Source organism: Methanobrevibacter sp., from assembly GCA_022775905.1.
In the GTDB taxonomy this organism is placed as follows: Archaea; Methanobacteriota; Methanobacteria; order Methanobacteriales; family Methanobacteriaceae; genus Methanocatella.
Genome location: JALFJX010000021.1, coordinates 1 through 57,671 on the forward strand (window position 1 = coordinate 1; position 57,671 = coordinate 57,671).

A 57,671-nucleotide genomic window follows, 5' to 3' on the forward strand; every position below is an offset into this window, starting at 1 on the left:
TTGACACACAAACTAGATTGTTTTAGATATTTTTTGTATAATTTAATAGTAACTTGTTTTCTTATTGGAAATTATTCTATTTTATTTTTTAAACGTTTAGTTAAACTATTTTATTTTTATTTAGAAAAACTTATATTGCAATAAGATAATATAACAATTGTTATTACTGTATATTAATGTAATGAAAATCGGGCTAGAATCATATATTTTAGAAAATACACTAATTGGAAGGTGATTAATTGTCAGATGGAAACAAAGTTTATAATTTGCTTATAACTAAGGGAGAATACGATCCCACTGAACAATATGAGTTTTATAAGGGAAGAATCAATGAGGAAGAAGATTTTTTATATAAAGAATATAATACTTTAGAACATGAATTAACTGATGAATTATTTGAAAAGATTGATGTAATTGTATTATTATTTGGTCTTTATAAATATGATAAAGAGTTATTCGATGAGTTAATGGCTAAATCAAAAGAATTGGATATTCCTTTACTTTCAATACGTTGTTATGGTATGGAAGCTATCTTAAAAGAATTGGAGGAAAAAGCTGATGCGGTGGTCGGATGGAATCCTCATTGTATCATAAATGCAATTGAAACTCTTACAGATAGGGAAAACTGGGTAAAACCATGTGATATTGCGGAAGATGAGTAAATTTTGGTGAGTAGTATGGTTGAAGACAGACATGTAATTGAAGCACTTGGAAAAGTTCGTGTAGTAATAGAAAATGGTGAAATAACAGAAGTTGGATCATCTGAAGTTAAATACTGTCCGATGTTTCATGCAATGCATGGAGTGGAAGAATTAAACGAAGAATTCATACGTAAAAACATTAATTTCAGAATCAAGGACTTTGGAATGTGCACTCCACAAAGAATAATTGAAATGGATGATGCAATTACTGTGGGTATATCTGAAATTTTAAAATCCAACATGGAACTTGGAAACATTGATTGTGTTGTAGGTGCCTGTGATGGTGCTGGGACTTTGATTATGACAAATCCACGTGTCGTACAGGGTGTTGGTGCAAGAGTGTCTGGTCTTGTAAGTACCACTCCGATTCCTGAAGTAATTGAAAAACTTCAACAAAAGGATAGTGTGATTTTAAACCCCGAAACTGCAGAATTAAATCAATTGGAAGGGTTAAAATTAGCATTGGACAAGGGATATAAGAATATTGCAATAACAATACTTCCTTCATATATGGTTGAAGAAATTAGAAATTATCCAATTGATGATGATGTGAATGTCTATATTTTAGTGGCACATACAACAGGAACTGCTCCTGAAGATGTTAAAATGATATTTAATAATGCAGATATTGTGACTGCCTGTGCATCAAAACATGTTGCTGAATATACTGATAAATACCAGCCTTATTATTATGGATCAAAGGTTCCAATATTCTGTGCTAGTGAAGAAGGACATAAATTATTGGACAATAGACTTAAAAAGATAGGTAAACCATTGTCTAATAATAATTATCCAAGAAATAAAAGCGATATTCCTCATAAATTAATTTAAATGATTATTTATCAATTCAATGTCTAGCAATAGACATTATTCTATTTTAATTCTTTTTTTTCATTAAAAATATAAATAACCAGTTCATAATGTTAAAATAAGACTGATTGTAGGTGTTAACAATGAAATACACAAAGCTTGGAAATTCAGATTTAAAAGTGAGTAAAGTTTGTATGGGATTTGGAGATCCGACAAATGGGGTGCATACATGGACTTTGCCTGAAAAAGAATCTCTTGAAGTTATAAAAAACGGTTTGGATAATTGAATTAACTTTTATGATACTGCTATCGGTTATCAGAACGGAACTTCAGAGCAGTATGTTGGAAAAGCAGTAAGAGAATATGCTTCAAGAGAAGATGTGGTTGTTGCAACCAAATTTCTGCCAAGGTCTGAAGAGGACATTAAAAATAATGTGTCAGGTCAACAGCACATTCATAATATGGTTAATAAAAGCCTCACAAACTTAGGGCTTGATTATATTGATTTATATATTTATCACATGTGGGACTACAATACTCCGTTGTATGATCTTTTGGAAGGCTTGAATGAAGTGATTGAAGAAGGAAAAGTAAGATACATAGGTATATCAAATTGTTTTGCTTGGCAGCTTGCAAAGGCTAATGCACTGGCTGATGCTGAAGGTTTTTCAAAATTTGTTTCTATTCAAGGTCATTACAATCTAATTTTCAGAGAAGAGGAGCGTGAAATGATTCCTATGTGTGCTGCAGATAATATTGCAACTACTCCTTACAGTGCTCTTGCATCTGGTAGATTATCTAGAATGCCTGGTGTTGATTCAAAAAGATTAAATGAAGACTTTTATGCAAAATTAAAGTATGATTCATCATAGAGTAATGATTTGGAAATCATAAAAAGGGTTAATGAAATTGCACAAAACTTGGAGGTTTCAATGACTGAAGTGTCTCTTGCATGGCTGGAAACCAAAGTTACATCCCCAATCGTTGGTCCAACTAAAATGCATCATGTTGAAGGTGCTGTCAACAGTGTTGATCTGTCTCTTTCAAGTGATGATATTGCTTATTTGGAAGAACCGTATGTTGCTCATGAATTGGTCGGCGTAATGGCTGATAATAAAGTATCCGCTAGTGATAATGAGAAAGTATGGGCAAAAAGTACAAAAAATAAGATTTAAAATTATTATTCTTTTTTGAATAATAATTTATCAATAATGTCCATATCTAGATTTTCCTCAACAATTTCAGCTAATCTGTTTAAGGAATAATCTTTTTGAGTTTCGTAAGGATCTTCACAATATTTTGCTTCAAGGCCTTTTTTAACTCTAATATAATTTAAAAATTCTCTTCTGAAGTTATAGTTATGGAATATTCCATGGAAATAAGTTGCAAACACATTTCCATTGGATGCACCATCAATCATACCATCATCGTTATTTCCCTGTCCTTTTTTAATATTTAATAATGGTTTTGAGTTTATTAGATTAGTGGTACCTTCATGAATTTCATAACCTGTAATTATTTCACCAACAATGTTTTTGAATATTTCACCTGCAAGGCCATCAAGATTGTCTGGAATTGTTGCCTCTGATTGAGTTACAATCTTTCCAGCCCTTGAAAATTGGGATTCGATGTCCAAAATGCCAAGTCCGTTCATTGTTCCGTGTTTGGATTCACGTTTGTCTTCATCGTAAATAATGTTTCCGAGAATTTGTAATCCTCCGCAGATTCCAACAATTGGTATTTCTTCTGATTTTTTGATGATTTTATCTGCAAGACCACTTTCACGAAGAGCAAACATATCTTCAGTTGAATTACGGGTTCCTGGAATTAAAATAGCATCAACATCTCCAATATCATCATTGATACCAATCATTTTAAGTGAAACATCTTCTTCATATTCGAATGGATCAATGTCTGTAAAGTTAGCTATTTTGGGAAGTCTGATTACTCCAATTGTTATGTCTTTGTCTTCTGCAAAGTTGTGTGTAGTTAATGATGCAGAATCTTCTTCAGGAAGCTTTAAAGTTGGATCATATGGTAAAACTCCTAAAACAGGTTCACCAGTAATTTCTTCGATTCTATCAAGACCAGGTTTTAATATATCTAAATTACCTCTGAATTTATTGATTACAGTGGCCTTTAATCTGGATCTGTCATAATCATCAAGTAATACGTAAGTTCCTGCAATTGCTGCAAAAACACCGCCCATTTCAATATCTGCTATTAATATAACATTTGCATCTGCAAGATGTGCGATTTCCATATTTGCGATATCCTGGTCACGCATATTAATTTCTGCAGGAGAACCTGCTCCTTCAATGATAATTACATCATATTCTTCTTTTAAGATATTGAAACTTTTTTTAATAGCTTCTAATGCTGTATCATGGTATTTATGCTGGTAATCATAAAAGTTCATATCTCCAATTGATTTTCCTTGGATGATTACGTTAGATGTAAAATCTCCTTTTGGTTTGAGCAAAACGGGATTCATGTGTATACTTGGTTCAACCATTGATGCTTCGGCCTGTAGCATTTGTGCTATTCCAATTTCCCCATTTTCTTTTGTTGTATATGAGTTTAAAGACATGTTTTGGGATTTGAAAGGTGCTACTTTATATCCTCTGTTTTTATATATTCTGCATAAGGCGGCTACGAGCATACTTTTTCCAGCATTTGATGAAGTTCCTTGAACCATGATACAATTTGTCATAGTAGAATATATTTAGTTAATATTATAAATAATTTTAAAATGAGTTAAATTTAATCGTATTTGGGGCATGGATTAATATATATCATTTATTTGGGGTTTTCAAACACATGAATATTATTTGAAATAAACTGACTGTGCGATATATAACCATGCCTGCAAATCGATTTACAATATATAATTATTGAAAATTAATATTGCATTTAATTATATATCTTTTTTTAATATATATTTTTAACTTTTTTTGATATTTATTTTTATTTTAGTTAATTACTCTTTAATTAATCGATATTTATATTAAAAAAAGTTTTTTAATTATTTTTTATTTTTCGATATGAAATATATTTATCATTTGGATGTTCTTTTTTTGTTCATTTTAATTCAAGACCATCTCTATATGCATTTCCAACTTTTTTTCCAATGTCCAGATAAATTTTATTCATCCAATCAAAAGCTATTGGGTGGAATTTTTCAAAGGATAGTTTTCCATTTTCTTCAAGAATGGATTCATCTAAACTTACATTGACGATTTCACCTATTAATTTCCAATTCTCTGCATCATAACTTTTAACTTTACATTCAACAGCAAATGGTAATTCATTTATAATTGGTGCGTCTACAAATTCTGATGGGGGTGGTGTGGAATCCTGTTTTTTCAAATTTATTTTCAACTTTGTTTCCAGTTGTAATTCCGAGATAATCTCATGCGGTTTCATTTTCTAATCTGCCATACTTACAACAAATGAATTTCTCTCAAGTATGCCTTTCAAAGTGTGTCTTTGTGATGCAACTGTGATTGAAATTTCTTTTTCATGACTTATTCCTCCTCATACTGCAAGCATTGCACAGGGTTTGTTTTTATCATCGTAGGATGATAAGATTAGAACTGGCATGGGCATGATGTAAGGTTTTGCTCCTATGTTTTTCCTTGTCATAATTAATTCTCCAAAAATTTGGTAATGGTATATTTAATGATTTTTTGTTAAGTATTTTTGCTATATTGAATTTAAAAAACATATTCTTAAATATTAAAGTAACTTTTGTTTACTAAATTAGAAACCTTTATATAAGATACAGATTTAAATAATATTTAAATAGTATATTTAACTTAATTTTTTAATGATGAATTATATTTATTGAAAAGGAGGTTTATTCTATGAAATTTGAAGAACCAGAAATAACTGAAGATTCTCCTCAAGAAGTAGTTGCTGAGCCAGTAGTAGAAAAAGAAGAAAAAGGCGAAGAAACTAAACCAATGTTAAATTATGATAATATTAAAAGTTCACAAGATATTGAAGTACCGCCTTTATTAATTGACCAAGTTATTGGACATGAAGAGTCCATTGAAACAATTAAAAAGGCAGCAAAACAAAGAAGAAATGTTTTACTCATTGGAAATCCTGGTGTGGGAAAATCTATGCTTGCTAAAGGAATGGCACAGATTTTGCCTCATGAAACTTTAAAAGATATATTAGTTTACCCAAATATGGAAGATAATAACCACCCATTGATAAGGACAGTACCTGCGGGTGAGGGTAAAAAAATTGTAAAAGCAACAAAAGGATCGGCTAAAAGTCATGAGGAAAAGAAAACAATCATTACAATGTTTGCAATTGGTGGTGTTTTAGTAATTGGATTTATGTATGGAAGATTACTTGAATCTATTATTGCAGCAGCTTTAATTTTACTCATTTCAATTCAAATCAAACCAAGAAATAATAATATGTCTCCGAAATTGTTGGTTAATAACCAAGATTCAAGATTTGCACCATTCATGGATGCAACCGGTTCTCATGCTGGTGCTCTCTTAGGAGACGTACGTCACGATCCATACCAATCTGGTGGGCTCGGAACTCCTGCACACGAACGTGTAGAAGCAGGTATGATTCACAAAGCTAACCGTGGAGTTTTATACATTGACGAAATAGGTACAATGTCCATGAAAACCCAACAAGAGTTATTGTCTGCAATGCAGGAAAAACAATATGCAATCACTGGTCAAAGTGAAAACTCAAGTGGTGCAATGGTAAGGTCCCAAGCAGTACCATGTGACTTTGTGCTTGTAGCATCAGGTAACCTTCAAGTTTTAGAAGGAATGCATATTGCAATGAGATCCAGAATCAGAGGATATGGTTACGAAGTATTCATGAAAGATTATATGGAAGATACAACTGAAAACAGAGAAAAATTAGTTCAGTTCGTAGCTCAAGAAGTCAAAAACGATGGAAGAATTCCTCACTTCTCAACTGATGCATTAGATGAAATCATTATGGAAGCAAAAAGAAGATCTGGAAAGCAAAATGCTTTAACTTTGAAATTAAGAGACCTTGGTGGACTTGTAAGATCTGCAGGGGATGTAGCTATTGAAAAAGGTGCTGACCTTGTAACTGCTGAACATGTATTTGAAGCTAAAAAATATGCAAGAACATTAGAACAGCAAATTGCTGATAGGTCTATCTTACAAAGAAAAGATTACAGTATGGTCTCTGCTCAAGGTGGAAGAGTTGGTCTTATTAACGGTCTTGCAGTTATTGGAGATAGAAGTGGAATCGTATCACCAATTGCAGCAGAAGCAGCTCCAACCCAATCCAAAATGGGTGGTCAAATAATTGCAACAGGTAAATTAGGTGAAATTGCTAGTGAATCAGTTCAAAACGTAAGTGCATTGATTAAGAAATACACTAACAAGGACATTTCCAATTATGATATTCACGTTCAGTTCATTCAAACCTATGATGGTGTTGAAGGGGATTCAGCTAGTGTAAGTATTGCAACTGCTGTTATTTCAGCTATTGAAGAAATTCCTATTGACCAAACTGTTGCATTGACTGGTTCTCTTAATGTTCGTGGTGATGTAATGCCTATTGGTGGAGCAACTGCTAAAATTGAAGCGGCTGCAGAAGCTGGAATGAAAAAAGTATTAATTCCTAAATCTAACATGAAAGATGTTATGATTGAGAAAAAATATGAAGATATGATTGAAATCATTCCAACAGAAACATTAAGTGATGTTTTAGAAAACATTTTAATTAGTGGTTCTGCAAAAGACAACTTAATTGCAAAAATGAGAGATTTAAGTTCTAGAGTTGCAGATAAAGTTCCACAACCAAGTTTAAATAATCCAACTACTAATTAAGTTGGATTACTCTATTATTTTTTCTTTTACTATTTTTTCTATTGTTTTATAAAATTCAGATTCTGTTTTTTCAAATTCTTTGAATGATGCATCTACGCTGCAATTGCAAACATCTGTTTTTCCGATAAGATATTCTGTTGAATCTTTTTTTATTAAAATTCCAAATAGTTTCTCTTGCTTGTCGGCATAAAGATCAAATTCTTCTTGATTTAGTTGTAAATTGTAGTCATTTGTGGAGAAGATATCACATTCATTTAAAATAGGCATAAATGTCATCATTCCAAATGGTAAGAAAATATTTTCACTTTTGCTGATTTTTACAAGTCTTTGTTCGTAGGTATCCTCCTCGTTGATGTCATAACCACTGATTTTCAGTATGTTGTTTTCACCCATGTAGTTATTGTCATCAATAATAAATGCAAGCAAATCAGGGTCTATGTAATTATTACAGGAAGCCCTAATATTTTTAATAGTTTCATAAATTTTCATCACATACTACCTCGTATTTTTCACATAATTCAATGATGGTATCAATCTTGCGGATTTGATTAATCCAATTATAGGAATGTCTTCAAAACCATAATATATTCCAGCAAGTCCTCCGCAAATAGCTGCTACAGTATCAGTATCTTCACTTAAGTTAACTGCTTTTAGAACTGCTTCTTTATAACTATCCGTATTTTCAAGACAGTAGATAACTGCCTCAAATGTAGAAATTACATAGCCTTTGCTTGAAATTCCTTCTGAATAATCATTATCAAAGATTCTTCTAAAGTGTTTAAGTTCTGCATTGCCTTCATAATACTCCTTAATTTTATCACTTGCATTTTTAACATGTGTTTCAATGCTAAATCAGGAGTGTTTATCATGGATTTTGCAATTTCAACATAAAGCACACAAGCAATTCTGGATCTTTTATGTCTATGAGTTAATGAGGAAATATTTTCAATTGTCTCATAATCAATGTCTTTTATGAATGCTAATGGAAGAATTCTCATTAAAGAACCATTTCCATTGTCTCTTTCACCATCCATTCCACAAAATGGGCTTAGGCCAGACACATAACTGTCTAAAGCATTATGTGTTGTAATTCCTATGTCAAATGTTTCTTCTTGTGTGTATTTGTTATTTTTTTGCCATTCGATAAATTCTTCGATTATGTCTGAATAATCAATGCATTTTTTATTAATTATACTTCCCATTGTGGCTATTGTCATGGAAGTATCATCAGACCAGGTTCCTGCGGGTTTGTTATATTCTCCAAAACCCATCATTCCAGTCACTGGATTTTGTTCAAGGTATTTTCTGGATTTAAACTCAACTGGAACTCCCAATGCATCACCTACGACCAAACCAATAATTCCATCTTTGACTTTCATAATTAAGTATTAACTTGTGTTTATATTTAAAAGTTTTATATTGGATTAAATCATAATTTAATTAATGATTTTTAAAACTGAACGTCTTACTTTAAGGCAGTGGAAGGAGGAAGATGCGGAGTGTTTATTTCATTTTGCCCAAAATCCAAAAGTGGGTCCAATAGCTGGATGGCCGCCACATGAAAGTGTTGAAGAGAGTTTAAATATTATTAAAACAGTTTTTTCAAAAAAAGAAACTTATGCTATTGTTTTAGATGATATTCCAATTGGCTGTGTTGGATTATTGTTCCATCCTGACTGCAATCATTACTGGGGTGATGACTCTGCAGAACTTGGATATTGGATTGGAGAGGAATATTGGGGAAATGGGTATGCAGTTGAAGCATCAGAACTATTAGTTAAAAGAGCATTTGATGATTTGGGTGTAAAACAGATTTATGCAACATACAGGTGTGAGAACAATCAATCATGTAGAGTTCTAGAAAAGTTAGGTTTTAAATATTTCAATGATTTGACAAATGTCAATTATTTGGGTGAAGAATTTAGTGAAATTGCCATGTTGCTTAAAAAATAATTTATATAAAGAAATATTAATCTTAATTAATGACTAGATTATGTAAAAATTGCGGATTTGAAAATCAAGATGATTATGATTTTTGTGCCAAATGTGGTACTCCATTGGTTGAAGGTTTAAAACCTAGGCAATTTAAGGTTTATAGAGCACAAGATCTTCAAGTTAATAAAAAAGCGTTGATTGCAGCTTATATTGCTACTATATTTTTATCCTGGAGCGGATTTTTCATTGGTTTAATTTCAAAAAATACTATTTTTGCTACATTCACATTTTTTGGATTTTTCATGCCATTTTTCTTAGTGCAATCAAGGCATCCAACTCTTAAAAAGCATGGTTTAATAATGATGGCTATTTCATTTGTGGGAGTAGCACTATCATTTTACGTTATGTTGTATTAAAAAAGAAAAAATGGAAATTAAGCAAAGTGAATGCCAATATTTCCCATTAAAAATTGTATAGGAATTTCAAAGACATTTATTCCATTTTGAGCCATTGCAGTACCAACAGCATCGCCTCTATCCATAGTTCCTGAAACTTTATCATTACCTGCATATCCATTATATCCATCATTTGCACGAATATCATCTATAATGCTTCCTCCGAAAATGGATGCAGCAGCGTCGTTATTTACACTAATGATAATATGTGGAGTAACATGGTATGTATAACTCATTATGTCACGAGCAGCACCATAAGGGTCATCAGGATAGTCTGCATAAACATTATGTAATGTCTGACCTTGAGCATTAACGGAATTTCCAGGATAAATCCATTCGAACCCTGTTAAACTGAAGGTTGCAGCCATATCAATACCATTGCCTTCAGTTGCGTCTTCAGCAACTACTAGAACTGGGCTTACAATAGTTGATGCCAAAAATACAACAACTATCAATACCAATGCTATAAGTACGGTATTTATTTTTGCCATGATTAATTTTTATAACACTTTTAAATATTAATACTTAACCTTTTTAATTACAAAAAACAAATGTATATTCAGATATTATTTTTGGTGATATTATGATTATAGGTGGTTCATCTTCACAAGATTTAGCTGCTAGTGTAGCACGTGAACTTGGAGAAGAATTATGTTATGTAGAAACTAGAAAGTTTCCGGATGGAGAAAGATATTTGAGAATTACTGAAGATGTTGAAGGCAAAGAAGTAACTGTTATTCAATCAACAGGATATCCTCAAGATGAAAATTTAATGGAATTGTTATTTATGGTATCTAATCTTAAAGATTTAGGTGCTAAAAAGGTGAAAGTTGTAGTTCCATATATGGGATATGCAAGACAAGAAAAACGTTTCAACCCTGGTGAAACAGTTTCTGCTAAAATTGTATGTGATTTAATCCAAACAGCAGGTGCTGACGAATTTATCACATTTAATATTCATGAAGTTTGTGTTTTAAAATTCTTTGATATTCCAGCAAGAAACTTGTCTGCAATGCCGGCAATTGCTGAATATTTGGATAAAAAATTCTTCAGAAAAGAAGATCTCAAACCATTAATTGTTGCTCCTGATAAAGGTGCATACGGATTTGCACAAGAAATCTCAGAAATTATCGGTTGTGACTGTACTTATTTGACTAAAGTACGTTTAGGACCAGATAAAGTTGAAACTAAAATCGTAGATGTAAGATGTGACAGTGAAAGTGATAATACTGTTAATATTGATTCCGTAAAAGGAATGCACGCAATCATTGTAGATGATATTATTGCAACTGGTGGAACTATTGTTAATGCAATCAATATTTTAAAACAATATGGTGCATCTGCTGTTGATGTATGCTGTGTTCACCCAATATTAACCAATAATGGTGCGACCAGAATCTATTCTGCTGGTGCGGGTAAAATTATCGGAACTAATACATTATCTTCTGACACTTCACGTGTATCTGTTGCTAAAAGTATAGCTGATGCATTGAGGGAATAAGATGGATAAAGAAACAATTAAAAAAGAATTAATTGAAATATCAAACAAGGTTTTAGCTAAATATGATGAACATGTAATGGTTGATACCATCTCTGTTATGAATATGGCTGTTAAAACTACATTTTTAGGCTCTCTTAGAGTTTATAATAAAGATAATGTAAGTAAAATCAAAAAGGATTTAGAAAAGGATATTGGAAGTTATGGTGAAGTTGCAATAAGAGATGAAAAAATCACTCCTTGTTGTGCTCCAAGCTATATGCATGTCAGTTTTACTATTTCCATTAATAAATAGATATTATGAAAGAATTCAAGCTAAACTCACCTTATAAACCATTAGGTGATCAACCAAAAGCCATTAACTCTTTAGCTGAAGGTATAAAAAATGGAGTAAGAGAACAAACACTTTTGGGTGTTACTGGTTCGGGTAAGACTTTTACAATGGCAAATGTCATTGAAAAAGTCCAAAAACCTACTCTTGTTATTTCTCACAACAAAACTTTGGCTGCACAATTATATGAAGAATTTAAAGAATTTTTCCCAGATAATGCAGTTGAATATTTTGTCAGCTATTATGATTATTATCAGCCTGAAGCTTATGTTCCAAGAACAGACACTTTTATAGACAAAGAAGCTTCAATCAATGATGATATTGATATTATGAGGCATTCTGCAACTCAATCATTGTTGTCAAGAGATGATGTAATTGTTGTAAGTAGTGTGAGCTGTATTTATGGTATAGGTTCTCCTGAAGATTATGGTGAATTTGCTTTTGGAATTTCTGTCGGCGATATCTACGACAGATCAGAAATTATTGCTCGTTTAGTCTTCATGCAATATGAACGTAATGATATTGAATTTGCTCGTGGTCAATTTAGAGTCCGTGGGGATGTCATTGAAATTAATCCAGTTCATGGAACTCCACCAATTCGAATTGAACTATTTGGTGATGAAATAGATGTCATTAGTTTAATTGATAAAGTAACAGGAAAAAAACAGGAATCACTTAAAAGATACATGATTTTCCCTGCAAAGCACTTTGTTGTTGGCCAAGACAAAATGGATGATGCATTAACAAAAATTTCAAATGAGCTTGAAGAAAGACTTTCTGAGTTAAATGCTATGGGCAAGCTATTGGAAGCTCAAAGATTGGAACAGAGAACTCGTTTTGATATAGAAATGCTTAAAGAAATGGGATATTGTCCTGGAATTGAAAATTACTCCATGCATTTGTCCGGACGTACTTGGGGAGATAGACCATATTCTCTTTTACAATATTTCCCAGATGATTTCTTAACAATCATTGATGAATCTCACGTTACTGTACCTCAGATTAGAGGAATGTATAATGGAGATAGGGCTCGTAAGCAAACTTTAGTTGATTATGGTTTTAGATTGCCTTCTGCTAAGGAAAATCGTCCTTTGAGATTTGATGAATTTGAATCATCAACTAATCAAGTGATTTATGTATCTGCAACACCTGCTGCATATGAACTTGCAAAATCAAGAAATGTGGTTGAGCAGATTATTAGGCCAACCGGACTTGTGGATCCTGAAGTTGTCATTAGGCCTGTTGAGGGTCAAGTTGAAGATTTGCTTAAAGAAGTTAAAGCAACTGCTGAAAAAGATGAAAGAATATTGGTTACAACATTAACTAAAAGAATGGCAGAAGATTTAACTGATTATTATGCACGTATTGGTGTTAAAGTAAGATATATGCATTCTGAGATTGATACTTTAGAAAGGATTGAAATTGTTGATGATTTGAGACGTGGTAAATTTGATGTATTGGTTGGTGTAAATCTCTTAAGGGAAGGTTTAGATTTGCCTGAAGTATCTCTTGTAGCTATTTTGGATGCGGATAAAGAAGGATTTTTAAGAAATGAAACTTCATTGATTCAAACTATTGGACGTGCTGCAAGAAACGTCAATGGTCGTGTAATTATGTATGTTGATGATATGACTGATTCTGTTAGAAATGCATATGATACAACAATGAAAAGACGCAAGCTCCAAATGAAATACAATGAGGTTCATGGAATAACTCCTACATCTACTCAGAGAACATTAAAAGAAAAATTAGCTGATGAAAATGAAAAGTATAAAGGAGTTAGTGGATCTGATGTTGAAAAAATGCCTAAAGATGAGCTTCGCTTACTTATTAAAGATATAGAAAAAGATATGAAAGAGGCTGCTTCAAGATTGGACTTTGAAAGGGCAGCTGAATTAAGAAATAAACTTTATGCATTAAAGGGTATGGATAAATAATTTCCATATCTAAACTATTTTTTCCAATTTTTTGTGTATTTGTGTAGTTCCAAAGTATTTATTATCTAAAAAATACTAATTAGTTTTTATAATAAAAAAAATTTATATACTCTGAAAACTAAATATTTGTTTTATATAATACGAATGATTATTATTTTTCATTTGCTCTCGCAATGTTTTTTTAAAAGAGCTATTAAATAAATAATATAAAAGAGGTTTATTATGACTGAAGATTCTAAAAAACAGATTGTCATCAAAGGTGCACGTGAGCATAATTTGCAAGATATTGATGTTAGTGTTCCTCGTGATGAATTCATTGTAATTACTGGGCTAAGTGGATCTGGTAAGTCTTCATTAGCATTCGATACAATTTATGCTGAAGGACAGCGTAGATATGTTGAATCTTTATCTGCTTATGCAAGGCAATTCTTGGGTCAAATGAAAAAGCCTGAAATGGAATCCATCGAAGGATTGTCTCCAGCTATTTCAATTGACCAAAAGACTACAAGAGAAAATCCAAGGTCTACTGTAGGTACAATTACAGAAATCTATGATTACTTAAGATTATTGTTTGCAAGAGTTGGAATTCCTCATTGTCCTAATTGTGGAAAGGAGATATCTCAACAAACACTTGGCCAAATTGGTGATGCAATCATTGAAGAAGGTGAAGGACTTAAAATTCAAATATTGGCTCCTATTGTAAGGGATAAAAAAGGTCAACACAAGGATGTTTTTGAAGACTTAAGAAACAAAGGTTTTGTAAGAGTCCGTGTTGATGGTGAAATAAGGGAATTGGAAGAAGAAATCGACCTTGCAAAAACCTATAGACACAGTATTGATGTTGTGGTTGATAGGCTTAAAACAAGAATGGATGTTGATTTTAAAAGAAGATTAGTAGATTCTCTTGAAACTGCATCTGAATTCTCTGAAGGGTTAATTACAGTTTTATTCACTGGTGATGATGAGGATTATGAGAAAAAATATTCTGAGCATTTTGCTTGTGTTGACTGTGGAATAAACTTTGAGGAATTGACTCCAAGGATGTTTTCATTCAATGCACCACAAGGGGCTTGTCCTGAATGTAATGGTATTGGTTCTAAAATGGAAATTGATCCGGATTTAATTGTTCCCGACAAGACATTAACATTAAATGATGGGGCTATTGCACCTTGGTCAAAATCTTCAACAAAAGAAAATTATTATTATCAAATGCTTGAAGCAGTTTCTAATCATTTCCATTTCAGTATGGATGTTCCATTTGAAGATTTGGATAAAGAATATCAAAATACTATTCTTTATGGTTGTGATGATAAGATTCCATTCACTTTTAAAAGAAGAAATAAATCCTACATGGTAAATCGTAAATTTGAAGGAGTTATTCCAAGAATGGAACGTTTATATGTTGAAACTAAGTCTAACTATTCAAGAAAATATCTCTCAAAATTCATGTCTGATAGAAAATGTCATGTTTGTGGAGGTAAAAGGCTCAGACCTGAAGTATTGGCAGTTACTGTGGGTGGAAAATCAATCATTGATGTCTGTGATATGGCAATTAAAGATTCATATCAATTCTTCCAAGATTTGGAATTAACTGAAAGGGAAAATTTCATTGCAAAAGAAGTTTTAAAAGAAATTAAAGAACGTTTAAGCTTTTTAGTTGAAGTGGGTCTTGATTACTTGTCCATGTCTAGATCTTCTGGTACTTTATCCGGTGGTGAAGCTCAAAGGATTAGATTAGCTACTCAAATAGGTTCTGGTCTTGTAGGTGTTTTATACATTTTAGATGAACCAAGTATAGGTCTTCATCAAAGAGATAATGTAAAGCTTATTGAAGCACTTAAAAGACTTAAAGATTTGGGAAATACTCTTGTTGTTGTAGAACACGATGAAGAAACCATTTTGTCAGCAGATTATGTTGTGGACATTGGTCCGGGAGCTGGTGAACATGGTGGTAAGGTTGTTGCTCAAGGAACTCCATTAGATATTATGAACAATCCTGATTCAATTACTGGTCAATATATCTCAAGAGTTAAAAAAATAGATATTCCTAAAGAAAGAAGATCTGGAAATGGTAATTACATAAAAATCATTGGTGCTGCTCAGAACAACCTCAAAAATATAGATGTGGATATTCCATTAGGTAAATTTACTTGTGTAACTGGTGTTAGTGGCTCAGGTAAAAGTAGTTTGATTAATGAAATTCTATACAAAGGAGTCCAAGGAAAATTAGCTAGAAAATTTACTTTTGCAGGTAAATATGATGAAATTGAAGGATTGGAAAACATTGACAAGGTTATTGCAATAGACCAAAAACCTATTGGAAGAACTCCTCGTTCTAATCCTGCAACTTATACTGGAGTATTTACTGATATTCGTGATTTATTTGCTAATACTCCAGAATCTAAAGCAAGAGGTTACAAACCTGGAAGATTCTCATTTAATGTTAAAGGTGGAAGATGTGAAGCATGTTCTGGTGATGGTATTGTTCAAATTGAAATGCACTTTTTAGCAGACGTATATGTTCCATGTGAAGTATGTGGTGGTAAAAGATACAATGAAGAGACTTTGGATATTAGATACAAAGGTAAAAATATCTATGAAGTCTTAGAAATGACTGTTGAAGAAGCATTAGAATTCTTTGAAAATATTCCAAAAATCACTAAAAAACTTCAGACTTTATATGATGTTGGATTAGGTTACATGAAGATTGGTCAACCTGCAACAACATTATCTGGTGGGGAAGCTCAAAGAATCAAATTGGCTAAGGAGTTATCTAGAACTAGTACTGGTAAAACATTATACATTTTAGATGAACCTACTACTGGTCTTCACTTTGCAGATATTAAAAGATTGCTTGAAGTTTTAGCAAGATTGACTGATGCAGGTAATTCAGTTGTTGTTATTGAACACAATTTGGATGTTATTAAAACTGCTGATCATATTATTGATTTAGGTCCTGAAGGTGGTGATGGTGGTGGTCAGGTAATTGCTACCGGAACTCCTGAAGAGATAGCTGAAGCTGGAACTTATACAGGTGAGTTTTTAGAAAAAATGCTTAATGAGAATATCACTCCTTATGCAAAAGAACTAGTTGAAGATATTGGCAAATAGTCAATTTCTCTTTTTTTATTTTTTTAGGTTTACCAAACATTTATATAGTATTTTTTACAAAATATTTTTTAATGGAAGTTATATTCCGACAATATATTTCCGTTTAAAATTTTAGTTTAATTTATTTAGTGATTATTATGGTTTTAAGTACAGGAAACACTGCATGGATGCTCATTGCAACAATTATGGTTTTATTGATGAGTGTTCCAGGTATTGCATTTTTTTATGGTGGTTTATCAAAAAGGAAAAACGTATTGAACTCAATGTTTTTATCTTTAATTGCATTTGCAGTTGTCAGTATCCTTTGGATTATTTATGGTTATCAATTTGCATTTTCTGATGTGAGTTTTGCCGGTTTGGTTGGAATTCCTAAAACATTAATTATGGAAGGAATTGGTGTTGATTCTTTAACTGGAACAATTCCAACATTTGTTTTTGCTGGATTTCAATTAACTTTTGCAGGATTGACTGCTGCTGTTGTATCTGGTGCAATTGTTGGAAGAATGAAAACAAAAGCTTGGGTAATATTTATTATTTTATGGGCAACATTGGTTTATGTTCCAATATGTCACTGGATTTGGGGTGGCGGATGGTTAATGAACCTTGGAGCTATTGATTTTGCAGGAGGGGTTGCAGTTGAAGTTAACTCTGGTTTTTCAGCTCTTGCTCTTGCTTTGATACTTGGAAAAAGAAAAGATACTTCCTTGCTTCCTCATAACTTAGGATATTCAATTTTAGGTGCTGGATTCTTATGGTTTGGATGGATGGGATTCAATGGAGGATCAGCTCTTGCAGCTAATGGATTAGCAGGTTCTGCAATACTTGTTTCAAATACTGCTGCTGCAGTTGCAATGATTGTTTGGTTGATTTTGGATGTTTTCAACGATGGAAAACCAACCGTGTTAGGAGCAATCACTGGTGCAGTTGCAGGTCTTGTTGCAATTACTCCTGCAGCAGGTTTTGTTTCACTCTCAGGTGCTATAATTATTGGTTTAGGTGCATCTTTAATATCTTACTATGCAGTTTATTATATTAAAACCAAATTCGGTTATGATGATGCTTTGGATGTATTTGGTGTTCACGGACTTTCAGGTGTGTGGGGATTAATTGCTACTGGTTTATTTGCTGCACCTTCAATTAATGGTGTTGCAGGTTTATTTTATGGAAATCCTGGTCAATTAACAATTCAATTAATTGCAGTTGTTGCAACAATTGTATATTCATTTACAGTAAGTTATATTATAGGAAAAGTATTAGATATTGTAATAGGATTAAGAGTAGATGACAAAGAAGAAATAAGAGGTCTTGACTCTGCATTACACGAAGAATCAGGATACAGAATTTAATGATGGAGGGATATAATGAAAAGAATCATTGCAGTAATTCGTGAAGAAATGTTTGAACCTGTTAAAGTAGCACTCTTGGAAGCTGGCTGTGAAGGTATGAACGTTTCTACTGTAAAAGGAAGAGGAAGACAAGCAGGTATTAAAGAATCTTACAGAGGTTCTAGCTATTGTATAGATTTAATTCCAAAAACAAGAGTTGAATTAATTGTCAAAGAAGAAGATTTGGATAGAATTATAGATGTTATTCTTGAAAATGCTAGAACTGGAGATATCGGGGATGGGAAAATATTTGTTTCCGATGTTGAAGAGGTTATTAGAATCAGAACTGGTGAGAGAGGTTCTGATGCTGTTTAGATAGATTAAAATTGTAATTTATATATTACATTATTCTTTTTTTATTTTATTTGCTTTTTTTTATTAATTTAATCATTTAATTTGATTATTCTGTTTTATTTAACTAAATTTATAAATATTTGATAGCCTAATTTATAATCATAGTAATCTAGTTAAGTATAGATACTATACTTTTCTTGTAAATCTAGGTGATTATATGAAAGAGTTATATGAAAAAATGATTAACGAGTCAATGGCTGTTCAAAATGCAGACGTTGCAGTTATATCAGAAAATAGGTATATGACTTTAAGATAGTTGATGCAAAACCATATGTTGATGCTGTTTCAGGTATGAAATCACTTGACAACCAAGCAGAATCTGTAATTAACTTAACACAAAGAATCTGTAAAGAACCATTATGAAATTTTGTCTTCCATTACTGATACTTTGCAATGTGAAGATGATCCATTCATATGAACACTTCCAAACTCCACCAGTTTTAGAAATCTTATGTGAAGAAGATGGTGAGTTTGCAGATAGTGTAGATAAATTTATCCAAGCTATTGCGGATTCAGAAGCATTAATTGCTAAAGAATCTATTAGAAGATATGGTGGATTTTATGGTCCTACCTGTGTAGTAGACTTTGCATTAATGCTTGGAAGTACAAGTAATGTTGTAAATCAAATATTGACTAAAATGGATATTCCTGTTCATCACAAACAAGCAATTTTATCTGCAAAATCTGGGGTATGAACACTTCTTATGGTATTGGAGATGCATTTGCTCATGCTATTGAAGATGGATTAACTGCTGCTCAAGCAACTGAAAAGGAAATTGAAACCTTACAAATGATTTACAAAACTCCAATTGAAGGACAAGGTAATTTAATGGATGATGCAAATCATTCCTTTGATGTAAGGGATTACATGAACAAGTATAAAAAAGCTATGACAAAATCAGTTAAAGCAGCAATGGATGATGGAGTACATTATGGTAACATTGTAACTGTACTGGCATACTGTGTTGGGGATATTGGACACCACATTGGCCAATCCACATACAATATGTGTAAAGATGATGTATCAATGGATATTATCCAAGCTACTGCAGGAGTTATAGAAAATTCATTGAAAAACAATATTGATAAATTTAAAACTCCATTTGATGTATTAAAACTTTCTACTGGTGCATCTGCATGTGCAACCGAGTTATTACTTGAACTTGACGGTTTCACTGCTCCAATGATTGTTGACTTGTTGAATAAAAGATTCCACAACTTTGTACAACAATATCCTACAAGGGGAGCTGCTGCTGAGTTACACAACTGTGACTTTATGGACATGATTTACAGAGGATTTAATGCAATGAGTAATGCTAGAAAAATGAGATCTTCTGCTGGATTTGAGATTATTCCTAGAATTAAAGGAATGGAAGTCGATTTCACTTTTATCTTGGAAAACGATGTATTGATGAATCCACAAAGATACACTTACCCAGCATGTGCTATTTCTGTAAGATTCTCATCACTTATGAGATTGGCAGATTATCCATGTCTTTTAACTTCAGAACCTATTACAGCAACAATGATGACAAATATTATAGCACTTGACAAAGACGTTCCAGGTTCTCCAGTAAGAGGATGTAAACAATGTGCTTCAGCTTGCTTAGCAGATAACAAACACGAATACTGTCAATGGAGAGAAGCTGTATAGGTAAAAAAAGAGGACTTGTAACATAAGAAAAAAATTTTTTGCAGAATTACTCGGAACATTCTTCTTAGTATTCATAGGTACTGGTGCTGCTGTTGTTGCACTTTTAATATTTCAGACTGTTGATCCAAATAATGTCGGAATTGGACTTATTGGTGGATTTGCTGAATGGATTGCTATTGCTTTAGCATTTGGTCTTACTGTAATGATTGGAATATATGTATTTGGAAAGATATCTGGTGCACATTTCAATCCTGCTGTAACCATTGGATTACTTGTAACTAAAAACATTTCTTTAGTTGATAGTATTTATTATATTGTTGCACAAGTAATTGGAGCAACTCTTGGAAGCCTTGCATTATTCTTATGCCTTGGTGCTCAAGCAGTTACTATTGGAGGATTAGGTGCTACTGCTCCAGGACTTGGAGTAAGCTATTTCCAAGTAATGTTTGCTGAGTTTTTAGGAACATTCTTCTTAATGATGGTTGTAATGGGTGTTGCAGTTGATAAAAAAGCAGAACCTGGTTTTGCTGGGATTTCCATTGGTATGACTGTAGCTGCTGTAATTGTATTCTTAGGTGCATTTACTGGTGCTTCAATCAACCCTGCACGTACATTCGGACCATACTTAATGGATATGGTTCTCGGAGGTCAACCTTTGGGCATTCTTCCCAATTTACTTAGTTGGACCTATTCTTGGTGCAATTTGTGCTGCATTTGCATACGCATACCTTGCAAAAGATAGTGGAGTTTGTGAACTTCCACAACCATTCAATGATGAATAATTCTTTTTGAATTATTCTATTTTTTCTTTTTTTAAAATTACTTTCACCGATTGATTTATATACTAGTTTTCATATATTACTCATAAGTATTATTGTGCATATTCATAATAAATGTTATAAAATTTGACCAAACTAATTATTTTTAACATTATGTTTTGTTAGTTTGTATATAAAAAGTATGTATTTTTTATATTGTATATTTTATTTCTTATTATAAGCAAATAATATTCAAGATATTTGAAAAAACATGAATTTTCACATATATGTGATGTGGTGATCTTATTAAAAAAGGATACTTTTTACTTGGAGTAGTAATGGTTCTTATTGTTGGTGTTGCAACAGTGGCTGCAAGTGAATCTGATGCAGTAGACATTGAAAATGTTGGAAATGGATTCATGAATGCTATTTCTGTTGATTCTGCTGATGCTCATGATTCTGATATGGGAAGAGTAGTTTCTGAAGAGAATCATATTGATATGATTTCAGAAGATGCAAATGAAAATTTAACCGTTGATGCAATCCACTATGATGATATTGCTCTTTAGAATATAAATTAATCTTATACTTATTGCATTCCGATTTGGGGATTATATATTTAATTAATATTTCAATGATTATTCATTGAGATTTCTTAACTCTTTTTTTCAATAACTTATTTAAATTAACTTAAACAATATTATAGTAATTACTTTTTAGGTGATACTTTGAATTTTAATTTAAAAGAAGCATTTTTAATATTTATTCGTGGGGTGTTAATGGGCTCTGCGGATATTGTTCCAGGGGTTTCAGGAGGAACAATTGCATTAATCACTGGAATTTATGGTCATTTAGTAGAAGCAATCAGTAACATTCGCTTTGGATTTTTAAAACTATTATTTAAAGGTGATATTAATGGTTTTATTAATGGTTTATTCGATGAAATTGATTTTAAATTTTTCATTCCATTGATTTTAGGTATTGGTGTGGCATTTTTAACCTTAGCAAAGGTTGTTACATATTGTATGGACAATCATACTGCACTCACATATGCATTTTTCTTAGGTTTAATTATTGCTTCTGCAGTAATTTTATTTAAAAAACTCAATCAAATTAACTTAAAAAATATTGTATTTGCTTTAATCGGTTGTATCTTAACGTTTATATTTGTAAGTTTAAATCCAATAGCTGCTAATCATTCAATACTTATATTGTTCATTTCCGGAATGATTGCAATTTGTGCAATGATTTTACCAGGTATTTCAGGATCATTCTTGTTATTACTTCTTGGACAATATAAATACATGTTAAATGCACTTCACAACTTCCAAATAGTTGAAATTGTTGTTTTTGTAGTTGGAGCATTAATTGGTATTCTTGGATTTTCTAAAATCTTAAATTTCTTACTTAAAAATCATGAAGAAGTAACCATGGCATTTCTCATTGGTGTAATGATTGGATCCTTAAGGGTTCCGGGTGTGGAAATTCTAAATTCAGTAGGAATAAACTTCGCAGGATTATTCCCATGTTTGATTGTTGCGGTAATTGGTTTTGCAATAATTATTATTTTGGAAACTAGATTTGATTACATCGATTAAATCTAATTTCAATCTCTTTTTTTAAAACTTATTAACAATTAAAAATATACATTAAAACCAATGCTAGTATTAAAAAAGATTAAAAAACAGTGGAGGTTATATCCGATTGGTTCACCTAAAGGTGCACTAAATCGCAAAAGAGAACCTGAATTTGTCGGTAATATTAAGTTTTCCATAAATGGTGATTCATTAGCGATTTCAAGGTTTGTTGCAGATTATAATTTCAATGACAACTCCACATTAAATGAAAAATTAATGCCTCCTGGGGAGGTAATCAAGCTTTTACGCTCTCAAGCAGTTTTTATTGCAACTCCTGATGAAGATGTAGAGAAATTCCTGATGTCTCTCAATATCAAAGTTAGAAAAACTCAAGTTTGTGATTTCTGTGCTTATGAAGGAAATATCACTATTGTCAATTCCTCTTATTCTTATAAGTATCATAATCAATTAATTTGTAGAAATTGTGCTTTTGACACAATAAAACAGGAACTTAAGCTTCAAGGTTTTGATAAAAAGATTTTTAGAAATTTAAAGTCTACTTTGGAAAAGACAGGGAGCTTGGAGAAGACTTTATCTGTTCTTGATCCTCATTTTGATCCTTTAAAGAATACAAAACTTACTTTGTATGATAAAACTAAAAAGTCAAAGCACATCATACCTCCAGTTGATATGAAAAGACTCAAAATTCCTAAAAACTTTAAAAAAGTTCTTCTTGACTCTGGAAATACTAAATTATTACCCGTTCAATATCTGGCTATTAAAGAGGGTCTTCTTAAAGGTGAAGATTTGCTTGTTGTAAGTGCAACAGGTTCAGGTAAGACTTTAGTTGGGGAACTTGCAGGTATTACAAAGGCTCTTAAAGGTAAAAAGTTTATTTTCCTTACTCCTTTGGTAGCTCTTGCTAACCAGAAATACAGGGACTTTAAAAAGAAATACTCAAAATTGGGATTGAAAGTAGCTATTAAAGTTGGGAGAAATAGAGTTAAAGCAAAAGGCGAACTTAAACTTCCTGATTCTGATGTATCCAATGCAGATATTGTTGTTGCTACATATGAAGGAATAGATTACTTGCTTAGAATCGGTAATTCACAGGCATTATCCAACTTAGGTGTGGTTTTGATAGATGAAATTCACATGATTGATGATGAAGATAGAGGAACTCGTTTAAATGGTCTGATTAAACGTTTAAAAAATCTTTATCCTAAAACACAAATCATTGGATTGTCAGCTACAGTTAAAAATCCTGAATTCTTAGCGTCTGAATTTAATATGAAGTTAGTTCAATACTCACAAAGACCAGTTCCATTGGAAAGACACTTAGTATATACAAGAAATGAGTCTCAAAAAAGACATTTGATGAGACAGCTTGTTCAAAAAGAGTATAATACTAAATCTAAGAAAGGGTATAGAGGACAAACTATTATATTTACAAATTCAAGGCGTAAAACTCATCAAATTGCAAATTATTTAAATAATAAACGTGTCAATGCCCATGCATACCATGCTGGTTTGTCATATTATAAAAAAGAAAGGATTGAAAAAGACTTTGATAAAGGTAAAATATCTTGCGTAGTGACTACTGCAGCTCTTGCAGCTGGTGTGGACTTCCCTGCTTCACAAGTAATATTTGACTCACTTGTAATGGGAAACAAATGGATTAATCCAAATGAATTTTCACAGATGTTGGGTCGTGCAGGAAGACCATCCTACCATGATAGGGGTGTAGTATACTTAATACCTGAAGTAGGCAATGACTTTGCAGGAGAATCAGAAGAGGCAAAAGCGTTGGATCTTTTAGAGAGCAACAGTGAAGATGTTTACATTGAATATGATGAAGAATCATCCTATGAACAAATTCTCGCAGATATTTCATCTAATTCCATTAAATCTAGAAAAGAATTAAATGAGTTCTATGAAACTATTAATGTTCCAATTTCACTTAAAACAGCAACTGATGAAATGGAAGATTTAGGATTAATCAGATACACACCAAGCAATAAGATGGAAGTTACTAAGTATGGAAGAGCAACTTCAGTATCATTCTTGTCAATTGATGAAGCGGAATTCATTAAAAATACGTTAAACGATAGAGAATATCTAAAAAGATATGTTGGGCATTCTCCAATGTATAAGAAAAAGGACAAGTATGATAAATTGAAAGTGTTGATTTTAGCTATGGCATTGGATTTGGAAATGTTTGAAAATGCATATCTCTCAAGTGTTATTCACAATCAGATAGCTAATGCATTAAAAATTAAATTTTCAACAAGATTATTTGCAGAGTCAACTTTGGATATAATATCTAGTGGGGAAGCTATTGAAAAAGTGGATAAAAAATTCCAAGATGCATTAATAGCTCTTCAGACTGATTTTATGCAATGTAAATGTCAAGATAGACCATTTTGCACATGTATGCAAAGGGGGATTTCAGAAGTCATTATTCACGAAAGACTTAAAGGAAAAGATCCTCAAGACATTTCAAATAAATTATTTAGAAAGTATCAAATTCAAGTTTATCCTGGAGATATTTTCTCATGGTTGGATAATTTTGTCAAAAATTTAGATGCAATTAAAAGAATTGCTAAGTCATTTAATAAGAATAATATTGTTAAAAAAACTAATTACTTAATTAAGAAAATTGAAAATGGGTGAATTGCAATGTATGCAGAAGATAAAATATTGATTGGTTGTAATGAAACTGAAAAGGTTTTTTTATTACCTAAACTAGCTAACAGGCATGGTTTAATAGCTGGAGCAACAGGTACTGGTAAAACTGTTACTTTAAAAGTTTTGGCTGAATCTTTTTCAGATTTGGGAGTTCCAGTCTTTTTGGCTGATATGAAAGGAGATATTTCAGGACTTGCAAAAATAGGTTCTCCAAACGAAATTATCTCTAAAAATGTGGAAGCATTTTCATTGAATGATATGGGATTCAATTTCCATGAGTATCCTGTTGAATTTTGGGATTTATTTGGTGATAAAGGTCTTCCAGTAAGAATAACTTTGTCTGAAATGGGTCCTCAATTACTTTCAAAAATTCTAAACTTGTCTGAAGCACAATCTGGTGTGTTAAATATTGTATTTAGGGTTGCTGATGAAGAATCTCTTTTAATTATTGATATTAAGGATTTAAAATCAATGATTAATCATGTTGTTGAAAATAAAGATAAATATGAAGGAGAATATGGTGCAATTGCTGTTAAATCAGCCAACACTATCTTAAGAAGTTTAATTACACTAGAAGATCAAGGTGGAAATGCATTCTTTGGACAACCTGCACTTGAACTCAATGATTTCATACAATTGGATGATAATGGAAAAGGAGTAATCAACATATTGGATGCTCAAAAATTATCTTTATCTCCAGAACTATACTCAACATTCTTGCTTTGGATGTTAACTAATTTATATCAAACATTACCTGAAGTAGGTGACATGGACAAACCAAAATTTGTTTTCTTCTTTGATGAAGCACATTTATTATTTGATGACATGTCTCCTGAATTCGCTAAAAAGATTGAGCAAGTTGTAAGACTTATCAGATCAAAAGGAGTAGGTTTATACTTTATTTCACAATCTCCTGCAGATATTCCTGATGATATTTTAGCACAGCTTGGAAATCGTGTTCAACATGCACTTCATGCATACACTCCAAAAGACCAAAAAGCAGTCAAGGTAGCTGCTGAAACGTTCAGACCTAACCCTAATTTCGATACTGCAGAAGTTATTTCCAATTTGGGAATTGGTGAAGCATTAGTTTCTGTTCTTGATGAAACTGGTGCACCAAGTGTTGTTGAGAAAGTGAATATTGTACCTCCTCAAAGTTATATTGGTGCGATTGATGATAATTTAAGAAGTCAATTAATTGATATTTCAGAGTTTAAATCTAAATATTGGGAAGCTATTGATGGTGAATCTGCTTATGAATTATTATTAAACAAAATTGATTCAAATCCTAATGTTGAAAGTGAAGTTCCTCAAGTTGATAAACAAATCATTGAAGAGGTTAAAGTTCAAAATAAGGAACAATCTGAAGCACAGAATAATCAACCTGCATTCGGTTTAGGAGATATTTTAGGAACTGTTTTGGGAGGTCAACAACCAGCAAATGGTAAAAAGGCTAAAAAATCTCCACAACAAAAAATGGTTGAAAAAGCAGCAACACAAGCAATGAACACTGCTGCTCGTGAAGTTACTAAAGGAATTATGAGGGGAATATTCGGACAAATGAAATAGGTGATATCATGGCACATCCTCACAAAGATGTAATTGCTAATATGGATGCTTCTTCATTGGTTTGCATCATTGAAGATTCTAAAAAATCTTATGTCCTTGAAAACTTGAGTGTAAATCTGCATGAACGTCAGGTACAACTTTTAAAACAAGTTGAAAAACACGAAAAGCCACATCACAAGAAAATTAGAATTAAAAAGTTTCAAAATGCAGAAAAAGATGATTTATTTAACATGCATCTTGAATTGTCTTTAAAGAAATACAAAAAACTTGCTAGAAAAGGATTAATTGAAGTTGATTTAAATCCAAAGAATGGACTTGCTTTTGATTGTTCACTAACTTCTGAAGGTGTTGAAGTTTTAAATGAAATTTCAAGACTTGAAAGTGAATGGGAAAAAGTTGTTTCTATTAAAGATAGTGATTTGGAAGTTTTAAAAGATATTGCTTTAAATTCTTTTGGAATTTCATATAGATATAAAAAGAAGAAAGGTTTTATTTTCTAAGAAATTTATAGTGCAGCTATTATGGCTGTATTTTTTTATTTTTACTAATTTTAACGATGCAATACACATTTTGTAAGTGGTAATATGAGAATGCGTACTCCCTCATTTAAAGATGAATCAATTGATAATTGTGATTATTTAATCAATGACAGTATTGATTTTGACAATGATAATAAGATCTGCTTAGAAATAGGTATGGGTAAAGGTGATTTTATTATTGGAATGGCTTTAAATAATCCAAATTATAATTATATTGGTATGGAAATGCATTCAAGTGTTTTGAGCATTGCTATAAATAAAATAAATGATTATGATTTAAATAATATTCGTATAGTTAGGATGGATGCCAAAGATTCAATTGATTTATTGAAAGATAAGGTTGACACAATTTATTTGAATTTTTCTGATCCTTGGCCAAAAAATAAACATGCTAAAAGAAGACTCACTCATGAATTTTATTTAAAAATTTATGATGAACTTTTTAAAGATAAAAATTGTAAAAAGATTATAATGAAAACAGACAATGATGGTTTGTTTGAATTTTCTTTAAAGAGTTTTAAAGAATATGGATATGAAATAGAAGAAATTAGTCATGATCTGCATAAAGAAAATAGGTTTAATGTAATGACTGAATATGAAAAAAAGTTTTCAAATAATGGCATAAAAATAAAATATGTAAAAGTAATAAAAAATAACTAAAATAAAAAAAGAAAAGTAAAAACTATAAGCAGTTTTTACGTTGGTATTCTGCACTTTCAGGGTGTAATAATCCTGGTGCAATATCAAATACAGTTTTACAACCAAATTCACCTTTTTCAGCTAATCTGTATGCAGCTCTTGCATATGCGATTAAAACGGATGCAGTAAATTGTGGGTTGCTATCTAAAGTTAATTTGTATTCAATAATGTGGTTCATTTCGTTGTTTAAACCTGTTGTACCACTTCTAAATACAATACCTCCGTGAGGAATTCCTGCATGGTTTGCATCTAATTCTTCTTGGGTAATGAAAGTAACTGTTGTATCGTATTCGTCGAAATAATTAGGCATTGTCACAATGTCTTTTTCTATTTGTTCTTTGTCAGCACCTTCTTCTGCTACAACGTAACAGTCTCTGGTATGTTTTTGACGAGTTGTTAATTCAGGATTTTCCCCATTTCTAACTGCATTAAGAGCACTATCTACAGGAATTGTGTATTGGCGCGCATCTTGAACTCCAGGTATGTTTCTGATTGCATCAGAGTGTCCTTGGGATACTCCTTTACCCCAGAAAGTGTAATCGTTTCCGTTTGGTAAAATTGCTTGTGCATATAATCTGTTTAATGAGAAAAGACCAGGATCCCAACCTACTGAGATGACAGCTACGTTGTCTCCTTCTAATGCAGATTTGTTAACATTTTCAAAATGTTCTGGGATTTTTGCATGTGTATCAAAACTATCAATTACATTGAAGTATTTTGCAAATTCAGGGGTTTGTACAGGTAAATCATTTGCACTTCCACCACATAACATTAATACATCAATTTCATTTTTCATGTTGTATAAATCGTCAATTTTGTATACTTTTACATCAGTTTCAGTTTCAACAGTTTCAGGGTCACGTCTTGTGAATACTCCTGCAAGTTCCATATCCTTTGCGTTGGTTACAGCAGCTTCGACTCCACGGCCGATATTTCCATAACCTAAAATTCCAATTTTAATCATAATAATCACTATAAAAATATTGGGATAAATCGTGCGAAGTAAATAATTTTTGACTTCAAAATAAGTTTCCTATTATATGTTATTTATTCATGTTAATAATCTTTTTCATAGTATTAAAAAGAGTTAAAAATAAATTAATTTATGAAATATTGTCTGATTGTCTTTTAAAAAATGTACATTCCATGTTTATTGAATCATAAGCAGATAAAACACATTCAATAGCTTCATTTCTATTTTTGAAGTAGTATAAATGACTTTTGCAGTCACAGTCTGAACATCCGAAATCTGTAATTCCGGTGGTATTGTCTGCAATAAATTGTGATAAGTTGCATTCTATTTTTTTAGTTGATTCGTTGTAGATTACATCAGTAATTTCTGTTTGTTTCAATAGATAATCTACATGCCAGTGAAGCTTCTTTTCTTCACTTAAGTGTCTTTTTACTCTTGCCATTAATGAATTCATGGCTGATCCAACATATACATAAAAACCCTCTTCAAATTGTATTTTTCCTAGTTTTTTACCAATTTGAATTGATTTTTTTGAATCGTTTTTAATTATTAAACAATAACAACCTTTCATAATTATATTATAATTTTGGAGTTTTATGTAGATTACTCTATTCATTTTATATATTTTTATTATATTGTTTTGTTTAATTAAAATTACATATTATATTTTTTTATTTTGTTCTTTGAACTATTGAAAATATCTTTCGTTTTTTGATGTATTTCACACGAAAACTTTTATTAATTTTTAAGTCTAATGATTAATTATGATTTTTAAACTTCAAACCAAGGGACATAAAAATGTCACTTCACTCCATAAATCTACTTTTGAAATAACTAAGGATGTTGAAATTGGTCTAACTGCAGATTGTATTATTGGAACAAGTATGGATAAATCTATGTTTGATTTTCCACAAGAATTTAAAGATAAAATAGCTAATTCCAACACTAAAATAACTGTTATTCTGGATACTGAGAATGGACATGATGAGATAGTAGGTTTTGGTCATGAAGATTTAACTTTAACTCATCCAACTGACATTGTTTCAAGAACTAGTGATTATACATGTTCTCGTACTTTGATGATTAAGGCGGATAAGGCTGCAAAGGATCTTGATGCGGATTTGATTGAGGATTTAAAAAATGAAAAAGTTATGGATGTCACTATAAAATTAGTCTAATAATAGTTACATTTATATAGGTTAACAAATATACTTAATAATAACTACTTTTGTGTATGCGGGGGTGGTCGAGCGGTCAAAGGCGCTAGGTTGAGGGCCTAGTGGGTCAGTCCCTTCGCGGGTTCAAGTCCCGTCTCCCGCACCATTTTATAAACTTATTTTTTTATACTTTATTTTGTGATGTTTTATTGCTATTTTTACTAATCTATTTATAATAATTAGATTAAAATTATACATAATTAAAGATTATTTGGTGATAAATTATGAAAGCTGTAATTCCTGCAGCAGGTTTTGGAACAAGATTTTTACCTGCTACTAAAGCACAACCTAAAGAAATGTTACCTGTTTTTGATAAACCAACTATCCAGTATGTTATTGAAGAAGCAGTTGCATCTGGTATTGATGATATTTTAATTGTTACAGGTAGAAATAAAAGGTCTATCGAAGACCATTTTGACAAATCATTTGAACTTGAACAGACTTTACAAAGTGCTGGTAAAGATGATCGTTTAAAACAAGTTCGTGCTATCACTGACTTGGCTGATATTTGTTATGTAAGACAAAAAGAGCAAAAAGGTTTAGGTGATGCAATTAAATGTGCTAAAAAACACGTGGGTGATGAACCATTTGCAGTAATGCTTGGGGATTCAATTACTAAAGGACCAGTTCCATGCACAAAACAATTGATTGATGTTTATGAGAAGTATGATGCTTCTGCAATATCTCTTGAAGCAGTTCCAAGAGAAAAAGTGGAAAGATATGGTATTATTAAAGGAGATGAAGTTGAAAAAGATATTTACAATATCACTAAACTTGTTGAAAAACCATTGGCTCATCAAGCACCATCTAATTTAGCTATTATGGGACGTTATGTATTAACACACGACATCTTTGATAAAATTGATGAAACAGAACCCGGTGTTGGTGGAGAAATTCAATTAACTGATGCGCTTCAAAAATTGGATTCAATTTATGGTGTTACTTTTGAAGGAAAAACCTATGATATTGGTAATCGTTTTGAATGGTTAAAAACTTCAATTGAATTCGCATTAGAAGATCCTGAGTCTAAGGATGACTTAATTGAATATATGAAAGAAATGATTAATGGAGTTTAATTACTCCAAACTTTATTTTTAAAGATTTTTTATGCAATATAGATTAATTAAAAAAACAGGGGATGAAATTTCACCTCTTGGTTTTGGTGCTATGCGTTTACCATTAAAAAACGGTAAAATCGATAGAGCTGAAGCCCAAAAACTTATTTTTCATGCAATTGATAATGGAATTAATTTCATTGATACTGCTTATTTATATGGGGACAGTGAAACTTTTCTCGGTGAAATTTTACCTGACATAAGATCTAATGTTAAAATATGTACTAAATTATCTGCAATTAATGTCAGAAAGTATGATGATATGGAACCTCTTTTGGATGAACAATTGAGGAGACTTAATATTGATTGTATTGATTATTATTTGATTCATAGTGTTGATTTAAAAAATATGAATCGATTATTAAAAAGGGATTTAATCAAATTCATTGAAAAAGCAAAATCTGATGGTAAAATAAAACATATTGGATTTTCATATCATGGACCTAAAGAGGAATTCCGGGATGTTGTGGATTGCTATGACTGGGAAATTGTAATGGTACAATATAATTATTTTGATGAAAATATTCAAGCCAGTGTTGAAGGAATTGAATATGCTGCTTCAAAAGGAATGGGTATTCTTGTAATGGAACCTTTAAAAGGAGGAATCCTTGCGGGTAAGATGCCTGAAGAAGTAGAAAAAGTTTTTAGAAAATCTAATCCAAATAAAAGTAATGCACAGTGGGCATTGGAATGGGTTTTAAATAATCGCAATGTTACTTGTGTTTTATCAGGTATGAATAATTTTGAACAATTGAATGAAAATTTGGATGTTGCAAGAAGAACAACACCTATGTCAATGTCTTTTGAAGAATTGGAAACAGTTGAACTTGCTAAAAGAGTAATGAGAAATTCATTAAAAATCAATTGTTCTACATGCGGATATTGTATGCCTTGTCCTCAAGGTGTAAACATTCCCGAATGTATGAAAATATATAATGAAAAGTTTTTATTTAATCATAAAGGTTTCATAAATCCTTCTCTAATGGACTATTATCAATATGTTTATGGTATAATGGGAAGTAGTGGTAATGCAGGTAAATGTAATGGATGCGGTAAGTGTTTAAGAAAATGTCCTCAAAATTTGGATATTATTGCAGAACTTGAAAAAATTAAAAGGGAATTTGAATTTCCTGGTGTCAAATATTTGTTCTTCTTTGTTAGACACGTTGGTTTTCCTATTTACAAATTTTTTGTTAAATTATTAAATAAATAATTTAATTTACTATTTTTTTATAAACTATATTATTATATATTTTAAAAATAAATTACTATTAAGGTGAAAAAATGAAACTCGAAGAATTATTAGCACCATGTCCAAAATGTGGTTCAAAAGATAAAATAGCTCACAGAAAAATGTTAGATAATCACAGAGCTCACGCAGAAATGGATACTGTAAAATGTGAAGAATGTGGTTATATTTTCTTCGTAAACGATAAAATGGACGAAGATGAGAAAAAACAATTATTAAATGAATTAAACAAAATCTACGGTTAAAATGACATTCCATGTAATGATTATTCCTACCCTAAATTGCCCATCAAGATGCAAATACTGTTGGGGTTCTGAAAATAAAAAAGAAATGATGGGCCTTGACATTATTGATCATATTATAACTTGGTTAGATGATTTTAGGGATGATAAAGTTCATTTCACTTTCCATGGTGGTGAACCACTTCTTGCAGGTTATGATTTTTACAAAATGGCTTTAGAAAAATTGTCTGCATTACCTAATCTCGAAGGATTTTCTCTTCAAAGTAATATTTGGCTTTTAACTGATGAATTAATTGACTTGTTCGTCAAATACAATGTTGTTGTAAGTACAAGTATTGATGGACCAAAAGAAATCAATGATTATCAAAGGGGAGAAGGTTACTTTGACAAAACAATGGCAAGATATGAAGCTGCTAAAAACAAGGGAATGAGAATTAACTTTGTTTTAACTGTAACTGATTATTCAAAGGATTTTTCAGATGAATTATATGATTTCTTTAAAAATGAAAAAATGAACCTTAAAATTCACGCAGCTTTGCCGTCTTTACGCGGAGACAATGCAGATCCATGGGCACTTGAACAGAAAGAACATGGAAAACTCCTAATTGAATGGTTGGATAAATATCTCTATGATTTGGATAAATTTTCCATTATGGATTTGGATCATATCTGTAAAAGTTCACTTAGAAGAAGAGGAACATTGTGTACATTTGCAGATTGTATTGGAACTACTCTTGCTGTAGGTTCTGATGGTTCAATCTATCCATGCTATAGATTTGTTGGAATGTCTGATTATGTTTTGGGAAATGTCAGTGATAATCCAAGTTTTGATGATTTAAAAGAGTCTGATGCTTGGGTGAAACTTCAGGAATTTAGAGATTACGTTGATGAAAACTGTAAAAAATGCAAACATGTTAAATATTGTGAAGGAGGATGTCCATACAATGCTATTGTTGCATATCAGACACCTAAAGCAGTTGATCCTCAATGTACTGCATATAAAATGATATTTGATGAAGTTTCAAAAAGAATGAACAAGGAATTTGCTCGTTCAGCATTTGGTTTGGGTAGTCCAACACCTAGAAAAGAAGGGGATGCTTTTAGCATAATGGATTTGGCTATGAAGCATTAAACCTTCAATATTTTTTTTAAAATTCTTTTAAGTAATACTTAGTATATAAATAAATTAAAAAAAAGTAATAATTTTTTTATATGTGTTGGAATAAATTATTAATTGTAATACTTGGTATTTAAATAAACTCAAAAAAAGTAATACTTTTTTGGTTGTTTGGTATTTACTGGATTGATTTTTTAATAGTTTTAAATTTTGGAATTTCTATTGAAAATTTTTTGAGTAATACTGAGTATTTAAATAAATTCAAAAAAAGTAATATTTAGAGGTGTTTTGTGTGATAGATGAAATAACTGATTTTCTATTTGGATTAAAAATGACCATTATCTCTGGTATATTTTTATTGATTGCAGTTATTTTTATGATTTTTGGAGTTAACACTCCAATTTATTTAAACCCTGCATGGGGTACAGTAATAATAAGTGGTATTCCAATGTTAACATTGGCAATGTCAAGATTAATTCGTGAAAAATGGATCTCATCAGCACTCTTGATTGCAATAGCTATGGTTGCATCACTTTTAATCGGAGAGGTATTTGCTGCAGGTGAAGTTGCATGGATTATGGCATTAGGTGCTCTTCTGGAAGATTGGACAGTTGAAAGAGCTAAAAAAGGTTTAAGAAATCTTATTAATTTAACTCCACAAACTGGTAGAAAAATCACTAATGGTCATGAAGAAATAATTGCAGTTGGTGAAATTGAAATAGGTGATATCTTAAGAATTCTTCCAGGTGAAAGTGTACCTGTTGATGGTGAAATTGTGATTGGTACTTCATCACTTGATCAATCAATCATGACTGGTGAGTCATTACCTATTGATAAGGAAGTTGGAGATGAAGTATTCTGCGGTACTATGAATCTTTATGGTGCTATTGATATTAAAGCAACTAGTTTGGGTAAAAATTCATCACTTCAAAAATTAATTGATCTAGTAAAATCAGCTGATGAAAAACAAGCTCCAACACAAAGAATTGCTGATAAATGGGCTACAATCCTTGTTCCTGTAGCATTATTAATTGCTATTGTTGCATGGATTGTTACAAGTAATATTGAAAGGGGAGTAACTGTTTTAATTGTATTCTGTCCATGTGCATTAATACTTGCAACACCAACAGCAATTATGGCAGCTATTGGTCAAGCAACTAAATATGGTGTGCTTATTAAATCTGGTGAAGCACTAGAAACTCTTGGTGGATTAAATACATTGGTATTTGATAAAACTGGAACTTTAACTTATGGTAATTTGGAAGTTTCTGATGTCATATCATTAAGTGACGATTTGACTGATGAAGATTTACTTAAAATAACTGCTTCATGCGAGAAATTAAGTGAACATCCCTTGGCTAAAGCTATTGTTAACAATGTAAAAGAATTAAAAATTGATATTGAAGAACCAAATGAATTTAAAATGTATCCTGGTAAAGGAGTTACATGTATAAATTCTTATGGTAGGGTATATGCAGGAAACTCAAAATTCTTAAGGGAGAATGGTATTAATATAAATGTTGACAATTATTTGGACATATTAAAACATGAAGGAAAAGCTTCAATCATTGTCGCATTAAATAATGAAGTCATTGGATTGATTGGTTTATCTGATGTAATTCGTGAAGATTCTAAAAATATGATTGATAAATTACATGAGTTAGGTGCTGAAACTATATTACTCACAGGAGATAACACAGAAACTGCTAATTATTTTGCCACAAAAGTTGGAATTGGTAAAGTTTATGGAAATTTACTTCCTCAAGAAAAACTTGATTGGATTGAAAAACTTAAAAAAGAAGGTAAAAATGTTTGTATGATTGGTGATGGTGTAAATGACGCACCTGCTTTAAAAACTGCAGATGTTAGTGTTGCAATGGGTTCAGTTGGAAGTGATGTGGCTATTGAAGCAGCAGATATTGCTCTTTTGGGTGATGATATAGGAAAAATTTCATATCTTAAAAAACTATCAAACTCCACATTATTTACAATTAAGGCAAACATTGCAATTTCCATGACAATCAATACTGTTGCAATAATTTGTTCTGTATTAGGTTTATTAAATCCAGTTACAGGTGCTATTGTTCATAATGCAGGATCTTGTCTTGTTGTTTTAAATGCTGCATTACTTTATGATAGGCACTTTGATGATTCAATTAAGAAAATGGATATTGAAAATGTAGAGCACTCTCATTATCATTTCCATAATGATGGGGAACATTCACATTCCCATGAACATGTTCAGATACTTGATGAAATCAAAACTGATAATGGAATCAAACATATGCATGCTCACAAACATGCATTATCTAGAAGAAGTTGTGAACTTCATCACAAATGATTTTTTCTTTTTTTATTCATAAATTCTATTTAAAACCATCATGATAAATCGTTAACATTTATAAACTATACATGACATAAATTAATAATATTATTAATTATTTGAGGGGATTAAATATGTTAACATCTGTTCAAAAGGAAATTTTACAAACCTTAATTAATTTATACCAATCATCTAATGGTAAATCTATTAAGGGAGAAGATATTGCTGAGGTTATGGGAAGAAATCCTGGAACAATCCGTAATCAAATGCAATCATTAAGAAGTTTAGGTCTAGTTAAAGGTGTACCTGGTCCTAGAGGAGGATATAAACCAACTATAGAAGCTTATCATTCTTTAAATATCACAGTTTCAGATCAAGATTCTAAAGTGCCTATATTTAAAAATGGAAAAAGAGTTGAGGATATTACTGTTGCAAAAATTGAATTTACTAGTGTTCCACAGCCTAGTGAATGTGAAGCTGCAATTAAAGTTTTAGGAAGTATTAAAGATTTGACTTTAGGGGATACTATTAGTATTGGGCCAACTCCTGTAAACAATTTAGGAATTCTTGGAACAATTGTTGGTCGTGATGATATGAATAATATCCTTTTACTTGATACTAAAACCATTAGAAGTATTCCAAAACAAACTGTTGGTGAAATTGCAAGCCGTGATGTAATCTCTTTTAAAATGAATTGCACAATAAAAGATGCAGCAAAAAAAATGGTGGAACATGACATTGATGGTGCTCCTGTGATGAAAGATGGAAAAGTAGTTGGAGTATTTACATTATCTGATCTTGTTCGTACAATAGCTGAGGATAAAGAAGAGTTCACTGTCAGTGAATTAATGTCAACAAGCCTTATAATTGTTAATGAAGATTTAAAAATAGCTAATGCAATTGAAGTAATGCTTAAAAAGTCAATTTCCCGATTGATTGTTGCGGACAATAATCAAGACTTGCTTGGAATTGTTACAAGAACAGATTTAATAAATATCATTGCTAATTTAGATCAATTCCCAATAATTACAAATTAATTTTTAAGTGATTTTTAATGAAAGTTAACCAAATTAATGTAGAAAGTAATATGAGTGTATCAGATTTAATTGATAATTTCGATGCATCAGGTGTTTTAGGTGCAGGTAGAGTCGCTCGTGCACGTAATATTTTAGTTGATATGATACAAGATGATGATATGAATGTTTTCATGAGTCTTGGAGGTCCTTTAATACCTGGGGGTATGAGGAATGTCGTATCAAAAATGATTAAAGAAGGGCATGTTAATTTAATTGTATCAAGTGGGGCTAATCTAACACACGATCTTGTTGAAGCATTTGGTGGTGCTCATTATCGTCATGAAGGAAAAGATGATGAAGAATTAAATGAAGAGGGCATAGGTCGTATTGCTGATATTAATGTTGGTTCTGATGATTTTACTATCTTTGAAACTGAAATAACTAAAGTATTTGAGAAAATAGCTGCTAAAAAAAGTGTTATTTCAATTCAAGAATTATTATATGAAATAGGTCTTTTAGTTGAAGATGAAAACTCATTCATCGCAAGTGCTTCAAGAAATAATGTCCCTATTTTTGCTCCAGGAATTATTGATTCAATGATTGGGTTACAACTATGGATTTTCTCACAAGACCATGATTTTACAATAAGTGCTGCAGGTGACATGCCATACTTATCAGATATTGTATTCAGTTCACAAAAAGTTGGTGCAATCCTTTTAGGGGGAGGCCTTACTAAACATTATACATTAGCATCTAATGTAATTACAGGTGGTCTTGACTCCGCTATTCAAATTACAATGGATAGGCCTGAAGCAGGTAGTTTAGGTGGTGCACCGCTTGAAGAAGCAAAATCATGGGCTAAAGCTAAATGTGGATCTAATCTTGCAAGTGTTGTTGGAGATGTTACAGTTATTTTCCCATTAATCTATGCATCTGCATTAGATAAAATAAACAGTGATTAGATGGATTATATTATTTTAGCAATATTATTTTTATTGTCTGGATTTTTCATGAAATATTCGGATGATTTGTTTGATGATAATAATGATTTAAAATTTGCTAGTGTTTTTGGTGTTTTATGTGCAATTACATCCGCTTCTGCTACAATTTATAGTATAGAGGCAGCATATATTTTTATAGCTATTTTAATTGGTAATTTAATAGCTTTTAAAGTGGATGGAATACATCATATTATAACATTGGCTTTATTTGTTTTGATATGTCTCATATTTGGAATTCCAGAATTGAGTTATGTTGTCCTGTTAATTTGTATATTGGCTGCTCTTGGTGATGAAGTTGGACATGAATTAATATCAAAAGTTACAGATAACCAATTCTTAAATCTATTTTTTGAATATAGGTTTGTAATGAAAGTTGTAATTTTACTTTTAGCTATTAGCGGTGTATTCAGTATTTGGATATTTTTATGCTTCTTATCCTTTGAAATAGCTTATTTAATTGCAGAAATTATTTTTGAAAGATTAAATTAAAAAAAGAAGTTAAAAAAAGAATATTAAAATTCTTTTTATTTTTATTTTTATTCGCCGAGTTCTACACCCATTTTAGCTGCCACTCTAGCGATGAGAACGGTTACAATAACAGCAACGATGGTTACAACGATAGCGTAAATGAATAAACTAGGAAGTGCATCTCCAGTACCGATAACGGATTCAATTAATTTTTGAATTGCATCGTTCCAAGCTAAAACCTGCTACGAATGCGAATGCAGTAGTGTTTAATCCTAAGATGGTTTCCATGATTAATTTTGTTACTTCGTTAGACATAAATTTTCACCCCATTTTAAATTTTTGTTTCATATTATAAAAACAATTTAATTTTCATCTGTTTTACTTAAAATAGTTTAGGTCTATTCTAATGATTCAATTAAATTTTTGCATGCATCCTTTGGATCTTCTGCTTCATAGATGCTTCTTCCAACAATGATTGCATTTGAGTATTCAAGTGTTTTTTTACCGTCTCCACCTTGTTTTCCGACTCCTGGGGAAATTATGTATGCATGGTCTCCAACAATGTTTCTTATGTCAGATAATCTATCGAGTCTAGTCGCAGGTGCAACATAGTTTGTAATTCCCATGTCTACTCCCATTTGAGCGATTGCATCGGCATTTTTTTGTAAAAACATCTTAGCACCGGGGTGGGACATTTCGGTAAGTAAGAATAATTCTTTTTCATGTTTGTTTGCCATATCAAGACATGCTTGAACACTGTCTGTACCGACAAAACCATGGCAGATTATTGCATCTGCTCCTGCTTTAAATGTTTCATCACATATTTTGGAGTTTGTTGCATCGATATCTGCTACTTTAAAATCACAGATTACTTTAAATCCGAATTGATTTTTTAATTTATTTATAATTTCAAGACCTTCGGATAATGCTAATGGATAACCGATTTTTATTGTGTCAATATACTCTTTAATTGAATCACAAATTTCAATAGCTTCACTTTCACTCATTACGTCGAGTGCTAAAATTAAGTTGTTTTTAATATTCATGTTATCTACTTTGTTGAATTTTTTATTAAAATTTATATGTTTTTGCACTAATTATTTTGTGAATTTTATTACTTTTATACAAAATCCTAGTGTAAAGTATTATTAATATTTATATATGATAATGTATATATTATTATTATCAATAAAACTTTATTTTATTTTAATTATAATTAAGTTTTTATTGAGTAGTTTATCAAATTATTTTGATAATTTTATTTGGAGGAAATTATTTATGCATATTATGGAAGGATATTTACCAGTAGAATGGTGTATAGTATGGTTTATTATATCATTCATCATTGTTGCATTTGGTATTTATCAAATCAAAAAAATTGTAGATGAAAATCCTGAATCTAAAGCTTTGCTTGCTGTAAGTGGAGCATTTATGTTCATCTTATCGTCTTTGAAATTACCTTCTGTTACTGGAAGTTGTTCTCACCCTTGTGGTAATGGATTAGGTGCAGCATTATTTGGTCCTGCAGTAACTGCAGTATTAGCAACTATTGTTCTTTTATTCCAAGCAATTTTACTTGCTCACGGTGGTTTAACCACTTTAGGTGCAAACATATTCTCTATGGGTATCGTTGGACCATTCATTGCATGGATTGCTTACAAAGGATTAACCAAAGCTAACATTTCTTCTACTATTGCAATTTTCTTTGCAGCATTTTTAGGAGACTTATTAACTTATGTAGCTACTTCATTCCAATTATCATTTGCATTCCCTGCTCCTACTTTTGGCGCAGCATTAGGAAAATTCTTAGTTATTTTTGCAGTAACTCAAGTACCATTAGCTATTGGTGAAGCTATATTGACTGTAATTATATGGGATAGATTAAAAGCTTACAAACCAAAATTATTAGATAAACTCGGAGCTTTAGCTCCTAATGAGGCATAAGGTGGTAATATGAAAACATCAACATTAATTATTTTAGCAGTTGTTTGCATCGTGTTATTCGTAGCACCATTGGCAATGTATAACGGTCACGGTGAAGATGATGGATATTTTGGGGGTGCAGATGACGCTGCAGGTGAAGCTATTGAACAAACTGGTTTCACACCTTGGTTTTCATCCATATGGGAACCACCTAGTGGTGAAATAGAAAGTTTATTATTCGCTCTTCAAGCAGCTATCGGTGCAATCATTATTGGTTATGCATTTGGTTACTGGAGAGGACAAAGTAAAAAAGAAGAATAATTCTTTTTTTTATTTTTTTTTTAAATATTATTTAGTGATTTTATGAAATTTGACATGGATTATATTGCGCATCATAATGCATTAACAGAAACAAACCCTTATTTTAAGTTGTTTTTAACAATAGTGCTTTTAATTGTTACATTAGCACTTGATAATTTGTATTTTGATGTTATTGTTTTTGTTGTAATGTCCCTTGTCATATTATCTATTGCTAAGATTGACTATAAGTCTTATTTGAAATTCTTATCACTTCCAATGGCTTTTCTTGTTATAACTTGTATTTTTTTAATATTCTTCTTTGGAAAAGGAGATGTTATTTATGAAACAGGAATATGGAGTATTGTAGTTACTACAGACTCATGGCATTATGGTGTTTACACATTTATGAGAGTATTGGGCTGTCTTCCCTGTTTGGGATTTTTAGCTTTAACAACACCAATTGCAAAAATTATTAACTGTTTAAGAAAGATTAAAATTCCTAAGATTTTAATTGAAATTGCACTTTTGATGTATAATACAATTTTCATATTTTTAAATGAAATTGATACAATGCAAAAGGCACAAGAGTCAAGACTTGGATATCATTCATATTGGTCTTCAATTAAGTCTTTAGCAGCTCTTATAAGCATAATCTTTTTAAGATCTCTCGATAAAAGTGAAACCTTGCAATATTCACTGGATTCAAGAGGATATTCTGGTGAACTTCCAGTTTATGAACCAAGAAAAAGGGATGATTAAATGTTAGAAGTAAAAAATATTAAATATTCTTATGATACAAATTACCAAGCACTTAAAGGAGTAAGTTTAAAAGTTGAAAAAGGTGAGATGGTTGCTCTTTTAGGTAAAAACGGTGCTGGTAAATCCACTCTCTTTCTTCACTTGAATGGAATTTTCAGACCGGATGAAGGAAAAGTTATCATTGATGGTGAAGAGTTAAAGTATGATAAAAAATCTTTGCTTAAATTCAGACAAAAGGTAGGAATTGTATTCCAAAATCCTGATGATCAGATATTTGCACCAACAGTTGAGGAAGATGTTGCGTTTGGTCCTCTTAATTTGGGATTGCCCATGGAAGAAGTTCAAGATAGGGTTGAACAAGCTTTGGTTCGTGTTGGAATGTCAGGATATGAAAAAACTGCTCCCCATCATTTGAGTGGAGGCCAAAAGAAAAGAGTGGCTATTGCAGGAATTCTTGCAATGAGACCTGAAATTATGGTTTTAGATGAACCTACTGCAGGTCTTGACCCTCAAGGTGTAGTTGATTTGTCAATATTGTTAAGGGAACTTAATGATGAAGGAATTACAATTATAATTTCTACACATGATGTGGATTTGGTTCCAACATATGCAGAAAAAGTATTTGTTTTAGTTGATGGTTTGTTGATTGCAGAAGGAACTCCAAAAGAGATTTTCTCAAAACCTGAAATTTTAGAACAAGCAAACTTGAAAGTTCCAATTGTCACTGAATTGTTCCAGAAACTTGAATCTGATGGAATTGATATGAGTAATGATTATCCATTGACATTGGATGAGGCTAGAAATAAGTTTCTAGAATTATTAAATAAAAATTAATTTTTATAATTTTTATACTCTTTTTTTAAAATTACTTAAACATTTATATTAATAAAAACATATCTTTTTTTAAGGTGAATTTACATGAGAATTGGAATTTGTGATACTACTTTTGCTCGTTTTGATATGGCTGGAGCGGCTATCGATGAGCTTAAAAAGAATGCTTATGATTTAAAAATTATCCGTCAGACAGTTCCTGGAGTGAAAGATTTACCAGTAACTGCAAAAATTCTCATTGAAGAGGAAAACTGTGATATTGTAATGGCACTTGGAATGCCGGGGCCAATGAAAAAAGATAAGATGTGTGCTCATGAAGCATCAACTGGTCTTATTAATGCACAGCTCATGACAAATAAACATATTTTGGAAGTATTTGTCCATGAGGATGAAGAAGAAGATCCAGTAGAACTTGCTAAACTTGCTGAAAATAGAGCACGTGAACATGCACAAAACTTAATTAAAATGATGTATCACAGAAAAGCAATGAGAAAAGAAGCTGGAATGGGAATGCGTGAAGGAAAAGAAGATGCAGGACCATTATAAAAAGGTGTAAAATGGGATTTGAAATTACAGAGGAAGATAAAAAATCTACATATGTTATTCTTCCAGCATACAATGAAGCTACAAGAATCCAACCTGTGATTGAAGAGATTGCAGAAAAGGGATATAAAATGGTCATTGTTAATGATGGCTCTTCAGATAATACTTTGGAAGTTGTCAAAGAGTCTCAAAGGAAATATCCTGATAATATTTTCATTTATTCTCATATTATTAATCGTGGTGTGGGAGTGGCCATGCAAACTGGATTTGGTGCTGTTTTAAGATACAATCCAAAATATATTGTTAATATGGATTCTGATGGTCAACATGATGCCAATGATTTGGAAAATGTGTTGGAACCGTTAGTAACTGGAAGGGCTCAAGCAGTAATTGGAGTTAGGCCATTAAAAGACATGCCTATAACTAGGAATATTGCTAATGCAATAATGAATATTCTTACCAGAATTTTTTACAAAGTTGATGTAAGTGATTCTCAGACCGGATTTAGGGCAATAACTATCGATGCTTTGAAAAAAATAAATATTAATGCTAGAGGATATCTTATTTCTTCTGAATTTATCCGTGAAGTTAATGATAATAAAATCCCATTTGAGGAAGTTAAAATAAAAACAATTTATACTCCTGAAACTCAAGCTAAAGGAACAAATGTTGTTGTTGCATTGAAAATATTAATTCAAATGATTAAACATCAATTTTAGGTGATTATATGTTATTTTATTCAATTTTATTTCCAATAATATCAATACTTGGTATTATATTGTTTTTATTAAGGTATCTAAAAGAAAAGGATTCTTTAATTACAGCATTATTATGGGTTGCTTTTTGGGTTTTTGTTAGTGTATTTGCTGTTTTCCCACATGCAAGTACTGCATTTGCTAAATTATTCGGTATAACTCGTGGATTGGATTTTATTATAATAATTGTATTTGCTGTTTTGATTTACACAATTTTTAAATTGTATTATAAAGTTGATAAACTGGAAGATAATATAAATAAAATAGTCAAAGAAGTAGCTTTAAGCAATGAAATATCCCTTAAAGATAAAGAGGAATAATATGTTATATTTTAGAGGATGTACAGCAAGAGAGAAATTGCCAGATATTCAAGATGCAACTGAAAAATTGTTGAAGTTGGCTAATGTTGATTATCATATATTGGATGATGAAAAATGCTGTGGATCAGTTTTACTCAGAACAGGTTTTTTAAAAGAAGCTCAAGAACAAATCAAAAAGAATACTGAAATTCTTAAAGGAGAAACTATCATTACATCTTGTGCAGGATGTTATAAAACATTAACAGAAGATTATGATGGATTAGATGTAATTCACATTTCTCAATTATTAAATCAATTAATCAAAGAGAATAAAATAAAATTATCTAAAAATGATTTTGATGTTACTTATCATGACTCCTGTCATCTAGGACGTCATTGTGATGTTTTTGATGAACCGAGGGAAGTAATTGAATCTGTTGCTAATCTTGTTGAAATGAAGAATATTCGTGAAAATAGTTTATGTTGTGGTGCAGGGGGTGGTGTAAAATCAGCTTATCCTGAAATCGCAGATCAAATGGCAAAATCAAGAATCGCACAGGCAAAAGAAACTGGTTGTGAAACATTAGTCACTCCATGTCCATTCTGTAAACTTAATCTGGAAAATGATGATTTGGAAGTATTGGATTTAACTGAATTTTTAGTAAAATATGGTGGTATTGATGAAACAGAGTGAACTTGAAACAATGAGAAAATCATTTAATACTGTTAAAAACAGATCAAATTCCATTAAGGAATCTGCTGCTACCAAAAGACTAATTTCTAGGGGTCGTGAAATTAAAAAGTACTCCATAGAACATAATGAGGAATTAATGGCTGAACTTTTAGAATCATTCAAACGCAATGACATTGATTTTAAAATGGCCGAAACTGCAGAAGATGTATTAAAATTTATTGATGATTTACTTACTGAATATGATTGCAATACCATTGCAAAAGCTAAATCCAATACATTGGGTGAAATCAATATTAAAAAACATCTTTCGGATAAAGGTATTGATGTTGTTGAAACTGACCTTGGAGATAGAATTCTACAACTTAAGAAGACAGATAACAAACCTGTTCATCCAACTGGTCCTGCTTCACACTTGAACATATCCAACATTACTGAAATTGTAAATGAATCTTTGGATGTTAATGTGGATCCTATTCCAAGAGAAATCATGGAAACAGTAAGGCATGATGTACTAAATAGGTTAGAAAATGCAAATGTAGGTATAAGTGGAGCCAATGCAATAGCTTCTGAAGAAGGGTCACTTGTAATGGTGCACAATGAGGGTAATATTTCACTAGTTTCCTTAAAAGATTTGCATATAATTGTAGCTGGAATTGATAAAATAGTTCCTACTTTGGAGGATGCAATATCCATTGTAAAACTTGAAACAATATTTGCTACTGGAAACTATGTTACTTCATATATGAATGTAATTTCAGGTCCATCAAAAACTGCAGACATTGAAAAAAAGCTATTAAAAAATATGTATGGTGCTGAAAGAGTTGTAGTTATATTATTGGATAATGGAAGAAGCGAAGCTACTCCAGAATGTCTTTATTGTATAGGCTGTGGAAATTGTGTGGTTCACTGCCCGGTATATAATGCGATTGGAAATGAATTTGGATTTAATAACTATTTGGGTGGTCGTGGAGTTGCAATGTCAAAATTCATTGAAGATGATGAGACATGTTACAATTCAGGATTATACATGTGTACTTTATGTGGATTGTGTACATTAAATTGTCCTGTTGAAATTCCAACAAATGAAATTATTGAAAATATGAGAAAATTATCAACTGATGTTGGATTTTATCCTAAAGCTCATGGTATAATCAAGGATAATGTTTCTAACAAAGATTCACCATATTAATTTTTTCTTATTTTTTTAAATCTCTTTTTTTTAGTAAATTTTCCTTAAAAACAATAATATTATATGTAATAAGGTAGTAATATTATTATAATATATAATATTTGGAGGAAATTTATGCTTCTATTAATAAGTCCTATAAATCGTGAAGAAGCTCTTGAATCTATTAAAGGTGGAGCAGATATTGTTGATGTAAAAAATCCTAAAGAAGGTTCTTTAGGTGCTAATTTCCCTTGGGTAATTAAGGAAATTAGAGAATTAACTCCTGAAGACAAGCTTGTAAGTGCTACTTTAGGGGATGTACCTTACAAACCAGGTACTGTTTCTCTTGCAGCAATGGGTGCTCACGTTTCTGGAGCAGATTATATTAAAGTTGGATTATATGGAACAAAAGACCATGATGAAGCTGTTGAAGTCATGGAAGGCGTTGTAAAAACTGTAAAAGAAATTAGTGAAGAAACTATTATTGTAGCAGCAGGATATGCAGATGCACACCGTGTTGGTGCTGTTGGTCCTATGGAAATTCCAAAAATTGCAAAAGATGCTGGATGCGACCTTGCAATGTTAGATACTGCTGTTAAAGACGGTCATACTTTATTTGATTACTTAGATTTAGATCAATTAAAAGAATTTGTTGAAGAAGCTCATGGATATGGTTTATTAACCGCACTTGCAGGATCTGTTAAAAAAGATCAATTAAAACCATTACATGACATCGGCTGTGATGTTGTGGGTATTAGAGGAGCTGCATGTGTTGGTGGTGACAGAAATACTGGTAAAATACACCATACTGCAGTAGCTGAACTTAAAGAATTATGTGATTCATTTTAAATAAGTAGGTGTTGTTATGTCATTTTCTAAAAAAGTTCAAGAAGCAAGAATGTCTTATACTTTTGATGATTTTCTTTTAACTCCTAATGCAAGTTATGTAGAACCTAAAGACATTGATACTAGAATTGAATTAGGAAAAGGAATTAAATTAAACATTCCAGTTTTAAGTGCTGCTATGGATACTGTAACTGAAGCAGATCTTGCAATAGCTATAGCACAAGAAGGTGGGGTAGGTGTAATTCACAGAAACATCACATTAGAAAGACAAGTTGAAGAAGTTAAAAAAGTTAAAAATGCTGAAGATTTAACTATTCGTGATGTTGTAACTATCACTCCTGATTCTACTATTGCTGATGTGCAAACAAAAATGCAAGATGAATTAATCAGTGGTCTTCCAGTTGTTGATGGTGATAAAATTATTGGTATTATCTCTAAAAGAGATATCAGACCAGTTTTAAAATCAGAACCAAATAAAACTGTTAAAGACATCATGACTTCAGATGTTGTAACTGTTGAAGAAGGAGTTTCAGCTGAAGAAGCATTAAACATTGCTTATGAAAATAAAGTGGAAAGACTTCCTGTTCTTCGTGATGGCAAATTAGTTGGAATCATTACTATTAAAGATATTTTAAATCAAGCACAATACCCAAATGCTGCTCGTGATAAAGACGGTAACTATTTAGTTGCAGCAGCATGTGGACCATTTGATTTAGAAAGAGCAATGGCACTTGATCAAGCTGGTGCAGATATTATTTCCATTGACTGTGCTCATGCTCACAACATGAATGTTGTTAAATATACTCAAACTATTAAAGATAATATTGATGCTGAATTATGTGTAGGTAATATTGCTACCGCACAAGCTGCAGAAGACTTAATCTCCATGGGTGTAGATGCACTTAAAGTAGGTATTGGTCCTGGTTCAATGTGTACTACCCGTATCGTTGCTGGTGTTGGAGTACCACAATTAACTGCACTTGCTGATGTTGCTGATGTTGCTGCAGGTACTGGTGTTCCAGTTATTGCAGATGGTGGTATAAGATACTCTGGTGATGTTGCTAAAGCTATTGGTGCTGGTGCAGATGCAGTAATGCTCGGTAATTTACTTGCTGCTTCCCTTGAAGCTCCTGGTGATATTGTTGTTATGAATGGTAAACAATACAAAAAATACCGTGGTATGGGATCTATGGGCGCAATGACCAGTGAATTCGATGGTGGAGCAGACAGATACTTCCAAGGTCAAAAAAGTAAAATGAACCACACTAAATACGTTCCTGAAGGAATTGAAGGTGCTGTACCTTACAAAGGAACTGTTGCTGAAATTTTATTCCAATTAGTTGGCGGATTAAAATCATCTATGGGATACTGTGGTGCAAAAGATATTGCAGCAATGCAAGAAAAAGCAAACTTTGTTAGAATTACAAGTAGTGGTATTAAAGAATCCCACCCTCATGATTTGTTAATTACTAATGAAAGTCCTAATTATCCAACTCTCGACTAGTTGGATATTATTTAATATTTTTTGATGAGACGAGCATATGACATAAAAGATTTATAGGAAATAGTTTTATCTCATCAAAATTTTTATATTTAATAGTGAATGGTTTGTTTTTTCTTAAAATTACTTATTTTAAGCAAACATTTAAATATTAGATAGTATAATATTATCATATTAGATAATTTTATGTTTATTTGACATAATCAATGTAAATTAAATAAATTTACATATTTTATTAAATTTTATTATTAACGGAGAGAATATAAATGGCAAGAACTAAAAAAGTTGGTATTACAGGAAGGTTCGGTGCAAGATACGGAAGAAAAGCTAAAAGATCTGTAAAGATTATTGAAGAAAACATGAAAAAAAATCATGTATGTCCTAAATGTGCTAGACCTTACGTAAAAAGAGAAGCTGCTGGAATTTGGAAATGCAGAAAATGTGGTGCAGTATTCACTGGAGGAGCATACATTCCACAAACTCCTATGGCAAAATCTGCAGCACGTAGTATTAGGGATATTAAAGTGGAGGAATAGGCCTTGTATAGGTGTCCGAGCTGTGGAGCAGAAGTAGATCACAAAAGTTACGAAGAAAATAAATGTCCTAAATGCAGATATAGGATTTTATTTAAAAATGTACCTGAGACTACTAGAATAATTAAAGCAAGATAATTCATCTGCTTTCACTAAATTCTTTTACTATTTTTGATTTAAATGTTAATTTCAACTTCTAGAAAACCTTCTCAAAAAACTAGAAAGTTTTGTAAGAACTTAGCTCATGCTACAGGTTCCACTTCTGTCAACAGAGGTAAAATGAATATGCGTGAGTTATTAATAAAAGCATTAGAAGTTGAAGAATATAATTTAGCTGTTGTAAATGAAATTAAAGGAAATCCTAGTAGAATCTCATTTTACTCCAATAAAGGCGAATTATTATTAACACTAATTATTGGAGCATCTGAAGAAAAAGAAAAGATGAACATTGCTCCTTCTCAATTAAAAATAGTTTCTGAAGTAAAAGAACTCAATATTTTAAGTGAAATCTTAGATTTGGAATTAGTGGATAATGCTGATAGCAATTATGTATTAGTATCCAAAAGTGAGGATTCATTAGCTAATATTACTTTTGTCAATAAATTCGGTGATATGAATAACTTTAAAATTACTGTTAAAAAGATTTTAGAGGTTTCAAATGATTGATGAAAGTCCTCTTGAGAGGGTTAGAAGTAATATTGTTATTGAACTTGAAGATAATACTCGGGCTAAGATTATTTATGATTCTATTATTTTAGAATTTAGCACAGCTCCTGATTTTAGATCATCTATGACTATTGATTTAGATGAATCTAATATTATAATCAACATCGATGCAGAAGATTCCACATCATTTAGAGCTTCTGTTAATTCTGCAATTAAATGGATTAAATTAGCTTTAGAAATAAATAATTTAACAAATTAATTCTTATTTAATAATTATTAAGGTGATAATATGGAGATTCCTGAAAACATTCAACAACAATTAAATCAGTTTCAACAATTACAACAACAAGCTCAAGCTATAAGCATGCAAGTTCAAAATGTTGAAATTCAAATTCAAGAAACTGAAAAAGCTTTAGAAGAACTTAAAAAAACTGATGAATCAACTGAAGTATTCAAACAAGCTGGTACTTTACTCATTAAAGTTGAATATGCTGATGCATTATCTGACATGGAAGACAAATTAGAAACTTTAGGTTTAAGAAAACAAACCATGTCCCGTCAAGAAGAAAGAGTTATGAAAAAACTCGAAGAAATGCAAGCATCTATCCAATCAGTTATGCAAGGTATGGGCCAATAGGCTTAATACTTTATTTTTCTTTTTTTCACGATTTTTATGTCAAAATTAAAAATATTATCACAAGATGATTTATCCACTATTTCTGATAAATTTGGGGAAATTCTTGAAAAAGAAGTTTCAAAATCAATTTCTATGAAAGAATTGGAAGATTTAGACTTAGATATTATTCTCAGTTATGAAAATGAACAGTTAGATGTTGATGTTGATGTTGGAGTTTTATTTGATGAACTTTCAGAAATTACTCAAGATCAAGTTGTTCAAGCTATCGATGAAGCTTATTTGAAGTTCGATTCATATATTGACGATAATTTCAGAGTTTAATTATTTTTTTTTAAATTTTTATGTATTACTTTTATATTATTTTATATTAAAATATGTAATACTTTTTTATAAAAAAGTATTTATATGAGTAAAACAAATTATAATTTAGAGTTTGAAGTAAAATATACTGTCATATGGTTATTAAGACAAAACATTATAGTATTCTATCTTTCAAATTTCCCTCTTTCATACTTCAAACTTCTCCTCTTTTAAATCTGTTTTATTTATCAAGCATATTTTATTAAATTCTAATATTTTTTGATACCATAAAATAGTGTGTTTTATTATTTTTAAAATTTAGTTATTATTTGTCAAAAATTGATTTAATAATTGATAATTTTGTTTAAATTTTTATATTAATATTAAAAATTAATTATTCAAGTATACTTTAATTTTTATAAATTATAATAGTAATATTTAAATACTATGTTAATTAACTTAATTAATAGAGACTCATAAATGAGTTTATTTCTCTAAATTGATCATTATTTTTAAGTACTCGGATGAGGCTAAAAAACATTTGCCTCATCCGCCTCCTTCATATTTTAATACTTGTTTTATATAATTATTATTATGATTAAAAAAATTCCAGTTATAGATTTAAAGCAACATCAGGCAGTGAGTGGTAAATCTGGGATGAGGGATACTTATCAGCCATTAAGAACAGTTTTTGCCTCATCTTCAAATCCAGTTGAAATTGCACAAGGTTTAAAGTTAAATGGTGCTAGTGAGATGTATATTGCTGATTTGGATTTAATAGAATCAGTTGGACACAACATTAACGATATTAAAATGGTTAATACAATATTGCCAGTAATATTTGATGGTGGAGTTAAAAACTGTGAAGGATTTGAATTTTTCCTGGATTATGCATATAAAATTATTATTCCAACTGAAACACTTGAAAGCATTGATGAGATGAGAAAAATCTTTGAAAAATATCCTAAGGAAAGGATTGTAATTAGTGTTGATGTTAAAAATGATGAATTGCTTGCAAAACATTTAGATTTAAATTTGTCTGAATTTAAGGAGATTTTAAAAGAGCTTGACCCGAATGATATTATTCTTTTGGATATATCTGGTGTGGGTACTGAAAAGGGTTATAACAAAAAATTACTTGATGAATTTGAAGACTTGAAAGAAAAATTAATCATTGCTGGTGGGTTAAATAAAGACTCTTTGGTTGAATTAGAGTCATTAGGTATAAAAAAAGTATTGATAGGAACTAGCCTACATTCAGGTGAAGTTAACCTTCTAGACTAGAACACTTAAAATTAGGTACGGGAATACACAAGCTATAATGAATAATACTACACCTAATCCTAATTTACTTTTGTTGTTTTCTAAGGATCCTGAAATTATCATTATTATTCCAAAGAATCCACAAATTACTGGAAGGATATGAGAAAATATTGTTGTTCCAACTAATGCCATTTAAATCACTATTATAATTTTCATTTTTTAAATTATATAAATATAACTTAATTATACTTTATTATTTTGTAATCAATGGTTTAATAACTTTTTTATTATTGTAATTTCAAATATTAAAGTTATGAGAATAGATACACATCATCATCACAAAAAAGCAGGTGAAAACTTAGCATTTGTTTTCTTTATGAATTTGGCATTCAATATAATTGTTATTGCAGGGGGACTTGCAACAAATAGTATGGCAATACTTGCAGATTGTATTCATGATATGGCGGACACTATTTCAATTGCGTTTGCATGGTTCTTAGAAAATGTTGCTCAAAAGGATTCAACTGATAAATATTCCTATGGTTATCAAAGATTTTCTATTCTTGGTGCAGTCATAATTTCTATTTTTGTTATTATAATGGCATTTATAATTTTATATGAAGCTATTCCTAGATTATTTGCACCAGAAGGTGTTGATGCTGGGGGAATGCTTATAGTAGCGATTGTGGGAATAATGTTTAAATCAATTTCAGTGTATCGTTTACATGATGGTGAAACATTCAATGAAAAAGCAATTTTATTCCATCAGCTTGGTGATGTATTTGAATGGGTGGCTATTTTATTGTTGAGTTTAGTGTTGATGTTTTGGGATGGTGCTCCTTCCTTGGATCCATTTATATCAATTGGTATTGCTTTATGGTTGATATTTAATCTTGGAAGGAATTTGTACAAGTCTTTTGAAGTTTTACTTCAAAAAACTCCTGATCATTTTGATGTTAATAAATTCAAGGAAAGTGTATTGAATATTGATGGTATTGAATCATTTGATGATTTTCATGTTTGGTCACTTGATGGTATTGATTCTGTTTTAACACTAAAGGTTTCAATTGATGATTGGAATAATCAAGAAAGAATTAAGAATGATATTTATGATATTGCATCTAAGTATCATATTGTAGATATTACTATAGAATTTTATTAAAAATATCATATTTTATTCATTTTCATAACTTTTTTTATTTTATTTATTCATTGTACTTTTTTTATTTCTTTTTATTTTTCTATTTATAATACTTATTCATATTATAGATTTATAGTATATATTTTATACATTTTATTTTGATAATGTATGAATATGTGCATTGTATTTGTATATTGTCAAATTTTGTACATTAATAGTTTAATATTGTACATTTATATATTAAGTTTATATATTATAAAGAGTATAATATTGTTATATTAATTAATAATTGTTATATTGTTGAATTAATGGAGAATAAAAATATGGTGGAAAAAGGAACAGACATATTAAAAGAAGGCTTCGCTAAAATGACAAAGGGCGGAGTTATCATGGATGTAGTAAATGCAGAACAAGCAGGAATTGCAGAGGATGCAGGTGCAGTTGCTGTAATGGCACTTGAAAAAGTACCTGCTGATATTCGTGCTGCTGGTGGAGTGGCTAGAATGGCTGATCCGACAATTGTTGAAGAAGTTGTTGATGCAGTATCCATTCCTGTTATGGCAAAAGCAAGAATTGGTCATATCGCAGAAGCTCAAATTTTAGAGACTCTTGGTGTAGATATGATTGATGAAAGTGAAGTACTTACTCCTGCTGATGAAGAATATCATCTTAACAAAAAAGAATTCACTATTCCATTTGTATGTGGTGCACGTAACTTAGGTGAAGCATTAAGAAGAATTGATGAAGGTGCAGCAATGATTCGTACCAAAGGTGAACCTGGTACTGGAAATATTGTAGAAGCTGTACGTCACATGAGAATGGTTATGGGTGAAATTAGAACAATCCAAAAATTGGAAGAAGAAGAGCTTTGGAAATATGCAAGAAGAATTGAAGCTCCAATCGATTTAGTTAAAAAAACAGCAGAGCTTGGAAAATTGCCTGTTGTAAACTTTGCAGCTGGTGGTATTGCAACTCCTGCAGATGCATCTTTAATGATGCAATTAGGTTCAGATGGTATATTTGTAGGTTCAGGAATCTTTAAATCAAATAATCCAGAAGCATTTGCTAAAGCTATTGTTGAAGCAACTGCAAATTATGACAAACCTGAAGTATTGGCTGAAGTGTCTAAAGGATTAGGTCAGGCTATGAAAGGTATTGAAATGTCAACTTTAACTGCAGCTGATAAGATGCAAGATAGGGGAATTTAAATTCCTCTAAATGCAATCTATTATGGTGCTCGTTATTATTGGTCCGGTAACACATGATTTGGTTATTATTGGTGATGAAGAATCAGAAAAGATAGGTGGGGCTACATATTTCCAATCTTTTGTATTTGAAAAATTTTACAAGGATTATTTGGCTATTGTAAATTGTTCTGATGTTAATTTAGTAAATGATTTTCCAAGTAAAGATAAAGTAAACGTAATTCTAAAAGAGGATACTCATTTTTTCATAAATTATTATCCTGATAAAGATGATATGGATTATAGGGAACAGTTAAGTAATTTTGCCAATATCCCAATTTATCCAAATGACTTAAAAGATGTTTTGCCTGATGAAATTGAAGGATTTGTTTTAAATCCACTTAATAAGTATGATTTTCCAATTGGAACAATTGAATATTTAAAAAGTTTCAATGTACCAATTTTTATTTCAGTTCAGGGATTTTTGAGAAGCCCTGGCAATGAAGTAAATGATAATTATGAAATAGAATTAGGTAACTTTAATAAGTTAAATAGTATTTTAGAAGGTGTCTCTTCAATATTTTTAGATGAACATGAAGCAAACATGATAGGTTTGGACTTTGATGTAGATGAGATGATTATAACTAATGGAAGTCATGGTTCTAGAATAATTACTAATAATGATGAGATTAAAATTAATGCCGTTAAATGTAATCATATTGTAGATTCAACAGGTTGTGGGGATACTTATATGGCAGCATATATATCTAAAAGATTGAATAATTATTCAGATAGGCAATCTGGTGAATTCGCTTCTGAAATTGCAAGTAAAAAATTAACAAAATCTGGACATTATTAAAATATGGGTGTTATGATGGTAAAAATAGGAATATTGAATCTGCAAGGAGCCGTTAGTGAACATTATGACATAACACAAAAAGCAGTAAAAAACATGGGAGTTGATGTTGAAGTTGAATCAGTACGCTATGCTGAAGATGTTGAAACATGTGATGGTTTGATTATATCAGGTGGGGAGAGTACTGTAATTGGTAAATTGATACATCAGAGAGGAATTGACGAAGTTATCAAGAATAATGATATTGCAGTATTTGGAACTTGTGCAGGTATGGTTTTGCTTGGTAAAAAAACAGACTTTGATCAACCTCTAATTGGTTTAATGGATATTTCTGTTAAAAGGAATACTTATGGTAGACAAAAAGATTCATTTGAAAGTCCAATAGAAATTTTTGGTAAAGAATATTTGGGTGTATTTATTAGAGCTCCTGCACTTGATGATTATGACCACTCAAAAGAGGATATCAAAGTTTTATCTGTTTTAGATGATGAAATTATAGCTATTCAACAAGGACCTCATTTAGCTATTTCATTCCATCCTGAACTTACTGAGGATACTTTAGTTCATGAGTATTTTATTCGTGGAGTTATAGGCAGAAACTAAATATTTAAAAAATGAGATTTTTTAACATATTTTGTTTTTTAAATATTTTTTACAATTCTTTATTTTTGCTGTTTTGTTATTTGAGTTTTGCAGGATGGTTTTAACGTAATTAAAAACTTATTAATTTAAGTTTATTCGACTTATTTTACCTTATTTTATCTTAAACTAATTTTTTTTAATATCATTTAGAAACTTTTATTAATTAATATTATTATAATTAAATAATGTATTTCTTAATTTTTTAAACACTACAAAGGGTCATCATGTTAAACAAATCATCTAATATAATCGAGAAGGAATTCAAAAATTTACGTAAGGAGCTATTGGATTTAACTTTAAGAAATCAACTTCTTAACTTTAAATCAAGAGCTAAAACCATCACAATAGTAAATCAGACTCCTGTAAATCTTTTTCAGACATTAGTTTTACAAGATAGTAAAATGTATTTTGTAGCTAATAAGAAAGATAAAAAGGAAGATAAATCCTCCGTATGGGATCATATTCCATTTGATTTTTCAAAGTTTTCAGAAGGGGATAAGAAATTAGCTACTGATCTGACTCCAAAAGAGCTTCAAAAAAGATTATATTACATCAATAACCAAGCTAAGACAATGCTTCAAGAGCAAGGTTATAACATTTTATATTTGGCTATAGGTTTTCTAGAATGGACTGATAAAGCAAAGCCAAAACAAAGAAATAATGCTCCTTTAGTGTTAATTCCGGTTGCAATGGAAAGGAAAAAGGTTGGAGAATCATTCAATCTTGAATGGACTGGAGAGGATATTCAAACAAATATTTCACTTAAAGCTAAATTGTTGGAAGCAGGTATTGAGTTTCCTGATTTTGAATTTAAAAAATATGGTGAAGTAATTGATCATTATATTGCCAGTGTCCGTCGTGCAGTAAGCAGAATGGATGGTTGGAAAGTTAATAATAATGTAGCTTTAGGTTTCTTCAGTTTTACAAAATTTGTCATGTACAATGACTTGAATCCAGAAGCTTGGGAAGACAATGTGGATTTGACTAAAAATGAATTAATCCAAGCTATTTTTAATCCTGCTAAAAATGACCATGAAGAATTCAGAGAAGAGGATATTGACTCAAGACTTGAATATCAAAATATGTATCAGGTTTTGGATGCTGATTCATCTCAGATTGCTGCAATTCAGGATGTAAAAGCAGGTCGTAACCTTGTTGTTGAAGGACCTCCTGGAACTGGAAAATCACAGACAATCGTGAATTTAATTGCTGAATTGCTTGCAGAAGGTAAGTCAGTTTTATTTGTATCAGAAAAGATGGCGGCTCTTGATGTTGTAAAAGACAGATTAACTGCTGTTGGTCTTGGTAAATTTGTTCTAGAATTACATTCTCATAAAACAAGAAGGAAAAAATTCCTTAAGGATTTACAAAAGGCTACAAATGTAAGGTCTCAGGAACCATTAAACATTGATCAAACAATTCGTAAATTGGAGACATTACGCCGTCAACTTGATGATTATTCACAAATTATTCATAAACCTGTATTTGCTGTTAATTTATCAGCATTTCAGTTATATGGTATGAAAGAATCTGCTGATGATCATTTTGCATCAAAAAATGTATTGATGCCATTAGTTAGGTTTAACAATCCTGAATCAGTCACTTTAAAAGATTTGGATGATTTGAAAATATCTTTAGAAAACTTAGCTGAATTATATCAAACAATTTCTAAGGAAAATCCTTGGAGCAAATGCTCACCAAAAAGTTTGCTTCCTGCTGACTTAAGGGAAATTGAAATGTTGATTGGGGATTCATTGTATTCTCTTGATAACTTCCTAGTTGAACGTGGAAGGGTTTATGATATTTATGGAATCAAAAAACCAGATACATTGAATGAATTCCAAAATTCACTTTCAGCTTTTGAACTAATTAAATCTCAGAATGCAGAATTGATTGATGGAAGTATCTTGAAATCAGGAGCATGGAATAATAACAATGATGATGCATTTAAATTAATACGGGAGCTCCAAAGGTATCAAAATTATGCTGAAAATTTAAATAAATTTAACCAAAGTATTTTCCAAGTGGATATTGATAGGTTAATCTATGAGTTAAGAAACATTTCAAATAAGAAATTCAGATTCTTCAATAATAAACAGCACATTGAACTTGTTGAAAGATATTATTCTGTTCCTGTTTCTGGAAGTGTCGATGATATCATAAGAGATTTGCAAGAAGCAAAATCCATAATTAAAATCAGAAAAAACATTGAAGCAAATAATGCATTAGGCCAAAAATACTTTGGAGGATATTGGCATTTGA

The 57,671-nt window shown here is 31.1% G+C and carries 59 protein-coding genes, 1 tRNA gene and 4 pseudogenes (1 of these 64 running past the window's edge); 54 read left to right on the forward strand and 10 right to left on the reverse strand.

Translation table 11 applies throughout. The features are described from left to right. The first annotated feature begins 239 nt into the window (after nt 1-239). The 4 genes and pseudogenes from MR875_05630 to MR875_05645 all read left to right on the forward strand — a co-directional run bounded on the left by MR875_05630 (nt 240) and on the right by MR875_05645 (nt 2,686). Nucleotides 240-662: a nuclease gene (locus MR875_05630; protein ID MCI6994316.1), complete on the forward strand. Its 423-nt coding sequence runs from the start codon at nt 240-242 to the stop codon at nt 660-662. Nucleotides 663-677: 15 nt separating this feature from the next. Then, nucleotides 678-1,532 (forward strand): DUF2099 family protein, encoded by an 855-nt coding sequence (locus MR875_05635; GenBank protein MCI6994317.1) that lies wholly within the window; start codon nt 678-680, stop codon nt 1,530-1,532. A gap of 122 nt (nt 1,533-1,654) precedes the next feature. Then, a complete protein-coding gene (locus tag MR875_05640; GenBank protein ID MCI6994318.1) occupies nt 1,655-1,798 on the forward strand; it encodes a hypothetical protein in 144 nt (47 codons plus the stop codon). A 21-nt stretch (nt 1,799-1,819) separates the two neighbouring features. Continuing rightward, nucleotides 1,820-2,686 (forward strand): annotated as a pseudogene (locus MR875_05645) (aldo/keto reductase). A gap of 5 nt (nt 2,687-2,691) precedes the next feature. Here the strand turns inward: MR875_05645 and cobQ are convergent. Then, nucleotides 2,692-4,224, reverse strand: a complete 1,533-nt coding sequence (gene cobQ / locus MR875_05650) for a cobyric acid synthase CobQ (protein MCI6994319.1) — start codon at nt 4,222-4,224, stop codon at nt 2,692-2,694. A gap of 368 nt (nt 4,225-4,592) precedes the next feature. After that, complete coding sequence (locus MR875_05655; protein ID MCI6994320.1) at nt 4,593-4,880, reverse strand: hypothetical protein; 288 nt, start codon at nt 4,878-4,880, stop codon at nt 4,593-4,595. 596 nt (nt 4,881-5,476) lie between these two features. Between MR875_05655 and lonB the strand changes: the two genes are divergently transcribed. Continuing rightward, complete coding sequence (gene lonB, locus MR875_05660) at nt 5,477-7,357, forward strand: ATP-dependent protease LonB (protein ID MCI6994321.1); 1,881 nt, start codon at nt 5,477-5,479, stop codon at nt 7,355-7,357. 6 nt (nt 7,358-7,363) lie between these two features. Here lonB and MR875_05665 read toward each other — a convergent pair whose 3' ends face one another. Together MR875_05665 and MR875_05670 are read right to left on the reverse strand one after the other, a co-directional pair. Further along, nucleotides 7,364-7,846 carry a hypothetical protein gene (locus MR875_05665; protein MCI6994322.1) on the reverse strand — a complete coding sequence of 161 codons (483 nt, stop codon included), beginning with the start codon at nt 7,844-7,846 and terminating at the stop codon, nt 7,364-7,366. Nucleotides 7,847-7,852: 6 nt separating this feature from the next. Next, nucleotides 7,853-8,736: pseudogene (locus MR875_05670) on the reverse strand (ADP-ribosylglycohydrolase family protein). A gap of 64 nt (nt 8,737-8,800) precedes the next feature. Here MR875_05670 and MR875_05675 point away from each other — a divergent pair. Together MR875_05675 and MR875_05680 are read left to right on the forward strand one after the other, a co-directional pair. Beyond that, nucleotides 8,801-9,310: a GNAT family N-acetyltransferase gene (locus tag MR875_05675; GenBank protein ID MCI6994323.1), complete on the forward strand. Its 510-nt coding sequence runs from the start codon at nt 8,801-8,803 to the stop codon at nt 9,308-9,310. Between the two features lie 29 nt (nt 9,311-9,339). Continuing rightward, the gene (locus MR875_05680) at nt 9,340-9,708 is read left to right on the forward strand and encodes a zinc ribbon domain-containing protein (protein ID MCI6994324.1); all 369 of its coding nucleotides are present in this window, start codon (nt 9,340-9,342) and stop codon (nt 9,706-9,708) included. Nucleotides 9,709-9,725: 17 nt separating this feature from the next. On the opposite strand, the gene MR875_05685 is transcribed toward MR875_05680, so the two are convergent. Then, nucleotides 9,726-10,238, reverse strand: a complete 513-nt coding sequence (locus MR875_05685; GenBank protein MCI6994325.1) for a hypothetical protein — start codon at nt 10,236-10,238, stop codon at nt 9,726-9,728. 92 nt (nt 10,239-10,330) lie between these two features. Here MR875_05685 and MR875_05690 point away from each other — a divergent pair, with 92 nt between their 5' ends. The 14 genes and pseudogenes from MR875_05690 to trmB all read left to right on the forward strand — a co-directional run bounded on the left by MR875_05690 (nt 10,331) and on the right by trmB (nt 27,808). Then, complete coding sequence (locus MR875_05690; GenBank protein ID MCI6994326.1) at nt 10,331-11,248, forward strand: ribose-phosphate diphosphokinase; 918 nt, start codon at nt 10,331-10,333, stop codon at nt 11,246-11,248. 1 nt (nt 11,249) lies between these two features. Then, a complete protein-coding gene (locus MR875_05695; GenBank protein ID MCI6994327.1) occupies nt 11,250-11,540 on the forward strand; it encodes a hypothetical protein in 291 nt (96 codons plus the stop codon). Between the two features lie 5 nt (nt 11,541-11,545). Then, entirely contained in the window at nt 11,546-13,513 is a 1,968-nt protein-coding gene (gene uvrB, locus MR875_05700) for an excinuclease ABC subunit UvrB (GenBank protein ID MCI6994328.1), read from the forward strand. Between the two features lie 222 nt (nt 13,514-13,735). Next, nucleotides 13,736-16,624 carry an excinuclease ABC subunit UvrA gene (uvrA, locus tag MR875_05705; protein ID MCI6994329.1) on the forward strand — a complete coding sequence of 963 codons (2,889 nt, stop codon included), beginning with the start codon at nt 13,736-13,738 and terminating at the stop codon, nt 16,622-16,624. Nucleotides 16,625-16,758: 134 nt separating this feature from the next. Beyond that, nucleotides 16,759-17,970 (forward strand): ammonium transporter, encoded by a 1,212-nt coding sequence (locus MR875_05710; protein ID MCI6994330.1) that lies wholly within the window; start codon nt 16,759-16,761, stop codon nt 17,968-17,970. 15 nt (nt 17,971-17,985) lie between these two features. Next, complete coding sequence (locus MR875_05715) at nt 17,986-18,324, forward strand: P-II family nitrogen regulator (protein ID MCI6994331.1); 339 nt, start codon at nt 17,986-17,988, stop codon at nt 18,322-18,324. Between the two features lie 196 nt (nt 18,325-18,520). Then, a pseudogene (locus MR875_05720) lies at nt 18,521-20,017 on the forward strand (DUF2193 domain-containing protein). 22 nt (nt 20,018-20,039) lie between these two features. After that, nucleotides 20,040-20,799 (forward strand): annotated as a pseudogene (locus MR875_05725) (aquaporin family protein). 314 nt (nt 20,800-21,113) lie between these two features. Beyond that, on the forward strand, nt 21,114-21,344 hold the full coding sequence (locus MR875_05730; protein ID MCI6994332.1) for a hypothetical protein: 231 nt from the start codon (nt 21,114-21,116) through the stop codon (nt 21,342-21,344). Between the two features lie 210 nt (nt 21,345-21,554). Then, complete coding sequence (locus MR875_05735) at nt 21,555-22,373, forward strand: DUF368 domain-containing protein (protein MCI6994333.1); 819 nt, start codon at nt 21,555-21,557, stop codon at nt 22,371-22,373. 60 nt (nt 22,374-22,433) lie between these two features. Continuing rightward, a complete protein-coding gene (locus tag MR875_05740; protein ID MCI6994334.1) occupies nt 22,434-25,025 on the forward strand; it encodes a DEAD/DEAH box helicase in 2,592 nt (863 codons plus the stop codon). 6 nt (nt 25,026-25,031) lie between these two features. After that, nucleotides 25,032-26,609 carry a DUF853 domain-containing protein gene (locus MR875_05745; protein ID MCI6994335.1) on the forward strand — a complete coding sequence of 526 codons (1,578 nt, stop codon included), beginning with the start codon at nt 25,032-25,034 and terminating at the stop codon, nt 26,607-26,609. Between the two features lie 8 nt (nt 26,610-26,617). Then, on the forward strand, nt 26,618-27,109 hold the full coding sequence (locus MR875_05750; protein ID MCI6994336.1) for a hypothetical protein: 492 nt from the start codon (nt 26,618-26,620) through the stop codon (nt 27,107-27,109). A 195-nt stretch (nt 27,110-27,304) separates the two neighbouring features. Beyond that, entirely contained in the window at nt 27,305-27,808 is a 504-nt protein-coding gene (trmB, locus tag MR875_05755) for a tRNA (guanosine(46)-N7)-methyltransferase TrmB (protein MCI6994337.1), read from the forward strand. Between the two features lie 22 nt (nt 27,809-27,830). On the opposite strand, the gene MR875_05760 is transcribed toward trmB, so the two are convergent. Together MR875_05760 and MR875_05765 are read right to left on the reverse strand one after the other, a co-directional pair. Then, on the reverse strand, nt 27,831-28,811 hold the full coding sequence (locus tag MR875_05760; GenBank protein ID MCI6994338.1) for a diaminopimelate dehydrogenase: 981 nt from the start codon (nt 28,809-28,811) through the stop codon (nt 27,831-27,833). Between the two features lie 139 nt (nt 28,812-28,950). Next, nucleotides 28,951-29,391: a GIY-YIG nuclease family protein gene (locus MR875_05765; protein MCI6994339.1), complete on the reverse strand. Its 441-nt coding sequence runs from the start codon at nt 29,389-29,391 to the stop codon at nt 28,951-28,953. Nucleotides 29,392-29,584: 193 nt separating this feature from the next. On the opposite strand from MR875_05765, the gene MR875_05770 reads away from it, so the two are divergent. The 10 genes from MR875_05770 to MR875_05815 all read left to right on the forward strand — a co-directional run bounded on the left by MR875_05770 (nt 29,585) and on the right by MR875_05815 (nt 38,589). After that, nucleotides 29,585-29,998, forward strand: coding sequence for a DUF371 domain-containing protein (locus tag MR875_05770; GenBank protein ID MCI6994340.1), 414 nt, complete (start codon nt 29,585-29,587; stop codon nt 29,996-29,998). Nucleotides 29,999-30,056: 58 nt separating this feature from the next. Then, nucleotides 30,057-30,143, forward strand: a tRNA-Leu gene (locus tag MR875_05775). Nucleotides 30,144-30,261: 118 nt separating this feature from the next. Then, nucleotides 30,262-31,113 carry a UTP--glucose-1-phosphate uridylyltransferase GalU gene (gene galU, locus MR875_05780; GenBank protein MCI6994341.1) on the forward strand — a complete coding sequence of 284 codons (852 nt, stop codon included), beginning with the start codon at nt 30,262-30,264 and terminating at the stop codon, nt 31,111-31,113. 31 nt (nt 31,114-31,144) lie between these two features. Beyond that, nucleotides 31,145-32,365 (forward strand): aldo/keto reductase, encoded by a 1,221-nt coding sequence (locus tag MR875_05785; GenBank protein MCI6994342.1) that lies wholly within the window; start codon nt 31,145-31,147, stop codon nt 32,363-32,365. Nucleotides 32,366-32,436: 71 nt separating this feature from the next. Further along, entirely contained in the window at nt 32,437-32,646 is a 210-nt protein-coding gene (locus tag MR875_05790) for a TIGR04165 family Cys-rich peptide (protein ID MCI6994343.1), read from the forward strand. A gap of 1 nt (nt 32,647) precedes the next feature. Next, nucleotides 32,648-33,775 (forward strand): TIGR04083 family peptide-modifying radical SAM enzyme, encoded by a 1,128-nt coding sequence (locus MR875_05795; protein MCI6994344.1) that lies wholly within the window; start codon nt 32,648-32,650, stop codon nt 33,773-33,775. Between the two features lie 277 nt (nt 33,776-34,052). Further along, complete coding sequence (locus tag MR875_05800) at nt 34,053-36,101, forward strand: cation-translocating P-type ATPase (protein MCI6994345.1); 2,049 nt, start codon at nt 34,053-34,055, stop codon at nt 36,099-36,101. Between the two features lie 116 nt (nt 36,102-36,217). Then, the gene (locus MR875_05805) at nt 36,218-37,120 is read left to right on the forward strand and encodes a CBS domain-containing protein (GenBank protein ID MCI6994346.1); all 903 of its coding nucleotides are present in this window, start codon (nt 36,218-36,220) and stop codon (nt 37,118-37,120) included. A gap of 17 nt (nt 37,121-37,137) precedes the next feature. After that, a complete protein-coding gene (locus tag MR875_05810) occupies nt 37,138-38,061 on the forward strand; it encodes a deoxyhypusine synthase (protein MCI6994347.1) in 924 nt (307 codons plus the stop codon). Beyond that, complete coding sequence (locus tag MR875_05815; protein MCI6994348.1) at nt 38,062-38,589, forward strand: hypothetical protein; 528 nt, start codon at nt 38,062-38,064, stop codon at nt 38,587-38,589. It abuts the gene before it with no gap. 47 nt (nt 38,590-38,636) lie between these two features. Here the strand turns inward: MR875_05815 and MR875_05820 are convergent, their stop codons facing one another. After that, nucleotides 38,637-38,762 (reverse strand): DUF5654 family protein, encoded by a 126-nt coding sequence (locus MR875_05820; protein ID MCI6994349.1) that lies wholly within the window; start codon nt 38,760-38,762, stop codon nt 38,637-38,639. A gap of 204 nt (nt 38,763-38,966) precedes the next feature. Next, entirely contained in the window at nt 38,967-39,614 is a 648-nt protein-coding gene (gene pyrF, locus MR875_05825) for an orotidine-5'-phosphate decarboxylase (protein MCI6994350.1), read from the reverse strand. 232 nt (nt 39,615-39,846) lie between these two features. Between pyrF and cbiM the strand changes: the two genes are divergently transcribed. From cbiM to MR875_05915, 18 genes are all read left to right on the forward strand, one after another. Beyond that, entirely contained in the window at nt 39,847-40,512 is a 666-nt protein-coding gene (gene cbiM / locus MR875_05830) for a cobalt ECF transporter S component CbiM (GenBank protein ID MCI6994351.1), read from the forward strand. A 9-nt stretch (nt 40,513-40,521) separates the two neighbouring features. Further along, nucleotides 40,522-40,812: an energy-coupling factor ABC transporter substrate-binding protein gene (locus MR875_05835; GenBank protein ID MCI6994352.1), complete on the forward strand. Its 291-nt coding sequence runs from the start codon at nt 40,522-40,524 to the stop codon at nt 40,810-40,812. Nucleotides 40,813-40,854: 42 nt separating this feature from the next. Beyond that, the gene (gene cbiQ, locus MR875_05840; protein ID MCI6994353.1) at nt 40,855-41,550 is read left to right on the forward strand and encodes a cobalt ECF transporter T component CbiQ; all 696 of its coding nucleotides are present in this window, start codon (nt 40,855-40,857) and stop codon (nt 41,548-41,550) included. Beyond that, a complete protein-coding gene (locus MR875_05845; GenBank protein ID MCI6994354.1) occupies nt 41,551-42,384 on the forward strand; it encodes an ATP-binding cassette domain-containing protein in 834 nt (277 codons plus the stop codon). A gap of 84 nt (nt 42,385-42,468) precedes the next feature. Beyond that, nucleotides 42,469-42,927: a riboflavin synthase gene (ribC, locus tag MR875_05850; GenBank protein ID MCI6994355.1), complete on the forward strand. Its 459-nt coding sequence runs from the start codon at nt 42,469-42,471 to the stop codon at nt 42,925-42,927. Nucleotides 42,928-42,938: 11 nt separating this feature from the next. Further along, a complete protein-coding gene (locus MR875_05855; GenBank protein ID MCI6994356.1) occupies nt 42,939-43,643 on the forward strand; it encodes a glycosyltransferase family 2 protein in 705 nt (234 codons plus the stop codon). An 8-nt stretch (nt 43,644-43,651) separates the two neighbouring features. Continuing rightward, entirely contained in the window at nt 43,652-43,999 is a 348-nt protein-coding gene (locus MR875_05860; GenBank protein MCI6994357.1) for a DUF2304 family protein, read from the forward strand. A 1-nt stretch (nt 44,000) separates the two neighbouring features. Next, nucleotides 44,001-44,672: a (Fe-S)-binding protein gene (locus MR875_05865; protein ID MCI6994358.1), complete on the forward strand. Its 672-nt coding sequence runs from the start codon at nt 44,001-44,003 to the stop codon at nt 44,670-44,672. Beyond that, complete coding sequence (locus MR875_05870; protein ID MCI6994359.1) at nt 44,659-45,861, forward strand: LUD domain-containing protein; 1,203 nt, start codon at nt 44,659-44,661, stop codon at nt 45,859-45,861. The genes MR875_05865 and MR875_05870 overlap by 14 nt, the downstream gene beginning before the upstream one ends. Nucleotides 45,862-45,975: 114 nt before the next feature. Further along, complete coding sequence (locus MR875_05875) at nt 45,976-46,689, forward strand: (5-formylfuran-3-yl)methyl phosphate synthase (GenBank protein ID MCI6994360.1); 714 nt, start codon at nt 45,976-45,978, stop codon at nt 46,687-46,689. A gap of 16 nt (nt 46,690-46,705) precedes the next feature. Next, entirely contained in the window at nt 46,706-48,190 is a 1,485-nt protein-coding gene (gene guaB / locus MR875_05880) for an IMP dehydrogenase (protein MCI6994361.1), read from the forward strand. Between the two features lie 263 nt (nt 48,191-48,453). Next, on the forward strand, nt 48,454-48,723 hold the full coding sequence (rpl37A, locus tag MR875_05885; GenBank protein ID MCI6994362.1) for a 50S ribosomal protein L37Ae: 270 nt from the start codon (nt 48,454-48,456) through the stop codon (nt 48,721-48,723). Nucleotides 48,724-48,726: 3 nt separating this feature from the next. Beyond that, nucleotides 48,727-48,858 carry a DNA-directed RNA polymerase subunit P gene (locus MR875_05890; protein ID MCI6994363.1) on the forward strand — a complete coding sequence of 44 codons (132 nt, stop codon included), beginning with the start codon at nt 48,727-48,729 and terminating at the stop codon, nt 48,856-48,858. 42 nt (nt 48,859-48,900) lie between these two features. After that, nucleotides 48,901-49,386: a ribonucleotide-diphosphate reductase subunit beta gene (locus tag MR875_05895; GenBank protein MCI6994364.1), complete on the forward strand. Its 486-nt coding sequence runs from the start codon at nt 48,901-48,903 to the stop codon at nt 49,384-49,386. Continuing rightward, the gene (locus tag MR875_05900) at nt 49,379-49,645 is read left to right on the forward strand and encodes a hypothetical protein (protein MCI6994365.1); all 267 of its coding nucleotides are present in this window, start codon (nt 49,379-49,381) and stop codon (nt 49,643-49,645) included. The genes MR875_05895 and MR875_05900 overlap by 8 nt, the downstream gene beginning before the upstream one ends. Nucleotides 49,646-49,675: 30 nt before the next feature. Continuing rightward, nucleotides 49,676-50,023, forward strand: coding sequence for a prefoldin subunit beta (locus MR875_05905; GenBank protein MCI6994366.1), 348 nt, complete (start codon nt 49,676-49,678; stop codon nt 50,021-50,023). A 36-nt stretch (nt 50,024-50,059) separates the two neighbouring features. After that, the gene (locus MR875_05910; GenBank protein MCI6994367.1) at nt 50,060-50,344 is read left to right on the forward strand and encodes a DUF3194 domain-containing protein; all 285 of its coding nucleotides are present in this window, start codon (nt 50,060-50,062) and stop codon (nt 50,342-50,344) included. Between the two features lie 573 nt (nt 50,345-50,917). Continuing rightward, nucleotides 50,918-51,607, forward strand: coding sequence for a HisA/HisF family protein (locus MR875_05915; GenBank protein MCI6994368.1), 690 nt, complete (start codon nt 50,918-50,920; stop codon nt 51,605-51,607). Here the strand turns inward: MR875_05915 and MR875_05920 are convergent. Beyond that, complete coding sequence (locus MR875_05920) at nt 51,599-51,778, reverse strand: hypothetical protein (protein MCI6994369.1); 180 nt, start codon at nt 51,776-51,778, stop codon at nt 51,599-51,601. The two genes, MR875_05915 and MR875_05920, sit on opposite strands and share 9 nt — an antisense overlap. A 121-nt stretch (nt 51,779-51,899) precedes the next feature. Between MR875_05920 and MR875_05925 the strand changes: the two genes are divergently transcribed. The 5 genes from MR875_05925 to MR875_05945 all read left to right on the forward strand — a co-directional run. Then, nucleotides 51,900-52,748: a cation diffusion facilitator family transporter gene (locus MR875_05925; GenBank protein ID MCI6994370.1), complete on the forward strand. Its 849-nt coding sequence runs from the start codon at nt 51,900-51,902 to the stop codon at nt 52,746-52,748. Between the two features lie 302 nt (nt 52,749-53,050). Next, on the forward strand, nt 53,051-53,935 hold the full coding sequence (gene pdxS, locus MR875_05930) for a pyridoxal 5'-phosphate synthase lyase subunit PdxS (GenBank protein ID MCI6994371.1): 885 nt from the start codon (nt 53,051-53,053) through the stop codon (nt 53,933-53,935). A 10-nt stretch (nt 53,936-53,945) separates the two neighbouring features. Beyond that, entirely contained in the window at nt 53,946-54,770 is an 825-nt protein-coding gene (locus MR875_05935) for a PfkB family carbohydrate kinase (protein ID MCI6994372.1), read from the forward strand. A gap of 15 nt (nt 54,771-54,785) precedes the next feature. Continuing rightward, nucleotides 54,786-55,370: a pyridoxal 5'-phosphate synthase glutaminase subunit PdxT gene (pdxT, locus tag MR875_05940; protein MCI6994373.1), complete on the forward strand. Its 585-nt coding sequence runs from the start codon at nt 54,786-54,788 to the stop codon at nt 55,368-55,370. Nucleotides 55,371-55,633: 263 nt separating this feature from the next. After that, nucleotides 55,634-57,671, forward strand: partial view of a DUF3320 domain-containing protein gene (locus MR875_05945; GenBank protein MCI6994374.1) — the beginning only. 5,243 nt of this gene lie beyond the right edge of the window; 2,038 of the gene's 7,281 nt are visible here — the first part of the coding sequence; its start codon is at nt 55,634-55,636; its stop codon lies off the right edge, out of view.

What these genes read in the sequence shown, in the direction of transcription:
- MR875_05635 (MCI6994317.1), top strand. Translation starts at nt 678, where the DNA reads ATGGTTGAAGACAGACATGTAATTGAAGCACTTGGAAAAGTTCGTGTA.
- MR875_05640 (MCI6994318.1), top strand. Translation starts at nt 1,655, where the DNA reads ATGAAATACACAAAGCTTGGAAATTCAGATTTAAAAGTGAGTAAAGTT.
- cobQ (MCI6994319.1), bottom strand. Translation starts at nt 4,224, where the DNA reads ATGACAAATTGTATCATGGTTCAAGGAACTTCATCAAATGCTGGAAAA.
- lonB (MCI6994321.1), top strand. Translation starts at nt 5,477, where the DNA reads ATGTTAAATTATGATAATATTAAAAGTTCACAAGATATTGAAGTACCG.
- MR875_05665 (MCI6994322.1), bottom strand. Translation starts at nt 7,846, where the DNA reads ATGAAAATTTATGAAACTATTAAAAATATTAGGGCTTCCTGTAATAAT.
- MR875_05675 (MCI6994323.1), top strand. Translation starts at nt 8,801, where the DNA reads ATGATTTTTAAAACTGAACGTCTTACTTTAAGGCAGTGGAAGGAGGAA.
- MR875_05680 (MCI6994324.1), top strand. Translation starts at nt 9,340, where the DNA reads ATGACTAGATTATGTAAAAATTGCGGATTTGAAAATCAAGATGATTAT.
- MR875_05685 (MCI6994325.1), bottom strand. Translation starts at nt 10,238, where the DNA reads ATGGCAAAAATAAATACCGTACTTATAGCATTGGTATTGATAGTTGTT.
- MR875_05690 (MCI6994326.1), top strand. Translation starts at nt 10,331, where the DNA reads ATGATTATAGGTGGTTCATCTTCACAAGATTTAGCTGCTAGTGTAGCA.
- MR875_05695 (MCI6994327.1), top strand. Translation starts at nt 11,250, where the DNA reads ATGGATAAAGAAACAATTAAAAAAGAATTAATTGAAATATCAAACAAG.
- uvrB (MCI6994328.1), top strand. Translation starts at nt 11,546, where the DNA reads ATGAAAGAATTCAAGCTAAACTCACCTTATAAACCATTAGGTGATCAA.
- uvrA (MCI6994329.1), top strand. Translation starts at nt 13,736, where the DNA reads ATGACTGAAGATTCTAAAAAACAGATTGTCATCAAAGGTGCACGTGAG.
- MR875_05715 (MCI6994331.1), top strand. Translation starts at nt 17,986, where the DNA reads ATGAAAAGAATCATTGCAGTAATTCGTGAAGAAATGTTTGAACCTGTT.
- MR875_05730 (MCI6994332.1), top strand. Translation starts at nt 21,114, where the DNA reads ATGGTTCTTATTGTTGGTGTTGCAACAGTGGCTGCAAGTGAATCTGAT.
- MR875_05735 (MCI6994333.1), top strand. Translation starts at nt 21,555, where the DNA reads ATGGGCTCTGCGGATATTGTTCCAGGGGTTTCAGGAGGAACAATTGCA.
- MR875_05740 (MCI6994334.1), top strand. Translation starts at nt 22,434, where the DNA reads ATGCTAGTATTAAAAAAGATTAAAAAACAGTGGAGGTTATATCCGATT.
- MR875_05745 (MCI6994335.1), top strand. Translation starts at nt 25,032, where the DNA reads ATGTATGCAGAAGATAAAATATTGATTGGTTGTAATGAAACTGAAAAG.
- MR875_05750 (MCI6994336.1), top strand. Translation starts at nt 26,618, where the DNA reads ATGGCACATCCTCACAAAGATGTAATTGCTAATATGGATGCTTCTTCA.
- trmB (MCI6994337.1), top strand. Translation starts at nt 27,305, where the DNA reads ATGGGTAAAGGTGATTTTATTATTGGAATGGCTTTAAATAATCCAAAT.
- MR875_05760 (MCI6994338.1), bottom strand. Translation starts at nt 28,811, where the DNA reads ATGATTAAAATTGGAATTTTAGGTTATGGAAATATCGGCCGTGGAGTC.
- MR875_05765 (MCI6994339.1), bottom strand. Translation starts at nt 29,391, where the DNA reads ATGAAAGGTTGTTATTGTTTAATAATTAAAAACGATTCAAAAAAATCA.
- MR875_05770 (MCI6994340.1), top strand. Translation starts at nt 29,585, where the DNA reads ATGATTTTTAAACTTCAAACCAAGGGACATAAAAATGTCACTTCACTC.
- galU (MCI6994341.1), top strand. Translation starts at nt 30,262, where the DNA reads ATGAAAGCTGTAATTCCTGCAGCAGGTTTTGGAACAAGATTTTTACCT.
- MR875_05785 (MCI6994342.1), top strand. Translation starts at nt 31,145, where the DNA reads ATGCAATATAGATTAATTAAAAAAACAGGGGATGAAATTTCACCTCTT.
- MR875_05790 (MCI6994343.1), top strand. Translation starts at nt 32,437, where the DNA reads ATGAAACTCGAAGAATTATTAGCACCATGTCCAAAATGTGGTTCAAAA.
- MR875_05795 (MCI6994344.1), top strand. Translation starts at nt 32,648, where the DNA reads ATGACATTCCATGTAATGATTATTCCTACCCTAAATTGCCCATCAAGA.
- MR875_05805 (MCI6994346.1), top strand. Translation starts at nt 36,218, where the DNA reads ATGTTAACATCTGTTCAAAAGGAAATTTTACAAACCTTAATTAATTTA.
- MR875_05810 (MCI6994347.1), top strand. Translation starts at nt 37,138, where the DNA reads ATGAAAGTTAACCAAATTAATGTAGAAAGTAATATGAGTGTATCAGAT.
- MR875_05815 (MCI6994348.1), top strand. Translation starts at nt 38,062, where the DNA reads ATGGATTATATTATTTTAGCAATATTATTTTTATTGTCTGGATTTTTC.
- pyrF (MCI6994350.1), bottom strand. Translation starts at nt 39,614, where the DNA reads ATGAATATTAAAAACAACTTAATTTTAGCACTCGACGTAATGAGTGAA.
- cbiM (MCI6994351.1), top strand. Translation starts at nt 39,847, where the DNA reads ATGCATATTATGGAAGGATATTTACCAGTAGAATGGTGTATAGTATGG.
- MR875_05835 (MCI6994352.1), top strand. Translation starts at nt 40,522, where the DNA reads ATGAAAACATCAACATTAATTATTTTAGCAGTTGTTTGCATCGTGTTA.
- cbiQ (MCI6994353.1), top strand. Translation starts at nt 40,855, where the DNA reads ATGAAATTTGACATGGATTATATTGCGCATCATAATGCATTAACAGAA.
- MR875_05845 (MCI6994354.1), top strand. Translation starts at nt 41,551, where the DNA reads ATGTTAGAAGTAAAAAATATTAAATATTCTTATGATACAAATTACCAA.
- ribC (MCI6994355.1), top strand. Translation starts at nt 42,469, where the DNA reads ATGAGAATTGGAATTTGTGATACTACTTTTGCTCGTTTTGATATGGCT.
- MR875_05855 (MCI6994356.1), top strand. Translation starts at nt 42,939, where the DNA reads ATGGGATTTGAAATTACAGAGGAAGATAAAAAATCTACATATGTTATT.
- MR875_05860 (MCI6994357.1), top strand. Translation starts at nt 43,652, where the DNA reads ATGTTATTTTATTCAATTTTATTTCCAATAATATCAATACTTGGTATT.
- MR875_05865 (MCI6994358.1), top strand. Translation starts at nt 44,001, where the DNA reads ATGTTATATTTTAGAGGATGTACAGCAAGAGAGAAATTGCCAGATATT.
- MR875_05870 (MCI6994359.1), top strand. Translation starts at nt 44,659, where the DNA reads ATGAAACAGAGTGAACTTGAAACAATGAGAAAATCATTTAATACTGTT.
- MR875_05875 (MCI6994360.1), top strand. Translation starts at nt 45,976, where the DNA reads ATGCTTCTATTAATAAGTCCTATAAATCGTGAAGAAGCTCTTGAATCT.
- guaB (MCI6994361.1), top strand. Translation starts at nt 46,706, where the DNA reads ATGTCATTTTCTAAAAAAGTTCAAGAAGCAAGAATGTCTTATACTTTT.
- rpl37A (MCI6994362.1), top strand. Translation starts at nt 48,454, where the DNA reads ATGGCAAGAACTAAAAAAGTTGGTATTACAGGAAGGTTCGGTGCAAGA.
- MR875_05895 (MCI6994364.1), top strand. Translation starts at nt 48,901, where the DNA reads ATGTTAATTTCAACTTCTAGAAAACCTTCTCAAAAAACTAGAAAGTTT.
- MR875_05900 (MCI6994365.1), top strand. Translation starts at nt 49,379, where the DNA reads ATGATTGATGAAAGTCCTCTTGAGAGGGTTAGAAGTAATATTGTTATT.
- MR875_05905 (MCI6994366.1), top strand. Translation starts at nt 49,676, where the DNA reads ATGGAGATTCCTGAAAACATTCAACAACAATTAAATCAGTTTCAACAA.
- MR875_05910 (MCI6994367.1), top strand. Translation starts at nt 50,060, where the DNA reads ATGTCAAAATTAAAAATATTATCACAAGATGATTTATCCACTATTTCT.
- MR875_05915 (MCI6994368.1), top strand. Translation starts at nt 50,918, where the DNA reads ATGATTAAAAAAATTCCAGTTATAGATTTAAAGCAACATCAGGCAGTG.
- MR875_05920 (MCI6994369.1), bottom strand. Translation starts at nt 51,778, where the DNA reads ATGGCATTAGTTGGAACAACAATATTTTCTCATATCCTTCCAGTAATT.
- MR875_05925 (MCI6994370.1), top strand. Translation starts at nt 51,900, where the DNA reads ATGAGAATAGATACACATCATCATCACAAAAAAGCAGGTGAAAACTTA.
- pdxS (MCI6994371.1), top strand. Translation starts at nt 53,051, where the DNA reads ATGGTGGAAAAAGGAACAGACATATTAAAAGAAGGCTTCGCTAAAATG.
- MR875_05935 (MCI6994372.1), top strand. Translation starts at nt 53,946, where the DNA reads ATGCAATCTATTATGGTGCTCGTTATTATTGGTCCGGTAACACATGAT.
- pdxT (MCI6994373.1), top strand. Translation starts at nt 54,786, where the DNA reads ATGGTAAAAATAGGAATATTGAATCTGCAAGGAGCCGTTAGTGAACAT.